The sequence below is a fragment of the Enterovibrio norvegicus FF-33 genome (assembly GCF_000286835.2).
Lineage (GTDB): Bacteria > Pseudomonadota > Gammaproteobacteria > Enterobacterales > Vibrionaceae > Enterovibrio > Enterovibrio norvegicus_A.
Genome location: NZ_AJYD02000038.1, coordinates 724398 through 780996 on the forward strand (window position 1 = coordinate 724398; position 56599 = coordinate 780996).

Below are 56599 nucleotides of genomic sequence, written 5' to 3' on the forward strand. Positions count from 1 at the left end.
GCTTGCACATCTTCGCCCACTTGCGTGACGTCAAAGCCTTCACCGAACGGCGCTTGCAGGGCAGGGGAATCTAACCGTGTGCCGATCATCAGGCGAACGCGATAATTGAAGGTTTCGCCAACATAGCCATCGTGGCGATCAAGTGTGGCGATCACGTCGACCGCTTGCGTATCGGCTTGTGCTGTCGCCTGACCTGCTTCTTCTACCTTGATGGTGATGGGATCAGTGCTCATGCCATCAATGGTTAACATCGGAACCGTGTAACTGCCGACCTGTTTGCCTGCGATTGCCACGCGCCATATGGTGCTGCGCGTTAATGCGCCATTGATGTAAGACGTGTTGCTGCTAACGCTCGGTCTGCCATAGATGAAATCTTTGTCGAGTGGCGAGAGATCCAGAGCGTCATTACTCACGCTTTCATCGACAGAAATAGTCAGTTGTAATGCGTCACCCAGCGCGACCACGTTTTTGGACACCGTGGCTTCGGCGGTTGCCGCAAATGCCACGCTGGGTAGAGACGCCATCACCATCGCAACGATTAGCAAGGCGGCTTTGGCCTGTTGTGACAGTGACATCAGCGAAAATCTCTGATCGTTCATTCTTTGTTCACCATGAATTTTCAGTAGGCTGCGGCATCTCTTTTTGCCTAGCCTGAAGGATTAACTGAGCGCGAAGCAAGGCGGCGGTATCATCCTGCACTTGCTCGAGCTTTTTAAGTACCGGATTGCTGGCGGTCAGGGCATCGCTGTCGTTGGCAGGCTCACCGGATTCAGAGGCCATTGCCGCTGGCTGTTCGCCTTGTTCTCCGTCCTGATTTTGTTCGCCATCCTGACCTTGTTCATTCTGCTGTCCGTCTTGTTCCTTGGTTTGCTCTTGCTCAGATTTGGCTTCGCTATGTTGCTCGGCACCGTCTTGCTTGTTGGCGTCGGCGCTTTGCGGCTGACTCTGTTCAGAGGATTGCTCTTGTTGTTGATCTGCGCTTTCTTGGCCCGAACGTTCTTGCTCAGAACTCTCTTGCCCAGAGCCCTCTTGCTTAGACGGATTTTGCTGTTGCTGATCGCCTTGTTGATCCTGCGATGACTGATCTTGACTGCCTTGCTGGCTTTGAGACTTGTCCTGTGACTCGTCACCCTCACCCTGCTGTTGGTCGTTGTTTTGCTGATCTTTCTGTTCTTGTTGTTGTTGTTTCTGCTGTTCGAGGGCTTTTTTCACCACATCCAGATTGTGCTTGGCATCGGCGTTATCCGGCGTTTTCGTCAGCAAAGATTCATAGGTTTTCTGAGCAGCCTCTAAATCGCCAGCCTGGGCGTACGCATTGCCGAGGTTGTATTGAGAAACTGGATCGTCCAATTGCGACAAGGTCTCTATCGCGCCCTGATAATCTTCGGCTTTGTACTGCGCTATTCCTTTCCATGAAGGCGATTCAAAAGCGCTCGCCGCATCTTGATAATTGCCCGATTCAAACTGCTCGTAGGCTTGTTGATCGTCGGTCTTAAAAGCCGCAGCTGAAGCTGGGTTAATCGGCATGACAACAATCAGGGCGGCTAATACCACGCCTTTTCGAAAACCAAACAGCGCGAGTAACATGATAGGCAGGAGCAGCCAGAAACCATCGTTGATGCGTTCTTCAATGGTTTTACTCTTCCCATCGGCGTTGCCGTCGAGCGGCTTGGCGGTAAACGCGACGAGGTTATTCACGTCTCGGTTGGTCGGCTGCCACTGCTGGAGCATGCCGCCTGTTTTCTGGGTGATAGACGCCAAGGTATTAAGGTTAAGTTTCGCTATCACTGGCATGCCATTTTGTTCCAGCAATTTGCCGTCTGGCAGTTTGATTGGCGCACCTTGTTGTGTGCCGACCGCCAAAACAGAGACGCGATAATCGGTGCCCCCCAGCACGTTAAGCGCGGCGTTGGACTCGCTATTGCTCAATCCATCGGTGATTAACACGATGTCTCCTTGCGCAAACCCAGCTTGTTTCAACAAATCCATCGCTTGGTTTATCCCTGCAGCGGCGTTGCTACCGGGGATTGGCATAATGACGGGAGACAAATTCGGGATCAGGGTTTTTAGGGTTGCGGCATCTTCGGTTAACGGGCTGACGATGTAGCCATCGCCCGCATACGTCACCAAGCCTGTGCTGCCTTCTTTCCAGCCCGGTAACATGTCGAGCGCTTTGAATCGCGCTTGTGTCAGACGATTAGGGGCAATATCCGTGGCGTACATAGAGCGGGACATGTCCATCACCAACACGCGTGCGCCGGCAAGGTTAACCGCAGGTAATTCAGTTTTCTGCCAGCTTGGTCCAGCCAAGGCAATCACTGACATTAGCCATGCGCTAGCAAGCACAGCAACAGGCCAACGCTTGGGTTTGCGGTTAGCTGTTTGGTTGCCCGACAGCAACGCGGCGAGATGCGGCGCGATCAAGCCCGATTTTTGTGCTTTTCCTTGAACCCAAGGAAGAAGCACGGCGAGTGGCAATAAGGCCAACAGCCATGTGGGGTGCATAAAGGTAAAATCAGCCATGACGTCTCCTTAAAACAACGATGACGACAGACAACGCCAGCGCGAATCCAAGCGGAAAGCGGAAAAGCTCGTCTCGTGGTCGCCATGTTTGCTGAACGGTTGAGATCGGCTCTAGCTGGTCGATGAGTTGGTAAATGGTTTCAAGCTCTTTTCTGTCCCGAGCGCGGAAGTATTCCCCACCGGTCATTTTGGCGATGTCGGTCAGGGTTCTTTCGTCCAAATCTTGCGAAGGGTTAACCCGTCTTGTGCCAAACAAGCTGCGTTGCAGCATGCTGTCGGCACCAACGCCAATGGTATAAATGGTCACGTCGTTTTCTTTGGCAAGCTCTGCCGCTTCTAATGGGTCAATAACACCCGCCGTATTCGCGCCGTCACTGAGTAAGATGATCACGCGCTGCGGGGCTTTGCTATCAATAAAGGTTTTGGTGGCAACGCCTAAGCCTTCACCAATGGCGGTGCTTTCACCGATCAGCCCGAGAACGGCGCGTTCAAGCTGTTGCGCCACGGTGTTGCGATCCAGCGTGAGCGGCGTTTGCAGATAGCCGTGATCGGCAAATAGCACCAAGCCCACGCGGTCGCCTTCGCGTTTTGTGATGAAATCCGCCAGCACATCTTTGACGGCAGATAAGCGATCGGTGGTGCTGCCATTGGTCATCACCATGTCTTCCATTGCCATAGAGCCTGACAGATCGACGGCCAGCATCATGTCTCTGTGTTCTGGCTGGATCTGAATAGGGTCGCCATACCAAATCGGACGGGCAGCGGCGAGCACTACGCTCACCCACAGCAGCGCCATCAGCAGCTGTCGTAAACGGCTGCGTTGTTGTTTACCACCCAAGCCTTTTGGAATGCGGGGCAAGTGGATAGCCGCTGGGGTTGGCACGGGCTTGGCGAACTTGTATACCAGCAAGGGTAACGGCAGCAAAATAAACGCCCACCACCAGACAAACTCAAACATGGTTTGCCTCCTTGGTAGCGTTGCTGTCTATGGGTTTGCTGTTGGGCGGCAATGCTTGTTTTAACCACGTTTCTGCTAATGCTTTACAGGTATTCAGCTCGGCGTCTGACAGTGCGACGTTGGCAAATATCCCTTTCTGCCAAAGCTCGTCTTGGGCGACAAAGCCTTGTTTGATGGCAGGCAGTTGGCTGTCGAGAAATGCTAGCCACGCTGAGCCAGTCAGACCCGCAACCAAATCGCGGTCGAAATAGCTCAGTGCCGCGCGCTTTAATAATGCATTGATGGCAGCCAGTGAATCGGCTTGAGTTAGCTGATTGAGCGCTTCATTTCGCGCTTGTAAGCGTTGAGTACGCTGACGCAGCAAAAAGATGGCAAGTAATGTGCCTGCCAAAAGTGCTGCGATCAATGCCCACCAGCCCCATGCCAGCGGCCAGACCTCGGGGGCGATCTGAAGCTGAATATCGGCCAGTGGTAATGTTGTTGATGCTGTATTCGTCATGGTTATGACAATGCCTTCATCGTGTTTGACCTCATTTCGTATTGGTAGCGTTTGCACTGCCGCGACGTGTGCTGCCAATCTGCTGCAACAGCGGCTGTGCGGCGCTGATGGTATGCAGGGGAATCGCCAACGACCGCGCCATATCGGTAATAAATTGCTGGTGGCGTTGGTACTGAATGGCCAGACTTTCGCGGGTTTTACGCGCAGAAAAATCCAGCCATGCCGTGTCGATATCATCCGATACCCATTCATGACCGCGGTAGTCGGTTTGTCCCTGCTCAAGCGGGTCTGAAATCTGCACAAACTGAATGCGGTTATGTTGGCGAAGTTGGCTCAATCTGCGCTTGTCCGCTTGGGTCAGCGCGTAAAAATCGCTGATGATGGCGATTTCACTGCCTTTGGGACACAAATGGTGCATGTGTCTAAGCGCCCCTTGCCAACCTTCCGTGGAGGCAGTGTGGTTCTCTGCCGTCAGCATTTCTTTGTGGGATTCCATCAAGGCATGAATGATGTGCAAGGTACCTTGGCGTCTTGCGGTCGGTTTGCACTCACGCAGTTGAATGCCGTTGTAGATCACCGCACCAATGCGATCTTGTTGGCTCACCACCAACCAACTGAGTAGGCTGGCAAAGTGAGTGGCTTGAACCGATTTCAACATCAGTTGCGAACCAAACTTCATGCTGGCACTGAGATCGACCATCAGCATCACAGGCTGTTCCCGTTCTTCCGTGAACAGCTTGGTATGGGTTTTTCCGGTGCGAGCCGTCACCCGCCAATCAATAGCGCGAATGTCATCGCCCGATTGATACGGACGTACTTCAGAGAAGTTCATGCCGCGCCCTTTCTGGCGACTGCCGTGTTGGCCACTTAATTGCGACCAAATGCTCAACGCCGGCGGCAGCCATCGCACCGCCTGTTTCTGGTAGTGCAGCAGTTCAGCCAGACCCACGTTGACGCCGTCACTGTGTGGTGGCAAAACCGCGGTGGTGTCTGTCAGGCTCATACGCTGGCGACCTGCTCAATCAAGTGTTTCACCACGCTATCCGCCGCGATACCTTCTGCTTGGGCTTCGTAGCTCAACAGCAGGCGGTGGCGCAGTACAGGGTAGGCCATGGCTTGCACATCGTCGGGGGTCACGAAATCTCGCCCTGCTAACCATGCATGTGCACGGGCGCAGCGATCTAACGCTAACGTGGCGCGAGGGCTTACCCCCATTTGTAGCCACGCCGCCAGTTTGTCGCTGTAACGATGCGGATCGCGTGTGGCCATGATCAAACGAATGATGTACTTCTCGACATCTTCTGCCATGTGAATGCCAAGCACAGCCTGACGCGCTTCAAAAATGTTCTCTTGTTTTAGATGCACAGGCTCTTGTTTCTCTAGACCTTGCGCTTCGCCGCGATTAAGACGAAGGATCTCAAGTTCACTGTCGGCATCTGGGTATTCAACGTTTAATTGCAGCAAGAAGCGGTCGAGCTGTGCTTCCGGCAGCGGATACGTGCCTTCTTGCTCGATCGGGTTTTGCGTCGCCATCACCAGAAATAGCTCGGGTAACGGATAGGTTTTTCTGCCTGCCGTGATCTGCTTTTCTGCCATGGCTTCAAGCATGGCGGCCTGCACTTTGGCGGGGGCGCGGTTTATCTCATCCGCCAGTACCAGTGAATTGAAAATTGGCCCCGGCTGAAAGGTGAACTCTCCCGTTTCAGGACGGAAAATGTCGGTACCCGTTAGATCGGCTGGCAGCAAGTCAGGGGTGAATTGAATGCGGTGGAAATCCCCTTCAATGCAGTCCGCTAACATTTTGACTGCGCGGGTTTTCGCGAGACCCGGTGGCCCTTGCACCAAGATGTGACCGTCTGCCAATAAAGCGATCAGCAGTTGCTTAACCAGTTGTGGTTGGCCGATAACCTGACTTTGCAGGTAATCATTAAGGCGTTGAAAAGTATCCGATAACATAAAATTCTTGTCCTTGGTGAATCAAAAACAAAGGAAAAATGACCTGTTTGAGACCGCGTTGCAGCACAGAGGTTCACTGCCACTCAAAATGGAGGTCATTGCGCTCGCTTTCAAGGGGAAAAAGCGCAGTGTACCGAAAGTAATGCGCAATCAGTGTTCTCTTAAAAACGCACCACTCAATAATGCAAAGGCTCCCTATGATGATGTGTCTGCTATCTTTCTGATAGTTAAATCATCAGCCTTAATTCAGGGGGGAAGCATGATTTCTCGTCGTCGATTTATCCAACATGCCAGTGTGCTCGCCATGACATTACCGCTGACGCATCTTCTTAGCGCAAAAACAACTGGCGCGACCAATTTCTCTCAAGGTTGGTTTATGCCAGATGAAGCCTCACCGCACGTGCGAACATGGATGGCGTTCGGCGCCAACAAGCAGATCTGGGGAAGCGACCTATTGCCTGTCGTGCAAGAAAATCTGGCTGATATTGCGCTGACCATTGCCAAATATGAACCTGTGTCGATGTTGGTGCGCCAAAAAGACATGGCATTGGCAAAATCACTGATGGGCGACAAGGTGGATCTGATTGTCGGTGACATGGACGATCTGTGGGCGCGTGATACCGCCCCGACGTTTGTACTCAGCAACGTGGGAAATACTGGCGCGGTGGATTTCAACTTTAATGGTTGGGGCGACAAACAAATGCATCAGAAAGATGCGACGGTAGCGACGCAGATTGCCAAGTTGGCGAATGTACCTGTTATCAATACCCCTCTGGTGATGGAGGGCGGCTGCATTGAAGTGGACGGTATCGGCACAGCGATCATTACCGAAAGTTGCACCCTCAATAACAACCGAAACCCGAACATGTCAAAAGCGCAGTTTGAAGATCTGATCATGCCGTTGCTCGGGCTTGAGAAAATCATCTGGCTGCCCGGTATCAAAGGGCGTGACATTACCGATGGTCACACCGATTTCTATGCGCGATTTACCACGCCGGGCAATGTGGTAGTGGGCATAGATACTGACCCCAATTCTTACGAGTTCGCCTTAACCCGAGAGCATGCAAATATCTTAGCTAACGCGACCGATGCACAAGGTAATAGGCTCACGGTTAACCCGCTTGAAACACCTTCAAGCGTAAGGGAGGAATATGACGATCCCGATTTCGCCGCCGGATATGTGGGTTTTTACGTCTGTAATGGCGCGGTGATCATGCAAGAATTTGGCGACAAAGCCGCAGACAAAAAAGCCAAGGAAACCCTCGAACTGTTGTTCCCGGATCGTCAAATCGAAGCATTGAACCTTGATGCGATTGCTGCCGGTGGTGGCAGTGTGCACTGTGCGACTCAGCAAGAGCCGAAAGCGATGGATAAATTGAAGTGATAAATAAGTCGAAGTGATTTTGATAGTTGAAGTAATAGGGCGCATAGCTACAAAGCTAACGCCCTATCGGATCGCGGATTAAAACGCTTTAAGTGACGCTGAGTGATAGTGTGTAATGTCTAACTGCACATTGTACTCGCGGACCCACTCATCAAGCTGTGCTTGTGCTTCATTGAGGCTGCTCATGGTGATGGTGTTGTCGTCCAGTTGCCACAACTGGCGAGAGCCTTCGTAGCTGAACTGAAGCGCCAGCATGGCATCAGGATTGCCCAGTTTGGCAGCCGCTACGAGCTTTCTATTTTTCCGATAGATTAAATTCAGCGCCTGCTTGAGATCCCACACATACGCCACTTCGCGCATTTTAGGGTGAGTTTTCAGCTTGATCAGCGTCATCACCAACCCAATCGCGCTCACCACTACGCCAAGCAAATTCCAATGAAAGTGAGATCCCGTTTGAGACGGGAAAATCAGTATCAATGTCTGAGAAATCGCCAAGCTCGATATCGCCAAAATGGCAATACAGGCAACGATCACCCTGTTTAAACGTGAACGGTATAACGTTTTGTCGATCTTGATTAACTGCATGGGTTTTCCAATGTTCGTGGCCTGTCTGAAATCATACACCTTTCAATGGGTTGATTAAGGGATACTTTGTTGCAAATGGTATCCGTTGAGACAAGCCAGAAAAAAGAAGCGGATTTTGTTGTCGCAAGAAGAGATACATTGACGCACTTACCCAGTAAACTGCGGACATCAGAATAAGCGTAAAGCGGCCATGCAAACTCACTCTCATACATTGATCGATATCCCGTTCAACCAGCGCCACATTTGCTGGTTCTGTGGTGAACCCTCATCGGAAATTCTTCATTTTCCCCGTACTGCCCGAAAAAACGTCGAACATGCATTGTTGGCGTTACCGGCATGCAAAGAATGCGATGCCATCAAACACTCTCGCGACATCAATTCCATTTGGCAGTTTCGCGCCCACGTTAAACAGGCGCTCATCTCCAAATACACCAAGCACCTCGCCATCGGTGAAAACTGGACAAAAGAAGAACTCGAAGAAAGTGAATTTTCAGGGTCCATCTTGGGCGGCTTTGGTGAAAGTGCCTGGCACATGTATGAAATTGCCAAACAGCGCGTGGCGTATGAAGGTTGGCCACTTATTGTTGACGGCCTGACTTTTGATGCGATGGACGATACGAGCAGTTTTGAATTCAACGGCACATGCTATGCGTCACTCAGAAATTGTGTCGATTTCTTTGAAAAAGCGAGCGATATCGACAAAGAACTGCTCACTCAACTGGTTGAAATTGTCACCCCCGCGCGTTTTGATTACGCGTTAAAAATCGCGAAATTGAATAAGCGAATTTCCCCCGCTCGCCGCACCCAAATCATTGATGACATTGCCATTGAAGAAGCTGAAAAACGCGAAGCCGCGGCCCGAAGTGATCTTGAGCTATCCATTGAAGATGTCTCGGTTTCAGGCACGATTGCGCCGAGCTTTGCCATTCAGTGGGCAATAGCAAAAGGGGCGAGCACACTCTCTGAACTGTGCCCGCTAGAAGATGACTATTTTGATGACTTCCAACACCTTGGCGGCGCGGCGGCATTTGCCTCATACAATGGTTTGCAGCTGTATTTAGAAGCGCGAGAAAACGCAGCCTGGGTTAAAGCCAATGATCCGAACAAGGATGTGTGGTGAAGTGTGTTGAGAGAGAGAGAGAGAGGGCGGCTTTGTGTTACAACCATTATTCGCCCTTCCCTTCATTATGACGCTACCTTTTCTTCCTCGTCATAAACATCAAGGTCAACAGCACCGTGACCAACAAACCACTGCCCATGAGCAAGGCGTAGTCTTCGAGACGCAGGATGGAGTACAAGAGTGCATACAAACCGATAAGCATAGACAGCATGATCACGCCTCTCCCCACGCTGCCTGTTGCGCTGCCCACATACGCGGGAATGCTGATCAAGGGAATACTCGCTGCCGCCATGAATGCCATGGTGAAACTCATGTGTTCAGAAAGCGCCAATAGCACCAGATAAAACAGCGTCATGGCAGCACCCACCATGGCGTACTGCAGCGCCGACAAGCTCTGTGCATTGCCTTGCTTCATACCAAGTTCAAACATCATCAATACAATAAACGTCAACGCAACAAACAGCAGACCGTACTTCAATGAGCGCTCAATCTTTCCGTAGTGAGTGTTTGGCTCAAATAGCTGGGTATAAGCATTCGCCTCGTCGAGGTTGATGCTGGCAGAATCAACAAACACCTGCGGATAATTTCGGCTTAAATGGCTGATATTCCACGTGGCAGAAAAGCCGTTATCGTTAATGTTTCTCGCCGTTGGCAGTGCGCCCACAAAGCTTGGGTGCGGCCAGTCTGTTGTTAATTCAAACGTTGAGCTTTCCCCTAACGGCAAGAAACCAATTCCTTGCGAACCACGTAAACGGATTTTAAAATCCAACGTAAACGGCACGGGTGTTTCCGCCAGCGAGATAGGACGATGAAAGCCACGTTTCAGTGCATCAGTGTCCAGCCCGGTGCCCGACATCAAACTCATTTCAGCGGGTAGCCCTTCTCCTGTCACCGTGAACATGTCTACGCCATCAATCGCTTTGTTTGCGGATAACCCGAACACCAAACGTGCGGCATCAAAATGGAAGGTTTCGAGGTTGGCAATATTGGGTAGCGCAAATTGAAAATCAGCCTTACCTTCGATCGTGCTTTGGTAAACGAGAGACTGATAAATGCCTCGAGTGCGAAAGTCATGTGTTAATGCCGCTTTCAGATCCAGCGTTGTCGGTAAGATCACGACTTCGTCGTAGCGACGTGTTCGACGTTCACTTACTTCTTTCACTTCCCCGTCACCCGTTGCCACCTCTTGAATCACCACATAGGTGTAAGGCAGCACCAGCACAGGCCCAGCCAAGGTTTGCTCACTCCCCCACGATTGGCCAATTTCATTCACCACGTCGTTGTACAAATACTCCCGCTCGTTCGCCATGTCATGCACCATGGAGAGTGGCACGATGGCGAGTAAACAAAGCACCAAGGCCAACACGCCTTTTAATAACAGGGAGCTGCGCGCTTGCACCTCAGGTAAATCAATATTGATGTTTAAACGGTTTAGCCCTGTTTTTACTAACACGAATGCGCCAAAGCCAAAAACGGCGAGCAGCAATAGGGCGAGAAGCCCAAAAATTAAATCAGTCATGAGTCTTCCTTGCAAATGATTGGCGAGATGATGTGTGAAAGGACATTAAACCAAAGCAACGAAGTCACAGGCTGGCAATGTGGTGATCAATGGTGGCGAGAATATGGCGGCGCAGTTAAGCCAAACGGAAGTCTGATGATTTACAGAAGATGGTTTGACTTAATGTGAACGGGTTTCAACGTTCAGTTCGCCAATCACTATGATGGTTCAATGTGAAAATCGCACAAAATATCAAAACTGCATGTTCAATATTCGTCAAACTGCCATTTTTAAACGAAAGGTAAGTAATGATGGAAAAGCAGAAAATATGGGAAACCTACGCAAGCGCTTGGAAGGCTGAATCAAAAGAAGAAAAAATTGCGCTGTTTAGGCAGTCAATGAATGAAAATGTGGTGTATACCGACCCCCTCATTCAAACAGAGACTTGGGACGACTTGCTTCAGTATATGTTGGACTTTCATCAACAAGTCGATGGTGGTCACTTTGTTACGACGTATTTCATGTCACACCACAATAAATGCCTCGCGAAATGGAATATGTGCGATCGAGAAGGACATATACTCGGAGAGGGGATCAGTATCGGTGAATACAATGATGAAGGGCAGTTGGTATCCGCCACCGGCTTTTTTGAATTGCCAGAACAAGGGTAAGCATATTGACCTATTTGGACAAAATTCAGATTGGCGTCGATTTTATCGAAGCCAACCTTGGAAACGACATACAGTTGAATAACGTGGCGAGAATTGCAGGGTTAAGCCAATGGCATTTCCAACGTATCTTCAAAGCGCTAACCGGTGAGACGTTAAAAACCTACATTCGAAATCGCCGGTTATCGTGCTCATTGCTTTCCCTTGAGGTCGACGACAACCGCATATTGGATATTGCGCTGGAAGCGGGATTTGAATCTCAAGAAGCCTATACGCGCGCCTTTAAGTCACTTTTCGGTGTGACGCCAAACCAATATAGGCAGATAGAAGGCAAGAAACGATGGTTGAAAAAGATTCAATTTACACCTGATTACCTGCGTCACTTGAATCAACAAGTTAAATTGGAACCAGAGATCATTGACCAGAAAGCCATGATGCTCGTCGGGCTGGGAACCACGTTTTATGGGTCTGACTCAGATAAAAATAATATCAGCCAAATGTTGCCGGCACTTTGGGACGCATTTTTACCAAGAATCAAAGAAATTCAATGCCGCAGCGATCCTTATGTGGCTTACGGTGTGGTGCAACCAACAACAGAAAACACTGAATTGTTGGAATACATCGCAGCAGTGGAGGTTTCGTCACTCACAAATATTCCTGATGGACTCACCGCGGTGTCGATCGCAGCATCACGATATGCCAAGTTTTCACATCGTGGTAAACCAACGCAATTAGACAGCACCGTCAATTTCATTTATTCCACGTGGTTGATGGGGGGGATCGATTGGCATACTCAAGGACCAGACATTGAAACATATGGAAGAGAATACCAACCTAATTCAGATGAGTCGGTCATTTACTATTCTATCCCCATTCAATAATAGGGGCATAAAATGACAGAGAAATTTCGCCACCAAATTGTATTTAGAATGCGACTCATCTCCTGCCTTGCTTCTCTTTTTCTATTCCTCAGTCTCTTTCCAAATGCTTCGGTTCCTCCGTCAGTTTCTGATAAGCGAATGAAAGGGTGATGACAGCCAGCATGGTTATTAAATGGCTAGAAAAGGAAAAGATTGCATCAGGAACACCGAGAAATCCTAGAGTAATCAAGAATAAGCTAAAAATCAGCGGCGTTATTGCAACAACGCAAAGCATGTAGAACGTTCGCTGCGCTGTCAGTTTCCAAGCATAAGGAAACGATACCGCTTTGCCGAGAGCGATAGCCGGGAATACGAGACAAAGGCGGCATGAAAAAATCCCCCCTACAATAATAAGCACACCAACAAACGCACCAAGCACCGACGCTAATAGAAAGATCGCATAAACCCCGAACCAAAGACTGAGATAATGTGCCAAAAACCACAGCTCTATCTTGCCTATCTTGAAACGCCCCCACTTCGGTACTGATTCTTCCCCTTCAAGCACAATGCGGTGAACGTTTATGGCGATAATTGAGCTTAATATCGCTTCTATGAATATCACGGCATAAATGAACGATACGCTTTGCAATTCAATCGCGACCAATTGCAGAAAAATTGACACCAAAATTGGGATAATGGTAATGCGTAAAAGCGCCATTTTGTGCCGAAACGTAAACCAAAACGCAGCTGAAAGCGTGTCACCAAACATCTGGATATCCTTATCAATCCATTGAACAAACTCGCTTTCTCAGCAAGCAATACGCGCATTGTTAACGCTAACCCAATTCAGTTTACAGGGGTTACTCAATCCTAAGACCGCACGGAAATAATCGCGGTTTGGGTCAGGGGGTATTCCGCCTTAAACGCCTCATTTCTTTAAATGCGTATAAAATATTAGACAAAACGAAGTTGATAACAATTATCGTTTAAAGTTGAAACAAGAATTGTTATATTATAACAACTCTTGTTCTCGTGACGTTGATGTTGTGTCTTTTTTTCATCGTGTTACTGCATCGCCGCAGTTTATATTCTTACTCCTTTGTTTAACGCTAGGGTTAAGTTTCGCTTCCTTGCACCACGAAGCCGACACGTCTGAAGACTTTCACACAACGCACCAATGCTCGGTTTTTGATTCCATTAACCATGCAGTGATTTACGCGACCGTTTCGATACCAACAACCGTGGATCCCGAACATGACAAAACCTTTGAAAGTGTAGAAGCTCGCCTTAGCGCGAATTTCCGTCCACGCACTCGCTCGCCACCGTTGTCATAGCGCCCTCCATTTAATCATTACACCTTCATTTTTATGACGTTAAAGGAATACGTTAGGGATCTTTATGACTGAAATTTCATACGCCACGGTGGCGAAAAAGAAGAAAATCGTTCGATTGTTTGTTTATGGTGCGCTCATTCTTGCTTGTGTTGCCGTATGGTTCTCGACGAAACAACCTGTACAGTTAACCCCTGAAAAATCAAATACATTATCCATCAGTGGGCCTTGGGAAATCTCAAGCTTAGACCCGTCTAAACAAGGCTATATTCTTACCCGCATGCAGGTTATCGAAACCTTGTTGAATGTGAATAAGAAAGGCGACATTACGCCGGGTTTGGCGTCTGCATGGAAGGTCAGTGATGATGGACTGGATTGGACGTTCACACTGAAAGACAGCGTCGTATTTCACGATGGCACAGCCATGAACGTCGATGCGGTTTTGGGCAGCCTAAACAATGCCTTGAAAAAGCACGGTACGCTGAAAAAAGCCTCAGTAGAAAGCATCAAAGCCGTTGGCGATAACCAAATCCAATTTCATTTGCGCGAACCTTACGTCGCTTTCCCTGCACTTCTGACTAACTATTCGACGGCCATTGTTGCGCCGGCGTCCTATAACGAAACGGGAGAGGTAGCGACACTGTATGGAACAGGGCCGTATCAAATGGAAAGCTTCGAACCACCCCACAAGCTGACGGTGAAGAAGTTTGGCGACTATTGGGGAGACAATGCCAACATCACGTTCGCAACCTACCTGACAGGGCACCGTCCTGAAAGCCGTATTCTTCAAGCAAAATCGGGTGAAGCTGACATCGTGTTTACCCTCGCCCCTGCCATGATTCCGCAGTTGGCAGACACCAGCGATGTGAAGGTACACAGCAACCTGATCCCACGTACCTTGTTTGTCAAACTCAACAGCGGTCACCCTTTCCTTGATGACGTGCGCGCTCGTAAAGCCCTAAGCATGGCAATCAATCGTGCGGCGATTGCCAAAAATGTCTTGAGTGCAGAAGGTTCTGAAACAGCGCAGTTGCTACCAAGCTCTATGTCTCAATGGTATGTGGCTGACGTGCCGAACGACGAATTTGACCAAGCTGAAGCCAACGCGCTATTCGCTGAAATGGGCTGGACAGCCGATGAAAACGGAAAACTCACCCGTGATGGCAAGCCTTTTCAAATTCGTTTAATCACCTACGCAGATCGCCCTGAACTCGCCACCGTCGCGACTGCGATTCAAGCGCAGTGGGCAGAGCTTGGCGTGGATTTGATTGTCGATATCACCAACTCAAGCATGATCCCAGCAGGACATGCAGATGGTTCGCTCGAGATGGCGCTGATTGCACGTAACTTTGGCTTCATCGCAGACCCTCTTCCTATCATCAGCACCGATTTTTCTAACGGCGGTGGCGATTGGGGCACCATGAACTGGGAAAATGCAGAAGTGGATGCCGCCATTGCAGAGCTTATTCAAACCCGCGATACAGCCAGAAGCACGGCATTGAGCCAGCAAGTCGCAAGAGCCATTCACGAAGACTACCCCGTGTTGCCTATTTCCAGTTACAGCCAACACACCGCAGTAAACGGTCGTGTTCAAGGCTTCGCGTTTGACCCGTTTGAGCGAAACTACTTCATCAACCAAATGGATTTTAAATAAACATGCTTTTGCTGATTAAAAAGCGGTTATTCCAATTGGTTCTTGTGGTTTGGGGGGTTGGTACCCTCACGTTTATTATGATGAGAAGTTTACCCGGTGATATGGCGTATCGCATTGCAGCAAGCCGATACGGGCAAGACAACGTAGATACCGCCGCCGCCGATTTGGTGCGCGAAGAACTCAACCTCGACCAAGGCTGGTTCAGCAGTTATGTCAGTTGGTTGATGGAGCTGATGCAATTCAACCTTGGCAATTCACTCGTGAGCGGCTTGCCAGTGAGTGAAGCCGTTGCTCACCAGCTCGGTCATTCGCTTCTACTGGCGGTGTTTGGGATTTTGTTGTCTTCGCTGATTGCCGTGCCCTTAGGGATTTGGTCAGCAAAAAAAGGCGGGGCCATTAACAGTGCGCTTGTTTGGCTGTCCACCTGCACCAAAGCGCTGCCGGTATTTGTGCTCGGTTTGGTACTCATCCTGATCTTTGCGATGGAATGGCAACTGCTTCCCGTCGCAGGGTTTGGCACGTGGCAACACCTAGTGCTGCCCGCCCTCACACTTGGTATTAGCTTGGCCGCTGTGTCTAACCGCGTGGTGCATGCAAGCACACTCAACGTCCTGCATTCACCTTTCTATCAATTCTCCCGCGTCAAAGGGCTGTCTGAGGTACAAACCTTTCTCCGTCATGGTGTGAGAAACATGGCCGTACCCGTCATCGCGTTTATCGGCATTCAACTGGTGAGCGTGATTGAAGGCATCGTGATGATCGAATCACTGTTTTCATGGCCGGGTGTTGGGCATGGATTAGCGCATGCCATTTTTGCGCGTGACATTCCCGTCATCCAAGGGTGTGCGCTCGCGATGGGCATTTTGTTTGTGTTACTGAACAGCGTTATCGACGTCGCGTGTTATTGGATCGATCCGAGAGGGAGAGAAGCACAATGATAAAAAATCTCACGCCTCGAAAACGTATCGGATTATCCATTTTGTTTGTGTTGTTTGTGTTGTTTGGTTTTGCACTCTGCGTTAACTGGCTATCGCCTTACACCATGGAACAACAAAATCTCGCCATGACCTTACTTCCACCAGACAGTGTGCACTGGCTAGGGACTGATCATTTCGGTCGGGATATGGCAACACGCCTTGCCAGTGCCATTACGCTGTCTTTCTCATTAAGTTTGCTGTGCGTGATCACGTCATCGGTGTTGGGTGTCGCCCTAGGCGTGTGCTCTGCGTGGGCGGGAGGACGCGTTGAACAAGCCTTAGATGTGTTGGTGAACATTCTTCTCGCCTTGCCGGGTTTGGTCATGGTGCTATTGCTTGCCGCCATTGCGCCAGGTTCATTCCTTGTGCTTTATTTGGCGATTTCACTGGTTCAGTGGGTTGAGTATTATCGCGTCACTCGTGTCATTACTCGCACGAGAATCAATAGCCCAGAAAGACAACTCTCCGCCATGATGGGATTTGGAAAGTGGTATCAATTCAAACGTCATATCTGGCCAGCTATTTTGCCTTCGATATTAACCATGGCCGCTTTTGGGGGAGCAAACGCCATCCTCATGATGGCATCGCTCGGCTTTGTCGCTGTCGGCATTCAGCCGCCGCTCGCTGAACTTGGGTTAATGAGTGTCGAACTCTTCCCGTTCTATATCGAAGCACCTTGGGTGTTGGCGCAACCTTTGGTTGTGGTCGCAATGCTGGTGTTAGGTTTTCATCTTTTAGCAGGAACAGGCGATGACCCCATTAATTCAATTGACTGATCTGTCGATCACCGCGGGGGATGTGTCGCTGCTTGAGCCACTCTCGCTATCGCTCTTTCAGGACAAACCCTTAACCATTCTCGGTCAAACAGGATCAGGAAAAAGCCTGTTAGCGCAAGCGATCATCGGCTTGCTACCCGTGACATTGCAGCAACACGGTCGGGTTGAAGTTCTGGGAAAAGCTCATGATATACCCGCGTTGAAAACACGCTGGGGCAAACAAATGATCATGTTGCCTCAAGAACCTTGGCGCGCATTAGACCCATTGATGCAAAGCTATCAACAAGTGGCAGAAGTGTATGAGTGCGTGCACGAGCAAACCCCAGAATCAGCCTTTGATAACGCAATCTATGATTTGGATGAGTTGGGGTTGAAATCCAGTGCGTTGAAACGACCCGGCGAGCTTTCTGGTGGTATGGCCCAGCGTTTGGCAGTGGCAGCCGCGACAGCAGGCGGCGCGACCTTAATTCTGGCCGATGAACCCACTAAAGGGCTGGATGTTAGCCGCAGAGACGACATCATCAACCTTTTGCGGAAAAGCGCCCAAGGTGGCGGCTTGCTCACCATCACCCATGACATTGATGTTGCTCGCCAAATTGGTGGCGACATCATTGTGATGAAAGAAGGCACCGTGGTTGAACAAGGCACTGCATCACAAGTACTCGAAACGCCGCAACACGCATACACCCAAGCACTGATCGCCGCAGACCCTCGTCATTGGCAAAAAAGTGCGTACCCACAAGCATTCACTAAGCCTGTGTTGACCGTTAGCGATTTAAGCATTGGTCGCCAACACAAATCCCTCGCGAAAGACATCTCTTTCACCTTGCATGCAGGTGAAGTCATGGGTGTGGTGGGCGACAGCGGCTGCGGTAAAAGTACGCTGGGTGACACACTACTCGGGTTACTCCCGCCCCTAGAGGGAAAAATTGAAAAGTTGGGTGAAAACGTTACCCCTTACCAATGGCTCAAACTGTTTCAAGACCCACCATCCGCTGTTACATCAAGCGTTACGCTTGGGACGCTACTGGACGATCTGACCACGCTTCATAGCATTGATCGGCAGAAGGTTGCGCACTTGATGGAAAAGCTCAAACTTGCCCCTGAGTTGCTTGAACGACGAAGTACTTCCGTGTCTGGCGGCGAGCTACAGCGTTTTTCTATACTTCGTGCGCTGCTGCTCGACCCTGTGTTCTTGTTCGCCGATGAACCCACATCTCGTCTCGACCCTATCATTGCCAAAGAAGTGACGGAGCTTTTGATCATGCTAGCAAAGGAACAGCACTGCGCCGTGTTGTTGGTTAGCCATGATAAAAACCTGATCGAGAAGTGCTGTGATTCGGTGCTTTCAATCTCGGTTACGCGCTTTCCTTTACGCTATCGCTGACGGTTTTTTCAGGTGCTTTCTGTTTAACAGGGAAATACAAATACGGTGGAAAGTTAACGATAAATGCCATGAATCGTTTGATGGATGATGTTTTGTGTTTGTTTTGAGTTGGTGTAGACATGCGCAAGCTCCAAAAGTCTGTTTTTATACCCGTGGCAATAAGTTAGCGTGACGTAACGTTATAATTTATCGCGTGTTATTAACCGTGGGGCGTTGTTGTTTTTCAGGCATAGTAAGGGGGGAGTCAGCATGTGAATACTGAATTTACGTTCCATTACAATAGATTGCATAAACTCACAGTAGTTGGCAAAAATTGCCGTAAATCGAATGAGTTATGAACAAAAGACGACATTTCAGCCCTCAAAATTTGAGGTTTTTTTGCGTATTATTAACACTCAAATGGCGTTTATTGGGTGTTCAAGTAAACCTAGGCGTAACACTGATCCCAGCGGATCACGGAAATAACACATCAGTTTTAGGCTTGCCCATCCAGTTTTTTCATTTCGCACTCTGAGAACGCCACAAACCCAACGGGGATATCGCTGTCCAGCTTAGTAATGATCTTTTCAGCACTCTCTTGACCAAACCCACCGCAAAGCTCGACCACTTGAGCGCCATTGGCAATGAGCTGTCTGGCTGCGTCAATTGCTTCTTCATCTGAACTCACGCCGAGAATTTCTGAGCGAAACAGAGGGGATTCAATTACAGACTGATGCTGATCTTTCTGGTAGTCCGGTGATTTTATGATGAAACCGTAGCGGGAAATCATAGGGCATCCTTGGTTGTGTTTATGGTCGCATTAAATGAGCTCGTTGCCGATGTTTGACCGATAGGGTTTCCGCTATATCAGACTTTATGTTTTAGTTTAATGCATTAAAACATCCGGCTCGCTAAACCGACGTTTTTTGGTGGGGAAGGGCACATAGGCGTGTCCGCAACTTCTTGTCATGTCAGTTTTAGCTGATGTTTATCACTTTAGTCATTTGGATAAATACGTATGTTGAAATGCCCCCACTGCAATGAAAGAACGATACCTTTTTCTAAAGCTCTGTTTACACGGACGATGCGTGCAAAGCATTGTTCTCATTGTGATAAAGCTTGGCGCATTTCTATGACGGTAGTCATTATTGCTAGTGTTGGTTCAGTCATTTCGATCCAAGTCGCCTTGAGTTTTGACTTCAATGTTTTGTTCGCTTTCGTACTTGGCGCGTTAATCGCTGGTGGGACTTACTATTTTTGTCCACTTTCAAAAATTGAAGTGAGTGAGTAACCCCTAATTATCCAATTAACTATCCGGTGTCAGTCGTCATATGAGCGAAGAGTGAATAATGATTATCGAAGAAACGGAATTCGCCGATTTAGCATCAGTCGTTGAGTTGGTTGGTCATGTGGCCAATACAAGTATCCTTCCACATTTTAGTGAAGAAGGGCGGGAGTTCTTTACCACGAAAATCCTGCCGGACGTAGAAACGACGTTTGATCGAACGTGCTTTCAGAGTGCGAAAATGACTGATAATGGAAAATTGATCGGCTTTGGCGCGATCAGAGACAAAGACTATATAACGCATTTGTTCGTCGATAGTGATTATCAAGGAAGGGGTTTAGGTAAGCTACTTTTGCAGCACCTGTTAGCGCTAGCGGATGCCGACGAAGTTCGTTTAAGGGCATCGGTTAATTCAGTCAGCTTTTACGCATCCCAAGGTTTCAACACCACCGACAGCGAAGCGGTATTTAATGGCATCAGGTTTGTGCCTATGTGTTGGGTAAGGACATTGTACCGATGAGTTTTTCAGCGAATAGTGTCGAGGTGATGTTCCAACACACTTTTGCCCCTTTCCTTCTTAGGTCAATTGCTCTAAAAAAATTGCGGTTCCCCAATTCGCATTAGGTAATATTATCCAAAACTGTCATTCCTAAAATTAACTAGTCACTCAAATAACCATGGAGGTGGAGCATGGTGACTACTAATAAACAGAGACGACACTTAGGGCAAAAGAAACCATTTAAACTTCTTAGCTTCAAGTTTGAAGTGCGACATTTCGTCGTCAGGCATCATTTATCCCAGAATTCTGTTCAAGCAAAGCAAAACGCAACGGGATGTTCAATTTGAGATAACAACAAAAACTCAACACGCACTTAGCCAGTGGTTGTTTGTCAGTCAACTTTCGCCGCAGGACTTTATCTTTCCCAGCCCCAGAAAAACTGGGGCGCAATGAGCTACTCCTACTACGCCCACATCATAAAAAAGTGGGCAACGACACTTGGACTTGACGCTGTGCAGTATGGGACCCACTCCATGCGAAGGACTAAGGCAACGCTGATCTATGCGAGAACAAAAAATATCCGGGCGGTACAACTACTTTTAGGGCATGTGAAACTTGATAACACCATTCGCTATCTTGGTGTCGAGATCGAAGATGCGCTTAAAATTTCCGAAGATACAGATATATAGAGATGTGGTTGATATACTCCTTTTAAGAAATTGATTAGCTAAAAGCTCTATAAACGATACAACGTGAAAATTGCCTGTGCCTCTTTGGGTTGCAGGCGATTTCTTTCCACTGGAGAAAATGAATTGGAACTTTCACCCAGCGAGTTGGCTATTCAGAAAAAGGCCTTGGATTTTGCCAAGAAAAATCGTACTAGGATTTGCCGCAGACTGACTGATACCAGTATCTACGCTCCAGAGAAGGATCCAGTTTCTGTGTTTATGAGCGGATCTCCAGGCGCAGGGAAAACTGAATCATCTAAGGAGCTGGTCGCAGCTTTAACTGAAGATGGTGGGCATGTTTTGCGCCTAGATCCTGATGATTTAAGGGAGGAGTTTGAAGATTACAATGGTAACAATTCATACTTATTCCAAGCTGCGGTGATTACTCTTGTCGAACGTGCTATGGATATGATTTTTAAGAATAACCAGAGCTTTCTTCTTGATGGAACGTTGGCTAGCTTTAATGTTGCGGATAAAAACATTAGCCGCTCGCTAAGAAAGGACAGGATGGTATTAGTGGTTTTTGTCTATCAACGACCGGAGCTGGCGTGGAACTTTGTAAAGGCAAGAGAGAAGGTCGAAGGGAGAAGAATCTTACCAGAGCATTTTGTTGAACAGTTCTTTGGTTCTCAGCAAGTTATCGAACAACTTAAAGAAAAATATGGCTCTCAAATTCAGGTGGATTTGCTTCTTAAAGATAACGATGGAACGACCCACAGCCATCACAGCGATGTGAGCAGTTTGCAACCGTATTTGGATCCAGCGTATACTTTGGAAGTTGTAAGAGAAATAGTAGGTGCTAGCATGCACTAGGAGAAGCGTGATGATTGATTCTAAAGCCAACAATGCGACCTCACCACTTGCGAGATTTGTTCGTAACGCATCTGCGGGTGATAAAAACAAGGTTTATAAGCGCATCATTGTCGCAGCGACAGAGTCTCAAAACAAAACTATCCAAAAAGCCCATTCTGTTCAGGGATAATTCTATTCTGCTTGCCAGTCATGAACTATGATTGGCATATCTAAAACTTCGAAGCCAGTAACTTCCGTACATAGTTCGTATGAATCAGTACATCTAAATCTCCATCATTTTTGCCCCCAAGTGAGCCTGCATCATTTTTGATGAGGTATTTAAAAGTCTCCTATTCACCCTGATTTTTATAATCCGAACATTCACTTTTCCACTTTTGGGACACACAGCATATGCCAGTGCGCCACATACTATTGAATCACCCGTTTTCGAAACGTGATAAAACGTGACCTACTTTTAGAGATAATCTAAAAATATGAAAGATATTGATAGTCTTAAAGCAAAGTTTACTAATTCAGATTGGAAGACATTGTTGAAAGTAACAAATGAACTTGTACTTATTGGCGATGATGATGTTGTTTCATTTTTTATTGGGAAATTAGCTTCTAAAAGTAGTGATATTAGGAATGCGGCAGCCTTGGGCCTCAGGGATATTGGAGATGAGCGAGCTGTATCTGATTGACGGCGTTCTGAATCCGATCGAAAGTAACCGTTGTGCTACTTTGGCATATGCGCTTGAAACTCATGAGTGTAGTTTGGAGTTTCTGGATATATTTCGAATGCTATTTTATTCAAACTACGAGTGTAAGTGGAGCGCCCATAATATACTAAGTGACCAAGAGTTTTTTTTACAGATGCAGACCTGTTAGAAGTAAAGAAAATGTGGAGTGAATGCTTATCAAACCCTAAGCTATGTCCCGCATTCGAAGATTCAAAAGATGGAATTCAGGGGGATGTAGATTCATATTTATGGCATCTGTCGCCCAATAAGATCCAAGAGGGTAGCTAACTGTAGTCGAACAGTCATTAGCTTTTATTATTAATTTAGCGACCAAGTAATTGGCCTAGTCAGCTCATTTCTTGTCCAAAACCCTCTCACCCATTAACCGCTCCCTCTCGAGTTCCTTTTTAGTCCCGAAGTTCAGCGAGCTGATCGACAACACAATCGATAAACAGCCGTGTTTTCTGGGGTAGGTAATCTCTTGCGGTATAAACGGCAAAAATCGAGAAGCCTTTCACGGGGTGCTGTGGAAGCAACTCAACCACACCCCCTGAATCCAGATCTTGTTGATACAACCATCTTGGCCCCCAATGGATCCCTGCTCCTGCGACCACCAAAGGGCGAATTGACCGTAAGCTGTTGGCAGCCACATTGCTGTGAATGCCTTGATGTGAAAACAGATTGCCATCTTCAAACGCAATATCCACTCTCGCTTGATAAAGCGAATACAGCACAAACTGATGTGATTTCAGATCGTCGAGTTTTTTCGGTGTTCCCATTCTCGCTAGATAATCAGGGCTTGCCACCAACACGCGGGGAATGTCGCCCACCTGCCGTGCATAGAGCGAAGAATCAGCTAGCGGCCCAAAGCGAAACGCCACATCGAGATTTTTCTCAAGCAGATTGTCTACGTCACTGCCAAGCAACAATTCCACCGACAAGTCCGGAGCCTGTTTTTGGATTTGTAAAATGACAGGAACCAGAAACCGCTCGCCAAAATCCACCGTGGCACTCACTCGTAATCGCCCTCGAACTGAAGATGAGCCGCCGGTGATTTCCTCTTCCAGCGCAGATTGCTCGATGGTGAGTTTGCTAAGGCCTTTGTAGTAAGCCTGTCCCAATTCGGTGGGCAGTGAACGCGCCGTTGAGCGCTGAAGCAGTTTGACCTGAAGCCTTGCTTCCAATGCCGCGACTTTTCGACTGAGCGATGAAGCTTCCACGTCTAGATGCAGCGCAGCTTTTTTAAAGCTGCCAGATTCAACGACCTGAAGAAACGCTTGTTCGTGAGTGATCATACTTATTGCATTTTTAACATTCCGTAAATGCAAATTAGCACCTTCTTTACTCATTGTCACAACTGTTACCTTCTGTCACTAAAGGACTAACAAGGAATGACCACATGAAAAGGTTCAAGGTACTTACCTCGATATTTATTGCATATATTGCATTTATCAGTGCGCCGCTTGCGCAGGCAAAGGCGTCAGCGAAGGCTGTAGAGATTGCCCAAAACATCTACACTTTCTCGCAATCTGGAGAGTATATCTCCATGTTTGCAGTGACCGATGAAGGCGTTGTTGTGTTTGAAACGATCAACACACCTCACGCGAAAGCCATGGTTAAAGAAATCCAATCGATCACAGATAAACCGATTGTCTGGGCGCTTCAAACGCACAACCACTGGGATCACTCAAGTGGCGGGCAAGTCTTCCTTGATCAGGGCGCCAAAATTCTTGCTCACAAAGATGCCGCGAAGTGGATTAAGGCCAACCCTTATCCGGATATGGTCAATCCGACTGATACGTGGTCGGGCTCTCGCAAGGATATGATGTTTGGTGATACCAAGGTTGAACTGCATTTTCTGGGTTTAAACCACGGCATGGGTATGACTGTGTTCGTGCTACCGAAAGAGCGCATTGCCTACATTGCCGATCTGGTGACACCTAATCGTGTCATCTTTGCTGTCGTACCGGATTTCAACCCACGTGAATGGGAACGTTCGTTGAGTGAAATTCTCGCGCTGGATTTCGACCGTGCGGTGTTTTCTCACAATGAAGGAGAGAACCCTCTTCAAGGTGGCGGCAAAGAGGAAATTCAGGCCCAACTTGCGTTCATTCAGGATTTACGTGCCGGCTTTTATGCGGAGTTACAGAAAGGCACAAACCCATTCCTGATCCCCTCAGTATTGAAGCTACCCAAATATGAGAATTGGGTGGGTTACGATCAGTGGTTGGAAATGAACATCTGGCGCATTTTGTCGGACGAGTTTATGGGGCCTTTCCCTTGGTATGATGTAGACGCCAAATAAAACAAAAAAAGGCTGGAGCAAGACTCTGGCCTCTTCTCACCCCGCCAATTCAAGGCTCATTGTCTAATCACTCACACCCTCTTTATGCAGCGCTCGCTGCCGAAACCTCCCTAGGTAGGCTTTCCTCTTCTGCCAAGGAACTGATTGTGGTTTTCATCATCAGGGGATTGGTGAAGCCTGCCGCGCTAAGAAAACCGTGGCAAATCACACTTCAGCATTTAGAATGCGACTATTGAAATCTATAACGACTTAGAGTGACCTTATGCTTCGCGATTACACCTTTGACTGTCTCGTCACCATGCCACGCCATGAACTGGAAGAGTTTAGTGCTCGCATCATAAGCCGAATGGTGCCAGAGGACGTGATGAGTGAAATTTTCACGTTTGAGCAAGAAGAAGTAGACAGCGAAGAGCGCCTATTGTCTGCACGCCTTGATGCCATGCTGCGTATGACCGCTATCGCACTGAGTGAAAATCAACAAGCCTTTGATGACTCAGACAATGCGAAGCAAAATAGCGAAAGGATGACACGATTAATCCTGTGGCATTTCTATGCAATATCGTTTCGATTGGAGCAAGCAATTTCCCTTGAAACACATTGTGAGCACGTTGAAGCAACATTGAAAAATGCACCTGTGGATGTATTTGGCTGGGTTAACGCCCTGACAGAGCTGCTTCACACCTATGCCGACATCAGTGCGAAACAAAACCCTCAAGATTAACGGAATCGCTGAGACAGTTTTGCGCCTTTATTTGTTAGCACTGATACTCTCAACATTCATAGAATTCTGCAATTGTCGTCCCCCTAAAAGAAAAAAATCCTCAAGCAATCGCTCGAGGATTTTTATTTAGTTTAAGCAAAGATAAAGCTATATAGGTAACCTGCGCCGATTGCCATGGTTAGGATGACAAATAAGAAGGCTGCAATCATTTGGTTCTTAAATATTGATTTTAAAAGAATCACTTCTGTAAGACTTGCACCCGCACTACCGATGATAAGTGCCATTACTGAGCCTAACGCCATGCCTTTTTGTACCAGTGCAGCACTGAGTGGAATGACCGCTTCAGCACGGATGTACAAGGGAATACCGATGACCGCTGCAACTGGAATCGCATACCATTTCGCTTCACCTGCGTATTTGACAATTAAATCCGTCGGTATGAAGCCGTAGATTAACGAGCCGATTGCAATACCCATTATTAGGTATGGGAAGACTTGCTTGAAATCTTTCCAGGTTGAGTGCCAAATTCGTACCCAACGGCTTGGTTCTTTGTCTTCAATAATCGTTGCTGTCGCACTGCCGTCTGCTGAGCAGCAAGATACTTCAATTTTTGGTTCAGCTTTTTGCGCGCTATCACCACAGCAAGAGGTTTTCGCCGCCATTGGCGCTGGTTCACAATATGCACTTGTAGCACGGCTTAATACAGGTTTTTCTTCAGCTTTTTTCTCGCTTGAGTCACCACAAGAAGTACCGCATGAAGACGCACCTGCTGCTTCGTACGCTTCTGGTTTTACATAACGCTCAAAGCTCAGTTTTTCAAGGGTGTAACCAGCAACAACTGACACTGTCATTGCGACGGCAAAGTAAAATACTGCCACTTTCCAGCCGAAGGTGATCACAAACAAACCAATGATGACTGGGTTAAGCAATGGGCTGGCAAATAGGAACACCATCATAGGGCCGAAACCCGCTCTCGCACGCAACAAACCTTTTAGGAAAGGAATCGTTGAGCAAGAACAAAAAGGGGTGATCGAACCTAATAGCGCGGCGATAAAGTAACCTTTCCCCTTTTTCGAACTCAGGATGGATTGAACTTTTTCTGGGGTAAGAAATTCTTGCAAAATGCCAACAATATAGCTGATTGCTAGGAACAAGATGATTAGCTCTGTGGCTAGAAACGCAAACATATTGAGCGCTTCTTTTGCCATGGTCATGATTTCTGGATTCATATTCATTCTCCTACTGATGTCTAATCAGTCACTGTAAATTCCCTAAAAAAGCTGAATTTGTCATTTCTATTTTTCTAGAATTATAGGAATAAAAATCATCACGTCAATTGTTATATTTCTACAAATATCGAAATATATAGTTAAGTGTTATTTATCAATTACTTATTTCTTCCTCAAGCAGGCGTTTGAGATGAGGTGGCAGTGAGCCATATAACGCTGGCTGTTCGTCCAGTTGCTGTTTAAGCAACGCAATGGCCTTTTGTTTCTCGCCCTTTGCAAGCAGGCTTTCCACTTCTGCAAATGGACTGAGCTTGGCTTTCATTGCCGCGCTGGATTTTGCTTGTGGTGTGCGTTGGCTATCTATCGATTTAAAGGCTTCGGTTGGCTGGGATTTCAGCAGAGATCGCGCTTCCAAAGGCGCAGTGTCGGCTTCTATTTCTATCTCAGCCTCTATCGTGGATTCCAGATCTAGGCTTTCTGCTTGCTGGAGGTTCTGCTTTGGTATTGGCGCTTCCATCAATTCAATATGAGCCGGTGATTGCAGGCTTTGATCGACCCACTTCCACGGTGCGAGCAAGGCAATGAATCCGACCGTGGCGGCGACGCCTGCATACGTCCACCAAGGAACGGGTTTACGAGTAGCGGATGTTGCATGGGCAAGAATACGATTATCCAAGGCATCACTTGGGGTTTCAGTCGCGCTTTCCTTGTACAGCGCGACGATGTCTTCATCTTTGAATGGCGCTGTCATTGGCGTTCTCCAAGTTTTTTCGTCAGGCACTCACGAAGTTGCTCCATCGCATAGCGAAGGCGTGTTTTAACGGCTTCGGCTTTTGCACCCAAAATTTCGCAAATCTGTGCGGGTTCAAACCCCGCTTCGTGGCGCAACAGAAAAGCCTCGCGTTGCAAGGGTGCCAATAAGGCCATGCAGGCTTTGATGGCTTGCGGTTTATCGCCGTCCATGTCTGGCGTGTGCTTTTGTTCATCGCTCAGTGTCTTGGCGTAAGCGTTAGACGACAGGTTTTTCCGGTGCTCATCAATCACCAAATTGTGGGCGATATGATAGAGCCAAGTGGTGAACTTAGCCGAGGGTGTATAGCTTTCGCGCTTATCGATCACACGATACCAAACATCTTGATACAGCTCTTCTGCGCGGGCATGCTGGCTCGCGCCCAGTTGTCTGACGAAGTAGCGATATAACGGATTCTTATGGCGTTGATACAGTTCAGCAAAGGCGCGTTGTTCGCCCTTGCTGAAACTCACCATCAGTTGTTCGTCAGTTAGACTGTTCATTAAAGGCTTTGATTGTCCATTACAGGCTCTGAGCTATCTCCACTAAGCTGACAAATTCACCACGATAGTTGTGCGGATCGTCGCCTCGGTTTTCCCGCGCGATATCAGCAATTTGACTGTAGGCTAAACCATCCACGTAGTGATTGTCTTTGAGTTTCTGCGCAAAGGCAGCAACGGCGGTGGCAAACTGAAAGTCGGTACTTGCTTCTGTGAACTGGCGTTTGCCATTATTGTTGTTCACCAATTGGGTGGTGAGCTTGCTTTGTTCTTCGCCCGGCAGTTTGTATCGGACTTTGACTTGCGCCAGTTCGTCACCAAAGCCGGCTTTGCCAGATGTATTGACCTGATAACGAAGATCGTCAATGCGGCCTTGGTCGCCAACGAGTGTCACCTCATAAAGCGCGGTGACAGTATGGCCTGCACCAATCTCTCCGGCATCAACCTTGTCGTTTTTAAAATCTTCATCTCGTAGTTTGCGGTTTTGATAGCCGATCAAACGGTATTCTTTGACGGTGTTAGGGTTAAATTCGACTTGAATTTTCACGTCTGATGCAATGCTTTGCAGTGTGCCGCTCATCTGACGTAATAGCACTTTCTGTGCTTCATGCAGGGTATCGATATAGGCATGGTTGCCGTCACCGATATTGGCCAGTTGCTCCATCATGGCGTCGTTGTAGTTTCCGCGTCCAAATCCAATCGTGGTCAGAGAAATACCGTTTTCACGTTCCTCTTCCACCAAATCTTTCAGTGCGTCCAGGCTGGTGACGCCGACATTGAAATCACCATCGGTCGCCAAAATAACGCGATTAACCCCGTCTTTGATAAAGCCATTCTTTGCTTGTTGATAGGCGAGCTTAATGCCACTTTCACCATATGTGCCACCTCCTGCTTGAAGGCTTTTCAGGGCGTTGATGATGGCTTGTTGATCATCACCTTGCGTCGGTTCAAGCACCACGGAAGCGTTGCCGGCGTATGTCACCAGACTGACTTTGTCGTCGCTGCCAAGGTTCTTCGCGATCAGAGAAAGGCTTTGTACTAGCAAGGGCAGTTTGTTGGGTTCGTTCATTGAGCCGGAGACATCAACCAGAAACACGAGATTTGAGGGTTTTCGCTCGTTGATAGGAATGTCATAGCCTTTGAGTGCAATACGCAAGAGTTGACGTTCAGCATTCCAAGGCGCTGATGCCAGCTCAGTGTTGACTGAAAACGGTTGAACCTTGGTGGACGGCGCAGGGTAGTTGTAGTCAAAGTAGTTGATGAAAGCTTCTTCGCGAATGGCATCCGCGGGTGGCGTATTTCCCATCTTGAGGTAGCTGCGCACATTGGCGTAGCTACCTGTGTCGACATCGACTGAAAAGGTCGATAACGGGGTAGTCGCGACCAAATGGGTGATATTGCTCGGGGTGTCGAGATACTTATCGCGATTTTCTGGCTCGAAGAATGGATCGGCAAGGTAAGGGGCAGGGTTTGGCATCGACATCACCGCCAACTGTTTATGCGCAGCACGGTGATAGGCGATTTTTGCTGTTGGAGAAGATGGCATGACTTGAATGGCATCGGCTTCTACTGCTTCCACTTCCACTTGCGACACCAAGGCTTCTTCCTGAATGGCAGGGGTGGGCGTTTCTTTAACGTTTGGTGTGTTGTCATTGATAGATTCTGAGCAGCCAATGATAACCGTGAGTGCTGTTGCAACAGCAATAGAGACTTGATTACGCTTCATATCCCGATCCTTTTTATCGTGGGTTTTTCGATATAAACGGGCGAGTCTCTGAAAGGGGTGAAATATTTTCTCACTTTTTTGTGTGAGCACTGCGGGGCTGTTCTGCGCATTAGGCACTGCTGTGCGTCTGGCGTTCTGGTATTATCTCGCCGAGCAGGAAACCTAGGTGGTTGTGAAACCTATGACGTTGTTTTCTGCCTTTTTGCGTTTGAAGGAGAACGAATTCATGGATCTGAAAGGTCTGGAAAAATACTTGGCGTTAAACCGTATTGATTATAAAGAAGCGACAGATAACGACGGTTTGCTGATAAACCTCGGCTTTCTTGTTGGCCGTGTCCACGTTAAGTACGACGAAGAAAGTAAAACGTTCAACTTCAATGACAAATCGCGTTGGATCATTCAGGTTGTTCTGATGGCATTGATGCTGTTCTTCCTGATCTCAAACTTCAACGTGTACACGCAAGTTCAGCTTTATACCTGTTTGGGCGTCACCATCGCGATGTTTGGTATTTTTGGCTATAAAGAAACGCGCATTAAACAGTTGAAGCAGGCCATTGCCGAAGAGCACCAGAGCGCTTAGCGGGATTGTCTTCCAAGCTTTCGCTTTTCGCACAAGGAGGTGTGATGAATTATCAGATTGTAGTCGACCCCAGCAAGCTAGATATTGATGATGTGCTTGTTGGACTTCGCGCCTTCAACGACCCGTTTGTTGATCATATAAAAGAAACACACATCGGCATGTATGCGGTTGATGATAAGGGCGTTCGCGTTGGCGGTATTGTTTCTCGCCTATGGGGGAATTGGATGTACATTCGTTTTCTCTGGGTCGAGCCATCATTGAGCGGCAAAGGGATTGGTCAGACACTGATGGAAAAAATGGAAGCCTATGCGATTGAGCAAGGCTGTCATTCTTCTATGGTTGATACCTTCAGTTTTCAAGCAAAACCTTTTTATGAAAAGTTAGGATACGAGTGCAAAATGTCACTCGACGAATACCCCATAGAGCATCAATTGCACTTCCTGACCAAGCATTTCACCAAGGATTGATGTGACACCAATCCTATCCACACACCTGCTTTAGGAAACCATCTCTCATCATTGCTTTTTTTCGCTTCTCTGTAAGGGGCTGAAGCGATATTATCGCTCCGGAAAATCGGCATCCGCCGTGTAAGTGTTTGATTGTTCCATCCTCATTGCCTTAAATGCCAACCTTGTATTTTTCTTGTTGGCACTCGCCCAAATAGGAGATCGCGAATTGCATTACTATCGCTGGTATGCAGTTTATACCCACGCCAATTCTGAGAGCATGTTGTTCGAACATTTGTTGGCCAAAGGGTATGACGTTTATCTGCCGCGTCGGGCTATTAGACAAATGATTGGCTTTAAAACCAAGACGACGTATGAGCCATTGTTTAAATCTCATGTGTTCGTGCGCACCCTGCCTGAAGGATTGGCTCAGGTGAAGGAAGCGCCAGGTTTCTCTCATATGATCAGAAATGGTCATTACCTCGCCGCGATCCCTGAAACGCACATTGTGAAAATCAAAACCATTCTTCATCACTATGATGAATCGACATCAATCGCCAACAATCTTGTCGAGGGTGTCACGGTTGCCGTTATCAACGGCCCGCTAAAGGGGCTCACGGGTTTGCTGGTTGACGGTGAAGGTGAGCGTCCGGTCGCGATGGAAGTGGGACAGCTTGACCGTTCAATTATGGTAAATGTTCCGATGGCGACTGTTTTTCGCACTGAAATGCCGACACCCGCTTAAGCCTGTCACGCATTCGCACGTGAAGTCATTTACGTGCGATATGGGTCATCGTTTTCAATCTTCAATTCTCAATCTTCTACCTCTACCTCTACCTCTGCCTGCCTGTTCCAACATCTTGGTGATTGAAAATGAGCGCAGTGTTTAACGGTAACGGCCAGTCGCCATTTGGAATGCTTCGCTGTATCGTTATGTCTACCAGGCATAACGATATCTATATGGACAGACAACAATGCTTAAATGTGTAGAAGTGGAACCCCAAGTCGCCGCCACGGCTAGCGTGATTTGGTTACATGGTCTTGGGTCAAATGGTCATGATTTTGAAGCTATCCTACCCGAACTGCGTTTACCGGCGTCTGCACCGGTGCGATTTATCTTTCCGCATTCACCCTCCCTTGCTGTTACCGTCAACGGCGGTATGGTCATGCCAGCGTGGTATGACATTTTAGAGATGGGGGCAGGGCGTAAACTCAATACGGAACAACTGTTGGCATCTGCAAAAAGCGTCACTGATTTGGTTGAGCGAGAAATGGCACGTGGCATTGCGTCAGAGCGCATTATTCTGGCAGGCTTTTCTCAAGGCGGCGCTGTCGCGTATCAAGCGGCGCTGAGCTTTCCCCATCCACTGGCAGGTTTGCTCACGTTATCAACCTACTTTCCGACCTCTGACACCATTGAGCATTCAGCAGTAAATCGCGCGCTTCCGATAGAAATCATGCATGGCAGTTTCGATCCTGTGGTATTGCCGGCAATGGGAGAAGAAGCACGAGATGACTTGCTCGCTGCGGGCTTTACGCCAAATTGGTCGACGTATCCCATGGAACATCAAGTCTGTATGGCGCAGATAAAAGACATTGCAGCGTGGCTGTCGGTGCGTTTGGGTTTGTGATTTCATGGCACCTATCCGGGCTATTTCGTTACATTCGTCGTGCAGTCGGTTTTCTGTCGCATTGCTGGCGGGCTAAGTTGATGCCCGTGATGTACAGTGCTAAACCTATGTTTTTAAACAACTGTCAGGTAAGTGTCACGGCGGTGTCGTAGCCAGTGTTCTCCGGTTTTTTGTAGATTGAAAGGGCACACAGCAGAAAGGATTCAATAATGATTGTCAGAAAACTCAGGTTACAACGCGGTTGGTCTCAAGAGCAGCTTTCAGAGATGAGCGGGCTTAGCGTTCGCACGATTCAACGTATCGAACGTGGAGACAAACCGGGACTGGAATCACTGAAATCTTTGGCTGCTGTATTTGAACTTCAAGTATCAGACCTTCAAAAAGAGCCGGAGCCAGAGATGACAGCAGACATTAACATTACCGAAGAAGAAACGCGTGTTCTCAACCAAGTGCGCGAAATCAAGGGGTTCTACTCACACCTTGTCAGTTACGTGTTGGTTATTACGGGATTGTTCATTTTGAACTTTATGACCAGTCCTGATTATATCTGGGCATGGTGGCCAGCCATGGGGTGGGGGATTGGCATTGTTTCCCACGGTCTTAGCGCCTTTGAAGTACTGAATCTTTTTGGCCCAGAATGGGAAAAGAAACAGGTTGAGAAAAGGCTAGGGCGTAAACTGTAGTAAGTTGGTTATTAACGCGCTAACGCCCGCTATCTAGCGGACACCATCGCTAAAAATATTCATTTGAAGGACCAGCAAGCAAGCTGGTCTTTTTTCGTTTAGGCAGAAGAGGGAGATGGCTTTCGCCGTCACGACCTGCCATTTCACATCAGGAATGATGAGTTTTCCCATGTCCAATTGTGGTGCTCAACGCGTGACCTGTTGACGATACCATCTGCTACTTTCAAACCCGTTATCAAACCTTGCCACACTCTCTACTCACAACATCTCCCTTTATTGGTGCATTTTTTCTCGATATTGACACGTTAATTATTTGCCGAAACCGGTTTCGTTAAATAGTTTTTAAATTAACGATACAAACTATGAGTGATTTATGGTTTTCAGTTCTCGCTCGGCCAATGCGGCAAAAGCACAACGAAACAGACGACCGACCATTAATGATCTCGCGTGTGCTCTTGGCCTTAGTAAAGGCACGGTATCGCGTGCCCTCAATGACTATCCTGATATTTCACCCATAACCAAACAACGTGTGAGAGCAAAGGCTGAGGAAATGGGGTATCGCGCATTGAGCTACGCACAAGCGATCAAAACAGGACAAGTTAGGGCGATTGGGCTGGTGTTGAATTTAGGCAACGACAACGCGCACCGTCCCTTTTTGACCAATTTCATTGATGGGATCAGCCGAGCAGTGAGCCGCGAAAACTGGACGTTAACCGTTGCGACCGCCAACAGTGAAGACGATGAACTGGCTACGCTGACGCGTTTGATTGCCGAGCACAAAGTTGATGGGTTCATTTTGCCGAGAAGTCGCGTTGAAGATCCTCGTGTTCAGTTACTCACAGACGCCAAGGCGCCGTTCGTGATTTTTGGCCGAATCCCCGACATAACTGGTGTCAGCTACTTCGATATTCGAGGTGAGTCAGCCATGTGCGAATCAGTGAAATTACTGGCGAAACAAGGCCACAGACGCATTGCGTTTGTTAACGGTGGTCAGGAATACAATTACAGCCGCCTTCGTGAAAATGGCTATCGACAGGGGGTCACAAGTGTTGGCCTTGAGATTGACGAATCGCTGATTGTGTCTGGAGGCATCACGAAAGCCGCTGGTCATCGATTGGGTTCAGCTCTGCTCAATTTGCCTTCTCCCCCGACAGCGATTGTTTGCGCGTTAGATATTGCTGCGCTAGGTGTGTACCGAGCAGCAGCAGAAAAAGGGCTAGACATCGGCTCAGAATTGGCCGTGATCGGTTACGACGGATTACCGGAAAGTGAGTTTTCATCACCCCCTTTGACGACGTTTTCTGTGGATATGCGTTACTCCGGAGAGCAACTTGCGACCTTGTTGCTGCGCCAAATCAGTGGCGAAAAACCGGAAGCGTTACGAGAGCTTGTTGATGCCCAACTGATACAACGCCGTTCTCATTGTCATCATGATCATAGTGATGAAGAGAGCGGTAGCAGCAATGTGTAGTAAGTGTGATTGATGCGCACCATAAGGAGAAAACCATGAACAATCAGCAAGCAGGTAAGCGACGTTGGCTAGCGGGTATCGTGTTGACCGCGTTGTTTGGCGCTTCATCGGTGTCTGCCGAGACGTTGAGATTCTGGACCACGGAAGAACAGCCTGAGCGTCTTGAGCGACAAAAAGAGATGGCGCAGGATTTTGAAAAACTGTCAGGTACCAAGGTAGAAGTGATCCCTGTGACCGAGAGCGATCTTGGAACGCGAGCAACGGCCGCGTTTTCCGCCGGTGATTTACCTGACGTGATTTATCACCCACTTCAATACACCTTGCCCTGGAGTGAAGCTGGCATTTTGGACGCCGACGCTGCCACGGAAGTCATTGAAGAATTGGGTGGCGATACCTTTGCGCCTGGTGCGTTGCAAATGGCCACAGTGCCTGATGGCTACGCGGCTATACCCGTCGATGGCTGGACGCAAATGATCGTTTACCGAAAAGATTTGTTCGACGAGAAGAAATTGGCCGCTCCTGATTCGTTCGCGAATGTGGTCGCGGCGCTGAAAGCACTTCACAACCCGCCTGAAATGTTCGGCTTTGTCGCCGCTACCAAAGTGGATGAAAACTTCATGAGCCAAGTGCTTGAGCATGTTTTCCTTGCGAACGGTGTTTCTCCTGTCAACAAAGATGGCATTCAAATGCTGGATAAGAAAAAGACCACAGAAGTGCTCGATTTCTACAAAGCAATTGCCAATGCATCGCCAGATGGCGAGTTGTATTGGAAGCAATCTCGCGAGCTCTATTTTGCAGGCAAGGCAGCCATGATCATTTGGTCTCCCTTCATTCTTGATGAGCTAGCAGGCCTGCGAGATAGCGCACCACCGACGATCAATAGCGATCCAACCAGTCGTGAACTGGCTTCGAAAACGGGCATTGTGACACGCTTCTCTGGCCCTTCTAACCCAGATGGTGCGGCATGGGGCGATGTGCGTTATTTCGGTATCACGACAGATGCTGACATTGATAACGCCATGGCGTTTGTGCGCTATTCAATGAGTGATGGTTACACCAATACCTTGGCTATCGCACCAGAAGGAAAATTCCCAGTTCGCCGTGGCGACGAAACCAACCCCACGCTGTATACCGAAGCTTGGTCAAAACTGCCTGTGGGTGTCGATCGCAAAGCGCCACTTTCTGAGCTGTACGAAGCTGAAATGATTGAAGAGATAGTGAGTGGCTTGAACAACGCGCAACGTTGGGGTGTCGCAGACGGTCAGTTGGCATTGGCATCTCGTGTGATTAACAGCCAATCCATCAACCGACTGGTACGCGAATACATCGACGGAAAGCGCGATGCATCTTCCACTGTCGATGCCATGAACAAGGCGTTAGCCGAAATCCAATAATGTGATACCTGAGTCATCTCAAGAGGCGTGGCTCCCGAAGGGCGAGTTTGTTGGCTTCCGTGCTTTGTTGCTGACTCTCAACGTAGAGCCACTATGTTTTCAAATCAGCGCGCGCCCGCAAGCCAACAAATTCTCGCTGAACAAACATCTTGAGGTTGCTCGGGGTTATTTTTACTTAGCACAGGCGCGGTAATCCCGCTCCTGATGGGCAGATATTATCCAAGGAATTGGGATGAGCGAACAAATCAATACGATCAAGCCTGAACCGCCCAAGGGGGTGGGGCCGCTGCAACGGCGTGAAACCCGTTTAGCGTGGGGGCTGTTATCACCCACTTTAATCTCAGTGGCCTTGGTTGTGCTGCTGCCATTACTGACCATTTTTTGGATCAGTGTAAAACCGATACAGCTCGCTGATCTGCGTCCGGTTGAACCGAATGTTTACGAGCGTTTTCGTGGTAAAGCAACCGCGGTTGGCGATGAGATTAAGATTGAATATCGCCTCACCAACCGCTCACGAGAAAAGCCAATTGACAATGTCACACTGAAAGACGTGTTGCCAGAAGGGTTAGCGGTTCAGTCTGTGCCAGAGAATTGTACGCTCAGTGCACGTGAACTGAATTGTGATCTGGGTAACTGGACGCCGGGTTACAAAGAGAGATTCCAGATCCCCGTCGTGGTGGAAGAAGCCTATCTTGCCAACCCTGTTGGGATGCGTGATTACCCAGCCGAAATGACGGGGGTGAGCAGCTCAGACTTATTCAACGCCAATTTTACGCTGGATAACTTCGTCAAAGTGTTTGATAGCGAAGAATTTGCTGAAGTGCTGTGGGTGACCATTTTTTACACCGTGTTTGGCACCATAGGCGCGCTTGTTGTGGGCATGATGGCGGCGTTGTTGTTGAACAAAACCTTTAAAGGCCAAGGTATTATTCGCGGCTTAATGCTGTTCCCGTATGTCGCACCCGTGATAGCGGTGGCGTTTACTTGGGTGACGTTGTTTGATCCCTTTTCGGGTTCCGCTAATGCGCTGTTGATTCAGATGGGAGCGATCAGTGCGCCGATCAATTTCTTCGGTGAAAAGCCCCTCGCGCTGATTAGCGTCACCGTGTTTGAGATTTGGCGTTACTTCCCCCTTTCTTTCTTGTTCATTTTGGCGCGAATGCAATCCATTGACGCCGATATGTATGAAGCCGCACGCATGGATGGCGCATCACCGTTCCAGCAATTCTGGTATCTGTCTATTCCGCAGCTACTGGGTATTTTGTCTGTGCTTTTCTTGTTGCGCTTTATTTGGACTTTCAACAAATTTGACGACATTTTCCTGCTCACTGGCGGTAATGCAGGCACACGTACTCTTACCGTGAACGTGTATGAGCAAGCTTTTGCCTTGTCGAATATTGGCGCGGGCACAGCGGTTGCTGTGGTGATCTTCGCGTGCTTGTTGATTTTCTCGTTCTTGTTTTTCCGTTATGTCAGCAGGGAGGAGGGGTTATGAGAACCGTTACCGAACACATTTGGTATCGCCAATCTGATTTCGTGTGCGCCATGATCGGCGCTGCGTGGGGCGCGAGTTCAGCCGTTACGGTTACTGTTGCTCTCGCACTGATGACAGGCGCAGCCGTCGCACCCGTGATGATGGCTTCGCTCATCGCTGGGGCCGTTGCGGCAGTGTATATACTGCGAATGCAACATCGCCTTGAAGGAACAGCGCTGGTGGTCAGTGGCACGACAGTGTTCTTGCTACTGTTTCTGGTCATGACAGGGTTAGAGCCGTTTTCTTTGCCATTGGAAGTGCATACGTTGTCCCAAGCGGTCGCTTTTGTGGTTATGGCACTGTTCACCGTTTGGCCGCTATCACGCATGTTGGTTGATGCGCCACAAGGGTGGCTGGACCGCCATGAGTTTGAAGGCGCGATCATCAATTTCCTTTACTGGTTTGGCTATCTGTTCTTCATCATTATTGTGGCAGTGCCGTTTTATGTCATGGTGATGACTAGCCTCAAAAGTCAGCAAGCCTTGCTCGCTAATCCGCTTGATTTCAGTCTCGACCTCGACAAAGGGTTCGGCTTGTTTCGTTCCTACACCGAATTGTTCGAGCAGTTTAACTTCGGTGAATATCTAATGACGTCCTTTGGCGTTTCCGTCGCGACGGTGATTGTTACTTTGTTGTTCAGTGTACCGGGCGCGTATGCCGTCGCACGTTTACGTTTTCGCGGACAAGCGGCAATGTCCCGTTCCATTTTGCTGATTTATATGGTGCCAATGATCGTACTGGCGCTGCCGATTTACATCGGATTCAGCATGCTTGGCCTGCGCAATTCACTGTTTGGCATTTTGCTTATCTACCCTGTGACCACCATCCCAGTTGCGCTTTATATGCTGCAAGGTTACTTCCGTGGCTTGCCCGCCGAAGTGGAAGAAGCGGGGCTGATGGATGGGCTCTCTCGGTTGAAAGTGATTTGGAAGATCACCTTACCGCTTAGCCTGCCTGCTATGGCCTCGGTGTCGCTTTACGTGTTCATGATTGCGTGGAACGAGTTCCTGCTCGCTTTCATGCTGTTGGACGACCCGTCGAAATTCACCCTGACTCGCGGCGTCGCCATGCTCAATAGCTCCGAGATCCCAAGGCAGCACTTAATGGCTGGGGCCGTGATTGCCACTGTGCCCATCATGCTAATTTTCCTTGGGCTTGAACGCTTTATGGTGAAAGGCCTGACTGCCGGATCGGTGAAGTAGCGGCGTGGATGAACAAATGAAAAATGCAGAGACGAACTGTTTAGGGAAGCGATGATGGAAAAGTTAGATCAACAAGCTATCGATATATTGAAAGACAATGATCGTGGCGGATACACAGTGCCAACAGCGGGGCTTTACCCGTATCAGTGGAACTGGGACAGTGCTTTTGCAGCATTGGGTTTTTCCACCTTCGATCTGCCGCGCGCATGGCAGGAAATCGAAACGCTATTCACCGCGCAATGGGACAACGGCATGGTGCCGCACATTGTGTTTCATCAGCCTGATGAAGGCTACTTCCCTGGCCCCGATGTGTGGCAAGGAAAAGGGCCCATTGCCTCATCGGGGATCAGCCAACCACCGCTGATAGCAACCTTTGCCAGAAAAATCTACCAGCGCGATACCGTCTTGGGCGAAGAGAAACTTAGAAAACTCTATCCTGCATTGGTGAAATGGCACCGTTGGTACATGGAATGCCGTGGTGAGTCTGGCGCGATTGCGAGCACGCACCCGTGGGAAAGTGGCCGAGACAATGCACCGGATTGGGATGAAGCCTCAGAAGCGATTGATACCTCCGCTGTCGGTGAGTACAAACGTCGTGATACGTCACACGTCGATGCTTCCATGCGCCCGACCAAGCTTGATTACGATCGCTATCTTGCGCTGCTGTATTTTGGGCGAGACTCGGGCTGGGATGAGGAAGAAATTGCCAAGAATGGGCCACTGCGTGTCGCAGACCCTACCCTGACATTCACATTGCTTCGCGGTCATCGTGATCTGGCCGAAATAGGCAAAATGCTCGGTGAAGATGTCAGTGAAGTGGAAGCATGGATTACAACGCTAGAACAAGGCTGCATGCAGCTTTGGAACGAAGAAATGAAAGCGTTCGACAGTGTCAATCTTCGCAATGGTAAGTTCGCAGGCAGTTTGTCGAATGCCTCCTTTCTTTGCTGGTTTGCAGGTATTGAAAGCCCCGGCATGGTTGAACACCTCGAGCGTTTGTTGGCGAGCGGACATTACATTGTGCCGAGCTATGACCCCGCGGGTGATAAATACGATGCTATGCGTTACTGGCGCGGCCCTGTTTGGGGGTTCATGAACGCATTGATTGGCTGGGGGCTGGAAGATCAAGGCCATGTCGTCTTGGCGCGTGCGGTGCGACAACAAACCGCAGGGCTGATATCGAATTTTGGATTTGCAGAATATTTCAACGCAGACGATGGAACACCGGCGGGCGGTGGTCATTTCACATGGACCGCATCAGTGTGGTTGTCATGGTCGTTGTCAGATATAGCAGGAGGCTAGGAACATGGGATCTATTCAACTCAATCGTGTCGAGAAGTGGTATGGCGACACGCAAGTGATCAAAGGAATCGATTTGTCTGTTGAAGAGGGCGAACTCGTCATTTTCGTTGGGCCATCAGGGTGCGGTAAATCGACCTTGTTGCGCATGATCGCTGGGCTTGAAGAAACTAGCCGCGGGCAGATTTTGATAGATGATATTGATATGACCGATCAGCCTCCCGCGAAACGTGGCCTCACTATGGTGTTTCAAAGTTATGCCTTGTATCCGCACATGACGGTGCGCGAGAACATGGGCTTTAGCTTGAAAACACAGGGGCGTCCTCAAGCGGAAATCGATGAAAAAGTGAATTACGCCGCGCAAGTGCTGAAGTTAGATACGTACTTAGATCGGCGTCCACGCAATTTGTCGGGCGGTCAACGTCAGCGCGTTGCGATTGGTCGTTCCATTGTGCGCGATCCCACCGCGTTTTTGTTCGACGAACCTCTGTCTAACCTTGATGCCTCCTTGCGCGTTGAAATGCGTTATGAAATTGCCAAGCTGCACCAATCACTGAAATCCACCATGATTTACGTGACCCACGACCAGGTTGAAGCTATGACGCTTGCCGACAAGATTGTGGTGTTGCAAGGCGGAATCATTGAACAAGTGGGCAGCCCAAAAACCCTGTACAACCACCCTGAAAACCTGTTTGTGGCGCAGTTTATTGGTAGTCCAAAAATGAATGTGATGCCTTGCATGACAGAAGGCGATAAGTATGTGCTTGCGGGTGGCAGCGAAGGCGGTGCGTATCCTTATGGGCGTGAAGCAACGCAAATCGGTGTTCGACCTGAAGCCATTGATCTGGTGTCTCCGGAAGAAGGTGACTGCCAAGGCATTATTGATGTGACCGAATACCTAGGTGCGGATATCTATCTAGTTGTAGATTGCGGCGAATTGGGCAAATTGACCGTTCGCACTGACGGAGAAAGTGAAGTTGAAGCGGGAGATCATGTTGGTCTTCAGTTCCACGCCAACAAACTTCACTTTTTTGATGCAAACGGGCTTTCTGTTTCTGCGTCGTGATCTTCTGCGCTAAGGCCTTTCGAGTTGGCATTAGCGCGAACACACTCCATTGATAACAGTCCTGCTCTTACGGTTCTGATATCTGTACCCGGCATTTCCTCCTTGGATGCCGGGATTTTTTTGCCTGAGAATTGGGTGAAATCCGCGAGTGATTAGATTAAATCGCGTTCCAGTCGCTCAACTGTACACAGCGTCCGCGGTACAACACCTGACTGGTTGGCGACATTTCGGCTGTCACAATCAACTCAGTACTGTTCTTGAGTGCTTTCCATTCTGTTGGCGTCATAAATCGGGTGTCATTGATGCTGCGCAGGGAGCCAATTTCTTTTCGGGTGCCCGTATCTTTGTCGACCATCCATACAACCGCGTTTTCCATCGGAAGGTCTGTGTCCCTTAAGTTTCGCTGTAAGCGGAGATTAGATTCACCGGGTTTTGCGCCTTGATACGCAACCAGCGCAAACAGGTTGGGTTCGTCGGCGGACGACATCATGGCGAGATAGGATGCAGGTTTTACCTGAGCGACAGAAGAGATCGGAGTCTGTGAGACAAACACAGGGTTGATTAATATCCCCACCATCAAGGAAAAGACAAACCCCACCGGAACAAACCAAGGGTGTCTAAACAACGAAGGCTTGATGTTTTCGCGTGTGTTTGTCGATGAAGGGAAGATCGCCAATGAAAGGTTCTTCCATACGGAAGCGGGGGGCGTTGAAAATTGGCTGTCATCGGTATTGGCATCTATGGCCGGATTAAAGGCAGAAAAGTGCTGCTGCCAAATCTCAATGTACTCCCACCAGCTTGGGTCATTTTCCGTTAAGGTTTCCAACCTACGACGAACGCGCGGGGGGAGAGTGCCGAGTACATATTCTGCCGCCAGTTTGTCCCGAAGCTCTTGTGAGTTGTAGCGATGACTTGGCTTCAATTCAGACATTTTTTCAGCTCCATTAACCCGCGACGAATCCACGACTTCACCGTTCCCAACGGCGTACTGACATGTTTTACGATTTCCTGATGGCTCATGCCATGCTCATAAGCGAGGACGATCACGTTACGTTTCTCGACGGACAGGGCCAGCAAACAATCTTGCATTTTCTGTGAATGAGCGTCGGGATTATGACTGGGCCTGACAGACAGAAAATCGGTCTCATTCATTGGCTCAGCCCTGAATTCTTCCTTTGTGTAACGTGCTCGTCGAAGTTCATCAATGGCAAGGTTTCTCATGCTTTGACAGAGCCATGCCCAAGGATGGTTAATGGGGTACGAAGGGCGCCCAAACCAGAGTTTCAAAAAGCCTTCTTGCAATAGATCCGCTGCGATTTGCTCGTCTTTAACTATCGATTTGAGCAGGCAAAACAAGCGAGCATTAGTTAACACGTAAAGCGCTTCGAAAGCCTTTCGGTCTCGAAGCGCAATGCGTGAGAGTAGGTGGCCAATTTCAATTGTATCTACACTCACTATTCACCTCATTGTTGCACGATATGCCAGACGTTTTTCACACCATTACCACTGATATCTCCGGGCTGTTTGTCCTTAAACCATCGGTACAAAGGGCTGTTGTTGTAAGTCCATTGATAGGTGCCATCGTTCCGCTGAGTCATGCCATATCCGCCTGTCAGTTCAAGCGCATTGACACCTTTTGAAAGCAAGGCAGGGGCAACCATAGCGGGTGGCCATTTTGTTGCACATTCACCGTAGCAGTTCGACGTGCCATTTTTATCTTTATCAAAGGTATAGAGGGTAATGTTGTCGCTATCCACTAAAAAGCGTTGTTTACCGTTATTGTAAATCCTCAGCGTCACGTCGTCAGCGCGCGCAATGGGCCAAACGCCTTTAATGCCAGCGCCAGCATTGTCCCCTGCTTGGGTATCATTTTTCCATCGATAAAGAGGCTTTCCGTTCAATGCCCATTGTTCCGTTCCGTCAGACCGTGTGATTTGGCTGAATTCTGCATGGTCGTCAAACAGTGAACGGTTCGCTTCATCGGCGAATAGCGGAGGCCAGTTAATCGCGCAATTGCCATTGCACACCGATTGGCCATTGGGGTCTTTGGAAAAGGTGTAAAGCGTGAGGCCGCTTTGATCGACATAAACGTTACCAACATCGGTTTGCTTAACGGTTTCAGTGGCGACGGCACACGAAGCCAGCAGAAATGGCAGTGTCGCAAACGATAATTTAGACATCTCGATTTCCTTGTCATTATGATCAGCCTTGCCTGATGGAAGGGCTTTCGTAGTAAGAGACGAAGGCATCGAATGATTGGATGCGGGTGAATGTAAAAAAGGGAAAAAAAGAGCGGCAACAATGCCGCTCTTTCATCCATGGTTTTACCTATGGATGGTATGCCACCATCAAAGCAGGTTATTCGCTGTAATAAAGTCACTTAGCTTCGCCGCAATCGACGCATGCTCTTTGACTGTTGGGTGCCAGATACACCCTTCGAGTGGCGAAACAAAGGTGTGGCTGTACACGCCGTCTTGTCCTTGGTTATCTAGCCTTTCAATGGCTTCTTGTGTGGCAGGAATAATGTCGTCGTAAGGGTAGGCAGGACGGGGCATCAAAATGACGCTGGTGTTGTTGTAGCGAGACTTCAGATCCGTCACAAATTCGACCATGCGATCTGTCCACGCTTCTTTTACGTCTTCGATGTCACTCCAAGGTTCATGAGGCTGGGGATCGGTACTGAAATCATTGGTTCCCACTTCCACCACAATCAGGTTGGGGTAGGTGTCTTCAAACGCCAATGTCCGGCCAAAAATTGCACCCGCTTTGTCGGCATAGTCGGTGAGGTTGTGATGCGGTTGATTGCCGCTCCAGTTGCGAATAAGACCGAGGCCAGAGAAAGACACTTGCGTGATGCTGGCATCTAACGTTTCACCGGTTTGATAAGGAAAGGCTAAACGGGCGTTAGACGAGGTATATACCTCTTCCCACGTGCACTCGCGTTTGGTTGATTCACTGCCAAAACCCGCGCTAATGGAATCACCAATAAACAGGATATGTGGCTGATCCTCCCAAATACCGTTCAACGTTCCATCATGATCCAGTGATATCACCTTGGTCATGGTTTCATAGTTTTCGGTACGTTTGACGACGTCTACCGTGACGTTCTCGGATTGTTCACTTTCAAATAAAGTAAACGACTGAACGGTGTTACCGCGGTTGGTTAGAATTTTGTGCGACAACTTCCCGTTGATCAGCACATCGAAGTGATCGCCATTTCCAATCAGGTTCAGAGTAAGTTGGCTGCCAACAAATTGCGTTTTTAATGTCGTACCTGGCCAGTTGAACTGGACCGTGCCAGCGGCATAATCTTTAGTTATGCGACCTTCATAGTTAATAGCATGGTGGGTGGCTGGGGCAGTTTCTGCCATTACGTTGCTTGCAGCGAGTAGCAGAGATAGGTATCCGATTCTTTTCAACATGTTCAGTCCTTCGTTTTTTAGGTCTTCGCTATCGGTATGAGGTATCAACACACTGGATTGTGTGTGTTCCTTCTGAACAGTGGATAACGGCTTCCAACTCTCCGACGAACAAGGAAAGACAACACTCGGCTTTGTAAGCGCAATGTATGTTGACGATTACATTAAATATCTCTGGGTGTTAAATGGGAATTACCCTGAGGGCAATGAGCAGAGCAAGAGTTGAGAAATCAGGGAATGGGTTGATTTCCAGCTCTGATAAGTCAGTCAGGATACATTTTGCTTTGCGCTATACCAAAACAACCTCAAGATGCTTGTTCAGATAGCGTTGTTGGCTGTCAACCGCGGCGTTGGTTTGAAAACAGAGTCGCTCTGCGTTGAAACTCAGCAATAAAGCATGACTGACCATCTGAACGTTAAATTGACGACAGTTTGCCTTTCAAATGTTTCTCGCTAATGGCACATTGCCAACAAGACGATTAACCAGATGTTTATCACACCATGCCCAATCAAACGCCTAAAACACCGAGCTTAGCGTCATCTCAAAATCTGCTGCCTTTTATTGAGTATTTCAACAAAAACCGGATCGAGTGGAAGGTGATTGCATCTCAGTACGATATTCCCGAACGCATTGCTGACGAAGAATGTTGGTTGCCTGCGGTGAATGTGATGCGCTTTTTGCAGAAACTCGTGGTATCGCAAAAAGAACATATTGGTATTGAGGTGGGTCGGTTGATTTCCCTTAGCCAGCTTTCTCCGGCGTTGAGCGACGCGCTTGATGCATGTGACTCGATAGATGATGGCGTGCATGTTTTGATGGCATGGATGCCGCTGTTGAGTAATCATGTGGTGGTATGGCCAGAAAAATTTGGTGACCAGTGGATGCTCTGCCACCGCAGTGCTTATCGCCCTACATCACCGGGTTTTGATCAAACAGAATGGTTTAGAACACTTGTGCTAGGGGCGTTTTGTCGTCGTTTTGTTGATGAAAATTGGTTACCCAATCATGTGTGGATGAGTATTAATCCTCCGCCTAAAGATCAGCTTCCAGCCTCTTTCTTGCAATTAGATATTCGCTATCAACAGCCAATAGCTGCGATTGAATTGCCGGTCTCTGAGGGATTTCATGCAGTAGAAGATCGAGAGCTGTCGGAGCACTGGATGGAAAGCATGACAAAGCTGGCGAGTACCTATGCGTGCTTGCCTAATTTTCATGTGGATTGGTTGGCGAAGATGGTGGGCATGTCAACGCGAACCTTGTTAAGAAGGTTGAGCGACAATGGCATAACGATGCGAGAATTGCGTGATACGGCGAGAGAGCAAACCGCAAAAAAACTGCTCAAAGATCAATCGCTATCGATGCTCGATATCGCTTGGCATTGTGGGTATACCGATCTGGCTAACTTCAATCGTGCTTTCAAAAAGTGGACGGGATTCACCGCGCCGCAATATCGCCAACAACAAATGTTAATGAGTGCCAGCACCGCTTAGAAGCAGAAGGAAAAGGCCTCTGCCACTGATGGGAGTGACAGTAGCAAGGCCTTGACGGATTGATTAGGAAGCTTAAAAGTATTTGCGAATACCAAACCAAACTTCAGATTGCCAGTCACTTGGTAGGGCTATGTTATTCGTTGATAGCGAGGTTTTGGTGTAGTCAAAACGTGTGTTTACCCACCATGTTCTTGCGCTATTTAAGGGCGCATTAATGCCAGCTTTGAAAGAGACTGTGTCCATTTCTATCGTATCGCCAGACACACTTTGATATTCAGGCGTGAAGTGAAGGTAGGAGCCTGAGTCGCCAAGGTATTTGGCTGTTATGAGCCCCGCCGAGAAACCGGAGACGGAATCATCAATGCCTTGTTGGGTCAATTCGATATCGCCTGTGATCACACCTAAGCGCGGAAAAACGAGCAGTCCTGCTGTGTAAGCGGGATTAATCGCCGCGACACCTCCAATGGATATCAGATCGTTGTTCATGCCTGCTGCATCATCGCGTGTATTGATGTAGTCAACGGAAAACCCAAGCTTGGGGACAGCGTGAAAGCCCGGTTCAAACACATGGAAGTACTGAAATCGAGAGTTTGTGTAGTCACTGCCAAAATCGTTCGCGTTTCGGTCTTCATCTTTAAAGTACGCTTCGGCCAATAGCGCGAATTGTTGACCATTTTCTAGGCCGCCCGATATTTGGCCTTGAAGTTGAATGTCACTGTTGCCGCTTAAAAGTACACCTGCTTGGGTGTAGACCTTAGTGACATCTGCAGGGTCGATAATGTCGCCATCTTGAGCAAAGACAGGCGCAGCGAGGAGAATAGCGAGAGGGACTAGCGCAATTTTTTTCATCTTTAATTTCTCTTAAAAGTGCGCTTCGTCCTTGAAGCTAATAGATAGGTGGCGTGAAGATGGATTATTTATCAGCGAGTGCTTTGGCTGCAGCGCGCATCAGTGCTGGACCTTTGTTTTCGCCAAATCCTGAGTGATAAGGGTTGTTGGAGTACATGACGCCGACAAAATCTCTGGCCGGATCGATGTAGATGAATTGGCCGAGGTTGCCGCTTTTCGCCATCGCACCGTCGTCGAAGATGTAGTCAAACTGATACGAGTTGTATTGCGACTTCTCATTGAAAGCATGCTGAGAGCTGGCTTCTTTGGTTGTGCCGACATATGCCTTGGTGTCACCGCTTTGATGAATGCGATCTATCACGGCTTGAGACACGACGGGCTCAGTGGCGACAGCACTCCAGCTTGGTGTAAACAGGGCTCCCCAGCGTGCCATGTCTTCCATGGTGCTCGACATCAGACCAACAGAAATGGCCATGCCATCGGGAGTGAGGTTGGTCAACATAGGCTGACGTGCCGTCACTTTAGACCAAACGCGATCTTCAAAGACCTTCGCCCATGTTTCTCCTTCAATATTTTCGATAAGCTGCGTTAATACCATCGTGTTCATCGATGCATAGCTGAAACGCTCGCCGGCATTTTCATCGTCAACCTCTTTTGTGTCCTTCGCGACATCAAGCCAGCCTTCCAGTTCCCCTGTGGCATAGCGCGGAGAACCAAATGCTGCGGCAAAGAAGCGAACAACGGCGGAATCTGGGTTCATAATGGATTTGGCGGTTTCTTCATTGTCGAGGCCTGTGGCATGGTTCAAAACATTCAACACGCTGATTTTGTCCCATACCGTCCCCTTGAGTTCTGGCACGTAGTTGGTGATCGGCGCTTGAGGGTCCACCTTACCTTCTTCCACCATCATGGCGATGACAGTGCCGACGGTCGTTTTGGCGGCTGACGCCCAAATATGACGATCGGTTGGCTTCATGCCGGGATAGGCTTCATAAACCAGCTTGCCTTCATGGATCAGCACAAATCCTTGGGTGCGAAACTGTGGGTCGGCGAGATACTCCGCCATTGTCAGTTCGCCTTTACTATCAGTTTGAACCAGCAAGTTGTCGAGTTGGTGCTGAATGTTACGGGCCAATGGCTTGTACTCTTCAGCTGGCGATGACACGGCGGTCGGCACAAATTCGCTCATGTGCATGTTGTAGTAAAGCGCGTGGTCGCCACCCATTTGCCAATGGAAGTTGGACAAGTTTTGTCTTGCAGCATCGATGAATTCTGGCGAAAACGCGCCTTTGGCTGCTTGGACCGGCAAGGTGACTTGTGCACCTTCAACGCTCAGTGCTTTTTCAACAGGATTGATATCTGCAAAGGTAACCGATGAGAATATGAGTGATGAACATACGATAGCAATTGGCTTAAGTTTCATGATGTTGCCTCCATTGAGTTGATGTAAGTAATCTTACGGTTCAATGCATAAACTAAATAGGTCATTTTATGCCAACATAGATGGCGTCATTATTTTTCAAAAAATGGGCATAACTGTCGGGTGAGTATGCGCCTGCAATATCGTTCAATACCTTTTCTGCGGTATCGAATATTCTCTGTTCATTGAAAAGGGAGCAGTACATGGAAAGTGTGATTTTAGCGATGGCGACTTTCGCCTTTGTGGGGGCCGTAACCCCAGGGCCTGTGAATATTCTGGCCACCAGCACAGCGGTAAACGCGGGCGTGAAGGAAGCAGCAAAACATGTGTTGGGCGCATCGTTGGCTTATGCCTTTGTGGTGTATTTGTCGGGGAGCGTGATGCAGGGGCTGCTGCACGTTTTACCAAAACTCGAAGGGATCATGCAGGTGAGCGGCAGCCTGTATCTTTTTTACTTGGCCTATAAGATTTTCACTGCACCTGCGGCGAGTATGGCAGCTTCACATACGGCGCGATCGGGACTGTGGACGGGGTCATTGACGCAACTTCTCAACCCCAAAGCGTGGTTAGTTGCTATGTCAGGAATCAGTTTGTTTGTGTTTGGGCGTGGTGATGAAAACCTGTATTTGCTGATTTTTACCAGCGTCTCATTGGTACTGTGTTTAATTGGCGTGGGTGTGTGGGCTGTGCTGGGCACTGTGCTTGCAAGCCGTCTCGAGGATCCAAGGCAACAACGTCAGTTTAATCGTGTGATGGGTGTGTTGTTGGCCGTTTCTGTGCTAATGATATGGACCTAAGTGATAACGGCAAACAGGCAAAAGGATTGCGATGAAAAAGGACGGGAGTGCCAGCTTCAAACAAAGCACTGTGTTGCCTTGGGTTGAACTGCGAGTCGCCAACCAAAGTCATGCCTGTTATGACGCGCATTCTCACGATGAGTTTTCGTTTGGCATCATTAATCAAGGCCATGCGTACTATCGAAATCGTCAGAAAACCCACTATATTGGCGAAAGTGATGTGGTGACGATTAACCCCGCGGATGTCCATGCGTGTAACCCCAATGCGGGTACGTGGTCTTACAGCATGTTGTTTGTTGATACGTTAAAGATGGGCGATGTGCAGCGAGATGTCCTTCAACGCGATAGCAGTGATTACACGCCATTTTTGAACGACTTGGAACGAAGTCCTTTCGTCAAACAGCGCTTTCAAGCTCTTTTCGATGCGCTTCAATCGGATTCCAGTGCACTGCAGGCGCAGGTCTGTTTGTACGACTTCATCGAAATGATGCTCGGGAAGCAAGCCCACGATCACATTGGGAAAATGGCCCAGCAACCGTATTTGACTCATATTCGTGAAAAGATGCTCGATGACATTGATCATACTCATCAACTGGATGAGCTTGCTGAAGAGGCAGGGATGAGTCGCTATCAGCTACTTCGAGCATTCAAAAGTCAATTTGGTTTGCCGCCTCACGCTTATTTGATGGATGAGAAAATTAAGCGCGCCAAAGTGATGCTGAAATCTGGCCAAGACATCTCAGACGTTGCGCTGCAGCTTGGTTTTTCTGATCAAGCCCATTTCCAGCGCCAATTCAAAAAGAAACTCGCCGTCACACCGAAGTTTTATCAATCACACTTTTTACAGAAATAGCTCACTACACAATCGTTTTTTTCTTGTTTGTACTCCTACTTCAGCGTGTTCTCCGCGACAAAAAAAGCCCATCTCACAGGCAGAGATGGGCTTTTCAAACTGCTTCAGCAAGGTGCGTGATTAGTCTTCTGACGTCGAGGCGATTTTGTGAATCGCCAAGTCTGCGCCGTTGTACTCTTCTTCTTCCGTCATACGAATGCCTGCGGCTTTATCGACGGCGGTGTAGACAATCCACCCGCCCACGAAGGCCACCACAACACCTGTCATGGTGCCGATAAGCTGAGAGATGAAGCTCACGCCGCCCAAACCGCCCAGAGCTTCTAAGCCAAAAATACCGGCGGCGAGACCACCCCAAACACCACATACGCCGTGCAACGGCCAAACACCCAAAACGTCATCAATTTTCAAACGGTTTTGGGTCAAGGTGAATAACCAAACGAACAAGGCGCCAGCAACACCACCCGTCACTAGCGCACCAATTGGGTGCATCAGGTCAGAGCCCGCACACACAGCGACAAGACCAGCAAGGGGACCATTGTGTAGGAAACCGGGGTCATTTTTACCCACGATGAGTGATGCGACGATACCGCCAACCATCGCCATCAAGGTGTTGACCGCTACTAAACCGCTGATGCCATCCAGCGTTTGTGCAGACATGACGTTAAAGCCGAACCAACCGATGGTGAGGATCCATGCGCCAAGTGCAAGAAACGGAATGTTTGATGGTGCGAAAGCGATAAGTTTACCGCCACGGTATCGGCCTTTGCGCACGCCAAGGATCATAACGGCAGCGAGGGCAATCCAACCGCCGACAGCATGCACAACAACAGAACCTGCGAAGTCATGGAAAGGCGCACCGAACGAGGCGTCTAGCCAATCTTGGAAGCCAAAGTTACCGTTCCAGATTAAGCCTTCGAAGAAAGGATAAACAAAGGCCACGATGGCCGCGGCGGCAATTAACATAGGGGTGAACTTCGCGCGCTCTGCCACACCACCGGAGATAATAGCGGGTATAGCGGCGGCAAATGTCATCAAGAAAAAGAACTTAACGAGTTCATAGCCGTTGTTGGCGGAGAGTGTTTCTGCGCTGCTAAAAAAGGTGGTGTCATAGGCTACCCAGTAGCCAATAAAGAAGTATGCAAGCGCTGAGAAACCAAAGTCTGACATGATTTTGACCAAGGCATTCACTTGGTTACGATGTCTGACGGTGCCGACTTCCAAAAAGGCAAAGCCTGCGTGCATGGCGAGTACCATGATGGCACCCATCAAGATAAAGAGCGTGTTCGCGCTTTCTGTTAGCGTTTGAATCGCGCTGCTGATGTTTTCCACGTTGTTATTCCTCTACTTCCATGAGAACAAAATTCCATTGGGGGCAATAAAGCACAAAACATGCCTGATTGTTCCAATAAGGGGCAGAGGGGCGCCAAGTGAGTGCGGTTTTTCTATAACTTACTGAAATAGTGTTATTTAGTTCTGCACTAAAAAGGAATGATTGAATAGTTGTCATCACAGCTTTGAAACGTTTCGCTTCAAAGCTGTGCAGAAATAGTGCGAGAATGCACTAAAAGAGTGCAGCTATTGGTGTTTGTTCAATGCGTTGCGGATAAAGCCATCATGTTGTTCCAATCGTGCTTTCGCTTGTTCTGCATTAATGCCTGCTAGAAGCATGAGAATGGCGGTTTTGCAGTGGCGGTTGCAGGCATTAAGCGCCGCTTCAGCCGCTTGTGACGATTCGCCTGTTGCTTCCACTACAATGTTGACTTGGCGCTGAACCAGTTTGGCGTTGGTGGCTTCTACATCGACCATTAAGTTGCCATATACTTTGCCGCTTCGAATCATCGCGCCTGTGGTGAGCATGTTCAGGATAAGTTTTTGTGCTGTTCCTGCTTTCATGCGTGAAGATCCGGTGACAACTTCAGGGCCAACAATCGGCGTGATAGCAATATCCGCTTCATCCACCATCGCGCACTGTGGGTTACAGGCAATGGCCACCACGGTGACACCTAATGTTTTGGCGTACGCCATGCCGCCCAATACATACGGGGTGCGTCCACTGGCTGCGATACCGACAAGTACGTCTTTGTTTGAGAGCTTAAGATCTTTTAAATCCTGCTCACCGAGTTCTGTATTGTCTTCTGCATTTTCGACCGCCTTGAGAATGGCAGGATGACCCCCTGCAATTAATCCTACGACCTGCTCGGCTTTGCTGCCAAATGTCGGAGGGCATTCGCTGGCGTCTAGAATACCCAATCGACCAGACGTGCCCGCCCCCATATAAATCAACCTGCCACCTTGGGCAAATGCCGTCGTAATGGCATCGACCGCTTTCGCGATGTGAGGCAGTTGTGCTTTGACAGCGAGTGCCACTTGTTGATCTTCCTGATTCATCACAGCCAGCATATCGAGCGTGGAAAGTGTGTCGATGTTTGCACTGGCTGGGTTACGGCTTTCTGTGACCAATCGAGTTAAATCAATTTTCATCGCTAGCATGCTCATTTATTGGGGATTTTTATAGCTGCCAGTATTCCTCATCGGCATGTGAAAACTCAAGAGAAAAGGTGAGCCTTCTTTTCTGCTCATTGTTCTCTTATCGAGAATAATCAATTCATGTTCTCACTGTTTATTGATGTATTGAGGTCGATTATTGTTTGCTCATCGAAAGTTGATGGCAAAGGATGACAGGTAATGGGCTTATTAGTAGATGGAAAGTGGCGAACCGATTGGTATGACACCAGCAAGACAGACGGACGTTTTACCCGGAAAGCACCCAGTTTTCGTCACTGGATAACCCAAGATGGCGGCGCAGGGCCAAGCGGTGATGCAGGGTTTAACGCTGAACCGGGCAGATACCATTTGTATGTGTCACTGGCTTGTCCTTGGGCGCATCGGACGTTGATTTTTCGTGCGTTAAAAGGGCTCGAAGACATGATCTCCGTGTCGGTCGTTAATGCCTTTATGGGCGATGACGGTTGGACGTTTTTGCCCGGCGATGATGTGGTGCCAGATACCGTGAACGGTAAAACGCATTTGCATCAAATCTATACCGAGGCGATGAGCGATTACACCGGACGCGTAACTGTGCCTGTGCTGTGGGATAAGAAAACCCACACCATTGTGAGCAATGAATCGGCGGACATCATTCGCATGTTGAACAGCGCGTTTGATGAAGTGGGCGCCAAGCCAGGCGATTACTACCCGACTGCACTGCGTGAGGCCATCGACGAGGTGAACGATTATGTTTATCCCAACATCAATAACGGCGTGTATCGCGCTGGGTTTGCGACCACACAAGCGGCTTATGACGAAGCGGTAGAAGATGTGTTCCATGCACTCGATGTATTGGAAGTGAAACTTGCCACACAGCGCTATTTGCTGGGTGACGCTTTAACTGAGGCCGATTGGCGTTTGTTCACCACCTTGATTCGGTTTGATGCTGTTTATGTTGGGCATTTCAAATGCAGTAGTCGTCGTATTGTCGATTACCCAAATTTGTTTGGATACCTGCGCGAGCTTTATCAAATGCCCGGCATCGCAGGCACGGTTCATATCGACCATATCAAGGCGCATTACTACGGTAGCCACGAAACGGTGAACCCGACACGCATTGTGCCGATTGGCCCAGCGTTGGATTTTACGACGCCACATGGCCGAGAGCAGGTTGGCAACCAGTGATATACGCCAACGCTGAGAAGGAATGCTGAGAAGGAATGAAGTGATGGGAAAATTAGTTGAAGGACGCTGGCTCACCGACGATGCATTGCTTGAGTTGGAGACCAAAGAATATGAGAAGGCCAATGGCCAGTTTCAACGCGGCACGGCGAAATTTCGCTCGTGGGTAACGGAAACGGGAGAGGCGGGCATCAGCGGTGACGCAGGCTTTAAAGCAGAAGCTGGGCGCTACCATTTGTTCGCGGCGTTGAATTGCCCTTGGGCGCATCGCACCTTGATTTATCGCAACGTGAAGCAATTGCAGAATGTGGTCGGGTTGTCGCTGGTTGCGCCGCTTCGCACCGATCAAGGTTGGGTGTTTGATAAAAGTACGCCGAGATTTACTGATGAGCTGTTTGGGCTCGATGCGATGCATCAGCTATACGTGAAATCCAATCCCGATTTTACAGGTCGCGTGACGGTACCTGTGCTGTGGGACAAGAAAACACAGACCATTGTGAGTAACGAGTCGTCTGAGATTATCCGTATGTTCAACAGTACGTTTAACGAGGTGACAGGTGATAAAAAAAATTTCTATCCGTCTAAATTGGCGCACCGCATTGATGCGATGAACGAGTGGGTGTTCAACACCGTGAATAACGGCGTGTACAAAGCGGGCTTTGCCAGAACGCAAGAGGCGTATACGGAAGCGGTGACGACGTTGTTTGCGTCGTTGGAGGAAATAGAAACCCGTTTAGGGAATCACAAGTATTTGCTGGGGAATCAGATCACCGAAGCGGATTGGCGATTACTGCCGACGCTGGTGCGTTTTGATGTGGGTTACTTCACCGCGTTCAAATGCAACCTGAAAGCGCTGCGAGATTACCCGAATATCTCGGCGTATTTGAAAGAACTGGTTAAACAGCCGGGCGTGCGAGGCACTATCGATCTGGATGTGTATCGCCGCGGTTACAACTCAAAAAGTCCGTTGCGTAACCCGCACGGCATTGTGCCTGTCGCACCAGATGTGGACTTTTTATAAGCATCTCAGGTAGGCACAGCAACAAACACATTATCAACGCAAGGAGGAGTCACCATGTTATTTAATCCATCAAATACTGCGACACGACAATTCAACGCAGCTGCTGACATATCTGCGTTGGTAAATGATGAAATGCTGAAAGACAGCGCGTTTCACCCCAACCTTGGTGGCGTGACAAAAGGCGGCATGGCGAATCATTACCCGATGACTATTATGTCGTTGCAAGCACTGGGTGCCAGTGATGAAAACATCAGGGATTTTCGTGCTTCATGGCCGCGTTATCGCTCAAAAATTACTGACGATCTGCGTCTTCGTGACAAGGGCGTGGTGACGCAAGAAAACTGGCCTGATTATTTAGGACAAGCAAACCTGCTGGCAGATTTTCAGCGTATGTTTTACGACGGCTTACAAGCAACGGACGATCAAAATGCGTACATCATGTCTGCGCTCGATAAGCTTCAATATGCGCTGCCGATGGGGCTGTTTCATCCCTTGATCAGAGTAAGCTTCGCCATGATGCATGGCGATAAAGGGTTGATCGCTGATGCGCTGGCGTATTGGGCGATACGTTATGAAGATCTGTATAAACGCATGTTGCCGCCGCGCACTGATTTCGCCAGTATCTCGGTCAGCGCCGAAGAAAATTGGGTGACATTACATGCTGCGAAACCCGAGCTGAGTTTTCGAGGTGGTAGCCTGAATGTGTGCGAGCGTTTGTGTTCTGAGCCTGCGCTTCACGATATCGCTGTGGCGGAGAATTTCTTTATCACCGAAGAAAATCTCGAGCTGAAAATTCAAGAAATCGGTGATCGTGCTATTGGCTTGTACCTGTTTGAACCCGCACTCACGACCTTACATGGCGTGACGGCGTTTCAAGCGCTGGTGGACATTACCCAGACAGTGCTTGGTGACAGTGACAGATTCCGCCCGTTGTTAGCTGAACTTTGGCAACGTTACTGGATTTGGTTGACGGCGCTATATATTGAAAAAGGCGTTCCAGAGGCCTTGCCAAGTGTTGTTGAAGAATCACGAAGTGACGTTGATGCTTTTGCATGGGAAGACATTGCCAGTGCCATAGTGAAAGTGCCAGAAGTGCATGCCATTAAAATGGTGTTTAGCTGCAAATGGCTATTTGAGAACCTTGATGCGAACCCGCGCTACAAAGCGGCCGCCATCAATGTACTTAGCCAGCATATCAATGTGAAGCCAGTGCGATTAGGTTGATACACGGCCAAATGAACAATCAAAGAGCGGCTAGTCCCGCTCTTTTTCGTTTTTGTGGTGGATGACAATCGCTATGCGTTAACGCATCACCATCTGAATGGCATGAGACGGGCAGGCGACACGGCATTGCGCACAGCCAGAGCAAAGCTCCGTTTTGATTGAAACACTTCGATTTACAGTGTCAATCGCTTGATGTGGGCAAGCCTCTTCGCACGATTGGCAAGGTGCCCCCATTTGACGAACACACATGCCTGAAAGTGCGGCGACAGCGCCTGTCGATGGCACGCCATTGGCCGATGTATTTGCGAGCGAAAGTGTTGGGCAAACGCGTTGGCATTCACCACACTCTGTGCACGAACCGCCATCTAGCGTAAGCGTGGGTTTCTCTTCGAGCATGCTAATGACGTGCTGTGGACACACCTCTTCACATTTTCCGCACCCATCGCAGAGGCGATTTAACAACGCTTCTTCTACCGCTGTGGGCGGGCGGGGAACGCTGCGAATAGCGGCTATCTGAGTAGACGCTTTTACAGGCTTACTGACACCAGACCACAAGGCGCGAAAAAGCCCCCGGCGACTGCACTGTTGCATGTTCAATTGTGCGTTGTAATAGCGCTCGTCTCTGTCTGACATGGTGCCTAACCCTGATTGTCGGTAAACATGTGCGGTTCTGAGTAACGTTTGATATTCACGCTAGCGATTAACGATAGAGATTTACGCTGTTGTATTGCGCGTTCACCTGCGACGCCAATTGCTCTAGCGTGCCTTCCGCAAGATAGCTAATGCCTTGGTAAAACTCGGTTTGTGCACCTTCGCGCATGATCGCGAAAAAGCGCGGTGCCCACGTCAGCACATGATCGCTCAAAAAGGCCTTTAATGATGCCAAGCTTTCATTGTGAGTGGCTTCAACCACTTGTGCGTTAAATGCGGTCTCAAGCAAATAAGTGATGAAGGAAAACACCAAACCAATATGATCTTCGGGTTCACGTTCGCCTGTATCGATAGCAATGCCATGCTCCGCGTAAAACGCGCGAATCGCCAGCGTAGCAGCGCCACAGGTAGTTTGTTCCTCCGTCAGAT

General features: G+C 48.6%; 59 protein-coding genes and 1 pseudogene (2 of these 60 only partly in view). 34 read left to right on the forward strand and 26 right to left on the reverse strand.

All coding sequences use genetic code 11. The annotated features are described in order from the left end of the window. The 6 genes in view from A1OO_RS11405 to A1OO_RS11430 are tightly spaced (at most 31 nt apart) and all read right to left on the reverse strand, a layout consistent with a single transcriptional unit that may run on beyond the window. Positions 1 to 599, reverse strand: the 5' portion of a protein-coding gene (locus A1OO_RS11405; protein WP_017003090.1) for a BatD family protein. Its footprint begins 1078 nt before the window's first position; 599 of the gene's 1677 nt are visible here — the first part of the coding sequence; it begins with the start codon at positions 597 to 599; its stop codon lies beyond the left edge, outside the window. A gap of 7 nt (positions 600 to 606) precedes the next feature. Continuing rightward, positions 607 to 2523 carry a VWA domain-containing protein gene (locus A1OO_RS11410; protein WP_017003091.1) on the reverse strand — a complete coding sequence of 639 codons (1917 nt, stop codon included), beginning with the start codon at positions 2521 to 2523 and terminating at the stop codon, positions 607 to 609. Then, positions 2516 to 3481: a vWA domain-containing protein gene (locus A1OO_RS11415; RefSeq protein WP_016959957.1), complete on the reverse strand. Its 966-nt coding sequence runs from the start codon at positions 3479 to 3481 to the stop codon at positions 2516 to 2518. Before A1OO_RS11415 ends, A1OO_RS11410 begins: the two co-directional genes overlap by 8 nt. Next, complete coding sequence (locus tag A1OO_RS11420) at positions 3474 to 3980, reverse strand: DUF4381 domain-containing protein (protein ID WP_017003092.1); 507 nt, start codon at positions 3978 to 3980, stop codon at positions 3474 to 3476. The genes A1OO_RS11415 and A1OO_RS11420 overlap by 8 nt, the downstream gene beginning before the upstream one ends. A gap of 31 nt (positions 3981 to 4011) precedes the next feature. Beyond that, positions 4012 to 4983 carry a DUF58 domain-containing protein gene (locus A1OO_RS11425; RefSeq protein WP_017003093.1) on the reverse strand — a complete coding sequence of 324 codons (972 nt, stop codon included), beginning with the start codon at positions 4981 to 4983 and terminating at the stop codon, positions 4012 to 4014. After that, positions 4980 to 5936 (reverse strand): AAA family ATPase, encoded by a 957-nt coding sequence (locus A1OO_RS11430; RefSeq protein ID WP_017003094.1) that lies wholly within the window; start codon positions 5934 to 5936, stop codon positions 4980 to 4982. Before A1OO_RS11430 ends, A1OO_RS11425 begins: the two co-directional genes overlap by 4 nt. A 259-nt stretch (positions 5937 to 6195) precedes the next feature. Between A1OO_RS11430 and A1OO_RS11435 the strand changes: the two genes are divergently transcribed. Further along, positions 6196 to 7320, forward strand: coding sequence for an agmatine deiminase family protein (locus A1OO_RS11435; RefSeq protein ID WP_026023823.1), 1125 nt, complete (start codon positions 6196 to 6198; stop codon positions 7318 to 7320). Between the two features lie 78 nt (positions 7321 to 7398). On the opposite strand, the gene A1OO_RS11440 is transcribed toward A1OO_RS11435, so the two are convergent. Beyond that, the gene (locus A1OO_RS11440) at positions 7399 to 7905 is read right to left on the reverse strand and encodes a DUF3087 domain-containing protein (protein WP_017003096.1); all 507 of its coding nucleotides are present in this window, start codon (positions 7903 to 7905) and stop codon (positions 7399 to 7401) included. 190 nt (positions 7906 to 8095) lie between these two features. Here A1OO_RS11440 and A1OO_RS11445 point away from each other — a divergent pair, with 190 nt between their 5' ends. Next, on the forward strand, positions 8096 to 9025 hold the full coding sequence (locus A1OO_RS11445) for a hypothetical protein (protein ID WP_017003097.1): 930 nt from the start codon (positions 8096 to 8098) through the stop codon (positions 9023 to 9025). A gap of 73 nt (positions 9026 to 9098) precedes the next feature. Here A1OO_RS11445 and creD read toward each other — a convergent pair whose 3' ends face one another. After that, the gene (gene creD / locus A1OO_RS11450; RefSeq protein ID WP_017003098.1) at positions 9099 to 10544 is read right to left on the reverse strand and encodes a cell envelope integrity protein CreD; all 1446 of its coding nucleotides are present in this window, start codon (positions 10542 to 10544) and stop codon (positions 9099 to 9101) included. Between the two features lie 287 nt (positions 10545 to 10831). On the opposite strand from creD, the gene A1OO_RS11455 reads away from it, so the two are divergent. Both A1OO_RS11455 and A1OO_RS11460 read left to right on the forward strand, forming a co-directional pair. Beyond that, entirely contained in the window at positions 10832 to 11194 is a 363-nt protein-coding gene (locus A1OO_RS11455) for a nuclear transport factor 2 family protein (RefSeq protein WP_241819099.1), read from the forward strand. Between the two features lie 5 nt (positions 11195 to 11199). Beyond that, the gene (locus tag A1OO_RS11460) at positions 11200 to 12072 is read left to right on the forward strand and encodes an AraC family transcriptional regulator (protein WP_017003100.1); all 873 of its coding nucleotides are present in this window, start codon (positions 11200 to 11202) and stop codon (positions 12070 to 12072) included. Positions 12073 to 12160: 88 nt separating this feature from the next. Here the strand turns inward: A1OO_RS11460 and A1OO_RS11465 are convergent, their stop codons facing one another. Then, complete coding sequence (locus A1OO_RS11465) at positions 12161 to 12820, reverse strand: hypothetical protein (RefSeq protein ID WP_016959967.1); 660 nt, start codon at positions 12818 to 12820, stop codon at positions 12161 to 12163. A 277-nt stretch (positions 12821 to 13097) separates the two neighbouring features. Between A1OO_RS11465 and A1OO_RS23025 the strand changes: the two genes are divergently transcribed. The 5 genes from A1OO_RS23025 (at position 13098) to A1OO_RS11485 (ending at position 18176) form a co-directional block, all read left to right on the forward strand. Further along, on the forward strand, positions 13098 to 13385 hold the full coding sequence (locus A1OO_RS23025) for a DUF2607 family protein (RefSeq protein WP_241819100.1): 288 nt from the start codon (positions 13098 to 13100) through the stop codon (positions 13383 to 13385). 64 nt (positions 13386 to 13449) lie between these two features. Further along, positions 13450 to 15036: an ABC transporter substrate-binding protein gene (locus tag A1OO_RS11470; RefSeq protein ID WP_017003101.1), complete on the forward strand. Its 1587-nt coding sequence runs from the start codon at positions 13450 to 13452 to the stop codon at positions 15034 to 15036. 2 nt (positions 15037 to 15038) lie between these two features. Then, on the forward strand, positions 15039 to 15974 hold the full coding sequence (locus A1OO_RS11475; protein WP_016959970.1) for an ABC transporter permease: 936 nt from the start codon (positions 15039 to 15041) through the stop codon (positions 15972 to 15974). Next, positions 15971 to 16789, forward strand: coding sequence for an ABC transporter permease (locus A1OO_RS11480; RefSeq protein ID WP_017003102.1), 819 nt, complete (start codon positions 15971 to 15973; stop codon positions 16787 to 16789). The genes A1OO_RS11475 and A1OO_RS11480 overlap by 4 nt, the downstream gene beginning before the upstream one ends. After that, positions 16764 to 18176: an ABC transporter ATP-binding protein gene (locus A1OO_RS11485; RefSeq protein ID WP_016959972.1), complete on the forward strand. Its 1413-nt coding sequence runs from the start codon at positions 16764 to 16766 to the stop codon at positions 18174 to 18176. Before A1OO_RS11480 ends, A1OO_RS11485 begins: the two co-directional genes overlap by 26 nt. On the opposite strand, the gene A1OO_RS23465 is transcribed toward A1OO_RS11485, so the two are convergent. Then, positions 18148 to 18297, reverse strand: a complete 150-nt coding sequence (locus A1OO_RS23465) for a hypothetical protein (protein WP_158008589.1) — start codon at positions 18295 to 18297, stop codon at positions 18148 to 18150. The genes A1OO_RS11485 and A1OO_RS23465 overlap by 29 nt on opposite strands. 354 nt (positions 18298 to 18651) lie before the next feature. Next, positions 18652 to 18945, reverse strand: coding sequence for a DUF6506 family protein (locus A1OO_RS11490; protein ID WP_016959973.1), 294 nt, complete (start codon positions 18943 to 18945; stop codon positions 18652 to 18654). 342 nt (positions 18946 to 19287) lie between these two features. Here A1OO_RS11490 and A1OO_RS11495 point away from each other — a divergent pair, with 342 nt between their 5' ends. From A1OO_RS11495 to A1OO_RS11515, 6 genes and pseudogenes are all read left to right on the forward strand, one after another. Next, entirely contained in the window at positions 19288 to 19446 is a 159-nt protein-coding gene (locus tag A1OO_RS11495) for a hypothetical protein (protein WP_241819102.1), read from the forward strand. Between the two features lie 58 nt (positions 19447 to 19504). Continuing rightward, positions 19505 to 19960: a GNAT family N-acetyltransferase gene (locus A1OO_RS11500; RefSeq protein ID WP_017003104.1), complete on the forward strand. Its 456-nt coding sequence runs from the start codon at positions 19505 to 19507 to the stop codon at positions 19958 to 19960. A gap of 170 nt (positions 19961 to 20130) precedes the next feature. Further along, positions 20131 to 20628: pseudogene (locus tag A1OO_RS11505) on the forward strand (tyrosine-type recombinase/integrase). Between the two features lie 123 nt (positions 20629 to 20751). Continuing rightward, on the forward strand, positions 20752 to 21480 hold the full coding sequence (locus tag A1OO_RS11510) for a zeta toxin family protein (protein WP_017003105.1): 729 nt from the start codon (positions 20752 to 20754) through the stop codon (positions 21478 to 21480). Between the two features lie 10 nt (positions 21481 to 21490). After that, on the forward strand, positions 21491 to 21649 hold the full coding sequence (locus A1OO_RS23575; protein WP_017003106.1) for a hypothetical protein: 159 nt from the start codon (positions 21491 to 21493) through the stop codon (positions 21647 to 21649). A gap of 304 nt (positions 21650 to 21953) precedes the next feature. Further along, a complete protein-coding gene (locus A1OO_RS11515) occupies positions 21954 to 22160 on the forward strand; it encodes a HEAT repeat domain-containing protein (protein ID WP_017003107.1) in 207 nt (68 codons plus the stop codon). 446 nt (positions 22161 to 22606) lie between these two features. Here the strand turns inward: A1OO_RS11515 and A1OO_RS11520 are convergent, their stop codons facing one another. Further along, the gene (locus A1OO_RS11520; protein ID WP_017003108.1) at positions 22607 to 23494 is read right to left on the reverse strand and encodes a LysR family transcriptional regulator; all 888 of its coding nucleotides are present in this window, start codon (positions 23492 to 23494) and stop codon (positions 22607 to 22609) included. Between the two features lie 104 nt (positions 23495 to 23598). On the opposite strand from A1OO_RS11520, the gene A1OO_RS11525 reads away from it, so the two are divergent. Both A1OO_RS11525 and A1OO_RS11530 read left to right on the forward strand, forming a co-directional pair. Then, entirely contained in the window at positions 23599 to 24504 is a 906-nt protein-coding gene (locus A1OO_RS11525; RefSeq protein ID WP_017003109.1) for an MBL fold metallo-hydrolase, read from the forward strand. 262 nt (positions 24505 to 24766) lie between these two features. Beyond that, complete coding sequence (locus tag A1OO_RS11530; protein ID WP_017003110.1) at positions 24767 to 25225, forward strand: hypothetical protein; 459 nt, start codon at positions 24767 to 24769, stop codon at positions 25223 to 25225. Between the two features lie 131 nt (positions 25226 to 25356). Here A1OO_RS11530 and A1OO_RS11535 read toward each other — a convergent pair whose 3' ends face one another. From A1OO_RS11535 to A1OO_RS11550, 4 genes are all read right to left on the reverse strand, one after another. Continuing rightward, positions 25357 to 26454: a permease gene (locus A1OO_RS11535; RefSeq protein ID WP_017003111.1), complete on the reverse strand. Its 1098-nt coding sequence runs from the start codon at positions 26452 to 26454 to the stop codon at positions 25357 to 25359. A gap of 154 nt (positions 26455 to 26608) precedes the next feature. After that, a complete protein-coding gene (locus A1OO_RS11540) occupies positions 26609 to 27205 on the reverse strand; it encodes a hypothetical protein (protein ID WP_017003112.1) in 597 nt (198 codons plus the stop codon). Next, positions 27202 to 27747, reverse strand: coding sequence for a sigma-70 family RNA polymerase sigma factor (locus tag A1OO_RS11545; protein ID WP_016959981.1), 546 nt, complete (start codon positions 27745 to 27747; stop codon positions 27202 to 27204). Before A1OO_RS11545 ends, A1OO_RS11540 begins: the two co-directional genes overlap by 4 nt. A 19-nt stretch (positions 27748 to 27766) precedes the next feature. Continuing rightward, a complete protein-coding gene (locus A1OO_RS11550; protein WP_017003113.1) occupies positions 27767 to 29470 on the reverse strand; it encodes a vWA domain-containing protein in 1704 nt (567 codons plus the stop codon). 226 nt (positions 29471 to 29696) lie between these two features. Between A1OO_RS11550 and A1OO_RS11555 the strand changes: the two genes are divergently transcribed. The 11 genes from A1OO_RS11555 (at position 29697) to A1OO_RS11605 (ending at position 40776) form a co-directional block, all read left to right on the forward strand. Continuing rightward, complete coding sequence (locus tag A1OO_RS11555; RefSeq protein ID WP_026023824.1) at positions 29697 to 30050, forward strand: hypothetical protein; 354 nt, start codon at positions 29697 to 29699, stop codon at positions 30048 to 30050. A 44-nt stretch (positions 30051 to 30094) separates the two neighbouring features. Then, the gene (locus A1OO_RS11560; protein WP_016959984.1) at positions 30095 to 30517 is read left to right on the forward strand and encodes a GNAT family N-acetyltransferase; all 423 of its coding nucleotides are present in this window, start codon (positions 30095 to 30097) and stop codon (positions 30515 to 30517) included. Positions 30518 to 30725: 208 nt separating this feature from the next. After that, complete coding sequence (locus A1OO_RS11565) at positions 30726 to 31241, forward strand: transcription termination/antitermination NusG family protein (RefSeq protein WP_241819103.1); 516 nt, start codon at positions 30726 to 30728, stop codon at positions 31239 to 31241. Between the two features lie 229 nt (positions 31242 to 31470). Then, positions 31471 to 32127 carry an alpha/beta hydrolase gene (locus A1OO_RS11570; protein ID WP_017003115.1) on the forward strand — a complete coding sequence of 219 codons (657 nt, stop codon included), beginning with the start codon at positions 31471 to 31473 and terminating at the stop codon, positions 32125 to 32127. Between the two features lie 209 nt (positions 32128 to 32336). Beyond that, entirely contained in the window at positions 32337 to 32810 is a 474-nt protein-coding gene (locus A1OO_RS11575) for a 2TM domain-containing protein (protein WP_017003116.1), read from the forward strand. Positions 32811 to 33183: 373 nt separating this feature from the next. Then, positions 33184 to 34281: a substrate-binding domain-containing protein gene (locus A1OO_RS11580; protein ID WP_017003117.1), complete on the forward strand. Its 1098-nt coding sequence runs from the start codon at positions 33184 to 33186 to the stop codon at positions 34279 to 34281. A gap of 35 nt (positions 34282 to 34316) precedes the next feature. Further along, a complete protein-coding gene (locus A1OO_RS11585) occupies positions 34317 to 35675 on the forward strand; it encodes an ABC transporter substrate-binding protein (RefSeq protein ID WP_017003118.1) in 1359 nt (452 codons plus the stop codon). A 232-nt stretch (positions 35676 to 35907) separates the two neighbouring features. Then, positions 35908 to 37170 carry a carbohydrate ABC transporter permease gene (locus tag A1OO_RS11590; protein WP_017003119.1) on the forward strand — a complete coding sequence of 421 codons (1263 nt, stop codon included), beginning with the start codon at positions 35908 to 35910 and terminating at the stop codon, positions 37168 to 37170. Next, the gene (locus A1OO_RS11595; protein ID WP_017003120.1) at positions 37167 to 38411 is read left to right on the forward strand and encodes a carbohydrate ABC transporter permease; all 1245 of its coding nucleotides are present in this window, start codon (positions 37167 to 37169) and stop codon (positions 38409 to 38411) included. Before A1OO_RS11590 ends, A1OO_RS11595 begins: the two co-directional genes overlap by 4 nt. Positions 38412 to 38465: 54 nt before the next feature. Further along, positions 38466 to 39713 (forward strand): MGH1-like glycoside hydrolase domain-containing protein, encoded by a 1248-nt coding sequence (locus tag A1OO_RS11600; RefSeq protein ID WP_016959992.1) that lies wholly within the window; start codon positions 38466 to 38468, stop codon positions 39711 to 39713. A 4-nt stretch (positions 39714 to 39717) separates the two neighbouring features. Further along, positions 39718 to 40776: an ABC transporter ATP-binding protein gene (locus A1OO_RS11605; protein WP_017003121.1), complete on the forward strand. Its 1059-nt coding sequence runs from the start codon at positions 39718 to 39720 to the stop codon at positions 40774 to 40776. Between the two features lie 157 nt (positions 40777 to 40933). Here A1OO_RS11605 and A1OO_RS11610 read toward each other — a convergent pair whose 3' ends face one another. From A1OO_RS11610 to A1OO_RS11625, 4 genes are all read right to left on the reverse strand, one after another. Next, the gene (locus A1OO_RS11610; RefSeq protein ID WP_017003122.1) at positions 40934 to 41707 is read right to left on the reverse strand and encodes a hypothetical protein; all 774 of its coding nucleotides are present in this window, start codon (positions 41705 to 41707) and stop codon (positions 40934 to 40936) included. Beyond that, positions 41695 to 42231, reverse strand: coding sequence for an RNA polymerase sigma factor (locus A1OO_RS11615; protein ID WP_016959995.1), 537 nt, complete (start codon positions 42229 to 42231; stop codon positions 41695 to 41697). The genes A1OO_RS11610 and A1OO_RS11615 overlap by 13 nt, the downstream gene beginning before the upstream one ends. Positions 42232 to 42239: 8 nt before the next feature. Next, on the reverse strand, positions 42240 to 42956 hold the full coding sequence (locus tag A1OO_RS11620; protein ID WP_017003123.1) for a hypothetical protein: 717 nt from the start codon (positions 42954 to 42956) through the stop codon (positions 42240 to 42242). A gap of 168 nt (positions 42957 to 43124) precedes the next feature. Then, positions 43125 to 44198: an SGNH/GDSL hydrolase family protein gene (locus A1OO_RS11625; RefSeq protein WP_026023826.1), complete on the reverse strand. Its 1074-nt coding sequence runs from the start codon at positions 44196 to 44198 to the stop codon at positions 43125 to 43127. A gap of 498 nt (positions 44199 to 44696) precedes the next feature. Between A1OO_RS11625 and A1OO_RS11630 the strand changes: the two genes are divergently transcribed. Further along, entirely contained in the window at positions 44697 to 45686 is a 990-nt protein-coding gene (locus tag A1OO_RS11630; RefSeq protein ID WP_016959999.1) for an AraC family transcriptional regulator, read from the forward strand. A 72-nt stretch (positions 45687 to 45758) separates the two neighbouring features. Here A1OO_RS11630 and A1OO_RS11635 read toward each other — a convergent pair whose 3' ends face one another. Together A1OO_RS11635 and A1OO_RS11640 are read right to left on the reverse strand one after the other, a co-directional pair. Then, positions 45759 to 46535 carry a hypothetical protein gene (locus A1OO_RS11635; protein WP_017003125.1) on the reverse strand — a complete coding sequence of 259 codons (777 nt, stop codon included), beginning with the start codon at positions 46533 to 46535 and terminating at the stop codon, positions 45759 to 45761. Positions 46536 to 46599: 64 nt separating this feature from the next. Further along, the gene (locus tag A1OO_RS11640; RefSeq protein ID WP_017003126.1) at positions 46600 to 47958 is read right to left on the reverse strand and encodes a serine hydrolase domain-containing protein; all 1359 of its coding nucleotides are present in this window, start codon (positions 47956 to 47958) and stop codon (positions 46600 to 46602) included. A 200-nt stretch (positions 47959 to 48158) separates the two neighbouring features. Between A1OO_RS11640 and A1OO_RS11645 the strand changes: the two genes are divergently transcribed. Both A1OO_RS11645 and A1OO_RS11650 read left to right on the forward strand, forming a co-directional pair. Further along, a complete protein-coding gene (locus tag A1OO_RS11645) occupies positions 48159 to 48752 on the forward strand; it encodes a LysE family translocator (protein ID WP_017003128.1) in 594 nt (197 codons plus the stop codon). A 31-nt stretch (positions 48753 to 48783) separates the two neighbouring features. Continuing rightward, positions 48784 to 49605 carry an AraC family transcriptional regulator gene (locus A1OO_RS11650; protein WP_017003129.1) on the forward strand — a complete coding sequence of 274 codons (822 nt, stop codon included), beginning with the start codon at positions 48784 to 48786 and terminating at the stop codon, positions 49603 to 49605. Positions 49606 to 49725: 120 nt separating this feature from the next. Here A1OO_RS11650 and A1OO_RS11655 read toward each other — a convergent pair whose 3' ends face one another. Further along, complete coding sequence (locus A1OO_RS11655) at positions 49726 to 50934, reverse strand: ammonium transporter (RefSeq protein ID WP_017003130.1); 1209 nt, start codon at positions 50932 to 50934, stop codon at positions 49726 to 49728. Positions 50935 to 51180: 246 nt separating this feature from the next. Beyond that, positions 51181 to 52086 (reverse strand): N-acetylmuramic acid 6-phosphate etherase, encoded by a 906-nt coding sequence (murQ, locus tag A1OO_RS11660; RefSeq protein WP_017003131.1) that lies wholly within the window; start codon positions 52084 to 52086, stop codon positions 51181 to 51183. Between the two features lie 204 nt (positions 52087 to 52290). Here murQ and A1OO_RS11665 point away from each other — a divergent pair, with 204 nt between their 5' ends. The 3 genes from A1OO_RS11665 to A1OO_RS11675 are packed head-to-tail and all read left to right on the forward strand — an operon-like array spanning position 52291 to position 55519. After that, positions 52291 to 53277, forward strand: coding sequence for a glutathione S-transferase family protein (locus tag A1OO_RS11665; protein WP_017003132.1), 987 nt, complete (start codon positions 52291 to 52293; stop codon positions 53275 to 53277). Positions 53278 to 53320: 43 nt separating this feature from the next. Next, entirely contained in the window at positions 53321 to 54295 is a 975-nt protein-coding gene (locus A1OO_RS11670) for a glutathione S-transferase family protein (RefSeq protein ID WP_017003133.1), read from the forward strand. Positions 54296 to 54349: 54 nt separating this feature from the next. Beyond that, positions 54350 to 55519: a questin oxidase family protein gene (locus A1OO_RS11675; RefSeq protein ID WP_017003134.1), complete on the forward strand. Its 1170-nt coding sequence runs from the start codon at positions 54350 to 54352 to the stop codon at positions 55517 to 55519. 78 nt (positions 55520 to 55597) lie between these two features. Here A1OO_RS11675 and A1OO_RS11680 read toward each other — a convergent pair whose 3' ends face one another. Both A1OO_RS11680 and A1OO_RS11685 read right to left on the reverse strand, forming a co-directional pair. Beyond that, positions 55598 to 56152 carry a 4Fe-4S binding protein gene (locus A1OO_RS11680; protein WP_016960009.1) on the reverse strand — a complete coding sequence of 185 codons (555 nt, stop codon included), beginning with the start codon at positions 56150 to 56152 and terminating at the stop codon, positions 55598 to 55600. 67 nt (positions 56153 to 56219) lie between these two features. After that, positions 56220 to 56599, reverse strand: partial view of a TorD/DmsD family molecular chaperone gene (locus A1OO_RS11685; protein ID WP_016960010.1) — the 3' portion only. It continues 274 nt past the right edge of the window; 380 of the gene's 654 nt are visible here — the last part of the coding sequence; the start codon falls outside the window, past its right edge; the stop codon is at positions 56220 to 56222.

Bases quoted from the DNA above. Each gene is read 5' to 3' on its own strand.
- A1OO_RS11410 (WP_017003091.1), bottom strand. From the start codon at position 2,523: ATGGCTGATTTTACCTTTATGCACCCCACATGGCTGTTGGCCTTATTG.
- A1OO_RS11415 (WP_016959957.1), bottom strand. From the start codon at position 3,481: ATGTTTGAGTTTGTCTGGTGGTGGGCGTTTATTTTGCTGCCGTTACCC.
- A1OO_RS11420 (WP_017003092.1), bottom strand. From the start codon at position 3,980: ATGACGAATACAGCATCAACAACATTACCACTGGCCGATATTCAGCTT.
- A1OO_RS11425 (WP_017003093.1), bottom strand. From the start codon at position 4,983: ATGAGCCTGACAGACACCACCGCGGTTTTGCCACCACACAGTGACGGC.
- A1OO_RS11430 (WP_017003094.1), bottom strand. From the start codon at position 5,936: ATGTTATCGGATACTTTTCAACGCCTTAATGATTACCTGCAAAGTCAG.
- A1OO_RS11435 (WP_026023823.1), top strand. From the start codon at position 6,196: ATGATTTCTCGTCGTCGATTTATCCAACATGCCAGTGTGCTCGCCATG.
- A1OO_RS11440 (WP_017003096.1), bottom strand. From the start codon at position 7,905: ATGCAGTTAATCAAGATCGACAAAACGTTATACCGTTCACGTTTAAAC.
- A1OO_RS11445 (WP_017003097.1), top strand. From the start codon at position 8,096: ATGCAAACTCACTCTCATACATTGATCGATATCCCGTTCAACCAGCGC.
- creD (WP_017003098.1), bottom strand. From the start codon at position 10,544: ATGACTGATTTAATTTTTGGGCTTCTCGCCCTATTGCTGCTCGCCGTT.
- A1OO_RS11455 (WP_241819099.1), top strand. From the start codon at position 10,832: ATGATGGAAAAGCAGAAAATATGGGAAACCTACGCAAGCGCTTGGAAG.
- A1OO_RS11465 (WP_016959967.1), bottom strand. From the start codon at position 12,820: ATGTTTGGTGACACGCTTTCAGCTGCGTTTTGGTTTACGTTTCGGCAC.
- A1OO_RS11470 (WP_017003101.1), top strand. From the start codon at position 13,450: ATGACTGAAATTTCATACGCCACGGTGGCGAAAAAGAAGAAAATCGTT.
- A1OO_RS11475 (WP_016959970.1), top strand. From the start codon at position 15,039: ATGCTTTTGCTGATTAAAAAGCGGTTATTCCAATTGGTTCTTGTGGTT.
- A1OO_RS11480 (WP_017003102.1), top strand. From the start codon at position 15,971: ATGATAAAAAATCTCACGCCTCGAAAACGTATCGGATTATCCATTTTG.
- A1OO_RS11485 (WP_016959972.1), top strand. From the start codon at position 16,764: ATGACCCCATTAATTCAATTGACTGATCTGTCGATCACCGCGGGGGAT.
- A1OO_RS23465 (WP_158008589.1), bottom strand. From the start codon at position 18,297: ATGTCTACACCAACTCAAAACAAACACAAAACATCATCCATCAAACGA.
- A1OO_RS11490 (WP_016959973.1), bottom strand. From the start codon at position 18,945: ATGATTTCCCGCTACGGTTTCATCATAAAATCACCGGACTACCAGAAA.
- A1OO_RS11495 (WP_241819102.1), top strand. From the start codon at position 19,288: ATGACGGTAGTCATTATTGCTAGTGTTGGTTCAGTCATTTCGATCCAA.
- A1OO_RS11500 (WP_017003104.1), top strand. From the start codon at position 19,505: ATGATTATCGAAGAAACGGAATTCGCCGATTTAGCATCAGTCGTTGAG.
- A1OO_RS23575 (WP_017003106.1), top strand. From the start codon at position 21,491: ATGATTGATTCTAAAGCCAACAATGCGACCTCACCACTTGCGAGATTT.
- A1OO_RS11515 (WP_017003107.1), top strand. From the start codon at position 21,954: ATGAAAGATATTGATAGTCTTAAAGCAAAGTTTACTAATTCAGATTGG.
- A1OO_RS11520 (WP_017003108.1), bottom strand. From the start codon at position 23,494: ATGATCACTCACGAACAAGCGTTTCTTCAGGTCGTTGAATCTGGCAGC.
- A1OO_RS11525 (WP_017003109.1), top strand. From the start codon at position 23,599: ATGAAAAGGTTCAAGGTACTTACCTCGATATTTATTGCATATATTGCA.
- A1OO_RS11530 (WP_017003110.1), top strand. From the start codon at position 24,767: ATGCTTCGCGATTACACCTTTGACTGTCTCGTCACCATGCCACGCCAT.
- A1OO_RS11535 (WP_017003111.1), bottom strand. From the start codon at position 26,454: ATGAATCCAGAAATCATGACCATGGCAAAAGAAGCGCTCAATATGTTT.
- A1OO_RS11540 (WP_017003112.1), bottom strand. From the start codon at position 27,205: ATGACAGCGCCATTCAAAGATGAAGACATCGTCGCGCTGTACAAGGAA.
- A1OO_RS11545 (WP_016959981.1), bottom strand. From the start codon at position 27,747: ATGAACAGTCTAACTGACGAACAACTGATGGTGAGTTTCAGCAAGGGC.
- A1OO_RS11550 (WP_017003113.1), bottom strand. From the start codon at position 29,470: ATGAAGCGTAATCAAGTCTCTATTGCTGTTGCAACAGCACTCACGGTT.
- A1OO_RS11555 (WP_026023824.1), top strand. From the start codon at position 29,697: ATGGATCTGAAAGGTCTGGAAAAATACTTGGCGTTAAACCGTATTGAT.
- A1OO_RS11560 (WP_016959984.1), top strand. From the start codon at position 30,095: ATGAATTATCAGATTGTAGTCGACCCCAGCAAGCTAGATATTGATGAT.
- A1OO_RS11570 (WP_017003115.1), top strand. From the start codon at position 31,471: ATGCTTAAATGTGTAGAAGTGGAACCCCAAGTCGCCGCCACGGCTAGC.
- A1OO_RS11575 (WP_017003116.1), top strand. From the start codon at position 32,337: ATGATTGTCAGAAAACTCAGGTTACAACGCGGTTGGTCTCAAGAGCAG.
- A1OO_RS11580 (WP_017003117.1), top strand. From the start codon at position 33,184: ATGGTTTTCAGTTCTCGCTCGGCCAATGCGGCAAAAGCACAACGAAAC.
- A1OO_RS11585 (WP_017003118.1), top strand. From the start codon at position 34,317: ATGAACAATCAGCAAGCAGGTAAGCGACGTTGGCTAGCGGGTATCGTG.
- A1OO_RS11590 (WP_017003119.1), top strand. From the start codon at position 35,908: ATGAGCGAACAAATCAATACGATCAAGCCTGAACCGCCCAAGGGGGTG.
- A1OO_RS11595 (WP_017003120.1), top strand. From the start codon at position 37,167: ATGAGAACCGTTACCGAACACATTTGGTATCGCCAATCTGATTTCGTG.
- A1OO_RS11600 (WP_016959992.1), top strand. From the start codon at position 38,466: ATGGAAAAGTTAGATCAACAAGCTATCGATATATTGAAAGACAATGAT.
- A1OO_RS11605 (WP_017003121.1), top strand. From the start codon at position 39,718: ATGGGATCTATTCAACTCAATCGTGTCGAGAAGTGGTATGGCGACACG.
- A1OO_RS11610 (WP_017003122.1), bottom strand. From the start codon at position 41,707: ATGTCTGAATTGAAGCCAAGTCATCGCTACAACTCACAAGAGCTTCGG.
- A1OO_RS11620 (WP_017003123.1), bottom strand. From the start codon at position 42,956: ATGTCTAAATTATCGTTTGCGACACTGCCATTTCTGCTGGCTTCGTGT.
- A1OO_RS11625 (WP_026023826.1), bottom strand. From the start codon at position 44,198: ATGTTGAAAAGAATCGGATACCTATCTCTGCTACTCGCTGCAAGCAAC.
- A1OO_RS11630 (WP_016959999.1), top strand. From the start codon at position 44,697: ATGCCCAATCAAACGCCTAAAACACCGAGCTTAGCGTCATCTCAAAAT.
- A1OO_RS11635 (WP_017003125.1), bottom strand. From the start codon at position 46,535: ATGAAAAAAATTGCGCTAGTCCCTCTCGCTATTCTCCTCGCTGCGCCT.
- A1OO_RS11640 (WP_017003126.1), bottom strand. From the start codon at position 47,958: ATGAAACTTAAGCCAATTGCTATCGTATGTTCATCACTCATATTCTCA.
- A1OO_RS11645 (WP_017003128.1), top strand. From the start codon at position 48,159: ATGGAAAGTGTGATTTTAGCGATGGCGACTTTCGCCTTTGTGGGGGCC.
- A1OO_RS11650 (WP_017003129.1), top strand. From the start codon at position 48,784: ATGAAAAAGGACGGGAGTGCCAGCTTCAAACAAAGCACTGTGTTGCCT.
- murQ (WP_017003131.1), bottom strand. From the start codon at position 52,086: ATGAAAATTGATTTAACTCGATTGGTCACAGAAAGCCGTAACCCAGCC.
- A1OO_RS11665 (WP_017003132.1), top strand. From the start codon at position 52,291: ATGGGCTTATTAGTAGATGGAAAGTGGCGAACCGATTGGTATGACACC.
- A1OO_RS11670 (WP_017003133.1), top strand. From the start codon at position 53,321: ATGGGAAAATTAGTTGAAGGACGCTGGCTCACCGACGATGCATTGCTT.
- A1OO_RS11675 (WP_017003134.1), top strand. From the start codon at position 54,350: ATGTTATTTAATCCATCAAATACTGCGACACGACAATTCAACGCAGCT.
- A1OO_RS11680 (WP_016960009.1), bottom strand. From the start codon at position 56,152: ATGTCAGACAGAGACGAGCGCTATTACAACGCACAATTGAACATGCAA.